We start from the raw sequence: 57,671 nt of genomic DNA, 5'->3' as shown, positions 1-57,671 counted from the left end.
TCCCTTATCAAGCCACCATCTCATCATTTTATAGATTTCTTCTCTTAAAGGCTGATAATCCCAATTAAGATCAGCTTGTTTACTAGAAAATGTATGAAGATAGTATTGCTTAACTGATGACTGATATGTCCATGCGCTTCCTGAAAATAATGATCCGAAGTTTGTGGGCTTATCTCTCCAGATATAATAGTTATGATAAGGATTATCTGCTGATTTTACAGCTTCTTTAAACCATTTATGCTCATCGCTGGTATGATTGACTACAAGATCCATTACAATTTTGATAGAACGTTGATGTGCTTCTTTTAATAAATTTTCAAAATCGGCCATTGTTCCATAATCAGGATGAATTGCCTGATAATCACTGATATCATAGCCATTATCAATCATTGGTGATTGATAGATTGGTGAAAGCCAAATAACATCAATACCCAATTCTTTTAAATAATCTAACTGAGATATTATTCCTTGGATATCACCAATACCATCGTTATTACTGTCTTTAAAGCTTTTAGGATAAATTTGATAGACAACTGCTTTTTTCCACCATTCTTTGTTCATATAAGTACCTCCACCAGTATTATAAAATATTATTGATCTGTGATAATATTATTATTTTAAGAATTATATAATTATAGTAAGTAAAAAGAAAGTTAAAAGAGAATAAATATATTAAGGGGCAGGAAAGGAGAAAAAATATGTATGAGTTAACAGAATTAGAAATGCAGCAGATTAATGGCGGAGGGGCATTTTTAGCTTATCTGATTTATGCACTTTTAGGAGCGGCTTTCTATAAATTATGGAAGTCAAAAAAAGGCAGAATTTCTTTGCCTCGTTTGATTACTGTAGAATGGGAATGCTAGTGAACTGCTGTAAAGAGATATGATTAAAAATATTCCTATTGAGGAGAATCCTAGAGAAAAGGCATTGGTTTATGGTATTGACAGTTTATCAAATAATGAGCTTTTAGCAGTCCTTTTAAGAACCGGCAGCAAGGATGAGACAGTATTGGAATTATCATCTCGAGTGATTAACTGTTTGGGAGGGCTCAACGGATTTAAGACAGTCACATATAAGCAGCTGACTGATATTAAGGGGATTAAGCAGGCTAAAGCCTTAGAAGTGTTAGCAGCTATTGAACTGGCTATAAGAATCGGTAAGAGTAATGAAAATAGAATTCTTTTGAACTGTCCAAGTGATATTTATTATTATCTAAGAGATGAAATGCGATGTTTAAAGCAGGAGCATTTTAAGATATTGATTTTAGATACAAAGCATAGACTGATTAAGGAAAAAACTCTTTTTATCGGTTTAGTTAATATGTCGCTTGTATCTCCACGAGAAGTTTATATGGAGGCATTGAGTGTTAATGGAGCAGCTATAGCAGCTATTCATAATCATCCGACAGGGGATTCTTCACCAAGCAAGGAGGATGAGATGGTTACCAAGGCAATGAAAGAAGCGGGAAGAATTATGAATATAGAATTTATTGATCATATTATTATTGGATATCATGAATTCTATAGCTTTATGGCAAATCGTAAGTTTCATGATTGAATTGCATTTTAGCTATTAATATTTTATAATGCCTATTGAGGTGGTATTGTGCACGATAAGAAACGTAATCAGCGTAGAAAAAATATGATTGCTGTTACAATTATTCTGGTTGTAATAAGTATTCTTACGCTTTTGTTAAATACAAGTTTACCCGGATCACAGATTGTGAGAGATACTGTGAGTAATGTGGAGTATTATGTAATCAAGGCACCTTTATCTTATGTACATAATGTCTTTAAGGAATATAATGATCTTAAGAAAGTTTATCGTGAGAATCAGAGACTTAAGCGTTCACTAGATAATTATGCAAGAGAGCTTGCTCGTAATAATGTATTAGAAGAGGAACTGAAACAGCTCAAGGAGATTACAGGAACTTCTTCTCTTACAACTGAATATAAGGTTAAGTATACATCGGTTATTCAGAGAGATGCTGAAAACTGGAGTTCTCAGATTACTATTAATATTGGAGCTAATTCAGATGTAAAAGTGGGGATGGCAGTGATGACCAGTAAAGGAATTATTGGAACGGTTACTAAAACAACAGCCATTTCTTCTACTGTAACATTGCTTACCAGTGAATATAATCCAAGACAGCTTCCTGTCATGATTAAGAGTGATGATAAGATATATTACGGTCTGCTTAATTCTTATAATGTAAAAGAAAAGGCTTATAAGATTACAATGCTTTCAACTGTTGATACAATTAAAGCAGGAGCTATCTGCACAACGAGCGGTCTGGGTGGAGAAGGAAAAGCACCTAAGGGAATTTTGGTAGGGACAGTAACAGGTTTTTCATCCGGTGATAATGCCAGCGGTAAAATAGCAACAGTTAAACCGTCAGCTGACTTTGACTCTTTAAATTATGTTGCAGTTGTGCAAAGGAGCAAGTAAATGACTATCAAAATCAATCAGTTATATAAATGCTTTCTGATTATGCTTATATGCTATCTTACAGATAGTCTGGTTACCTACTTCCTTCCTTATAATTTTACAAAGACCGGTATTACATTTGTTCCTGCTATTGGTCTTATGATGTTTATTCTTTTAGTAATAACGCTAACTGATGTTGCATCAAGATTCTTTTTTGCAACAATATGTGGTTTGTTTTATTGTATTGTCTATTCTTCATCATTGGTAATATATGTACTGATTTATCTGATGATTACTTTTGTAAGAAGTTTTATTTATCGCAATGACCATATAACTATTCTAGAATATCTGGTTTTTATAATCCTGACTCTTCTTTTCAAGGAAGCTCTTGTTTATTACCTGATGATCTTAACAAAAGTTACTAGACTTTCTTTAATTGTATTTGTTACAAAAAGACTTCTGCCTATTCTTTTAATAAATGCAGTGTTATCAATAGGTGTATATTTTATATTTAATCAGTTTCATTTTAAAATTGAAGCAGATCCATTCGGAAATGAATGATCTGCTTTTTATCACTAGATAAAGGCATAAATAACTTGTCAAAGAATATTGGTTATGATAATATACAAGGGTATTGAAAATACACACATTATGGATTCATAGATCATGTGCCGATTTTTCGGTGTTCTGTGTTAGAAGTAATGGAGGAAAAAAACAAAGGAGGAAGTTACAATGGCTGTAATTTCAATGAAGAAGTTATTAGAGGTTGGTGTTCATTTTGGACATCAGACAAAAAGATGGAATCCTAAAATGGCTCCATACATCTTTACATCAAGAAATGGGATTTACATTATTGATTTAAAGAAATCATCAGACAAGATTGATGAAGCTTACAAAGCATTAACTGATATTGCTGCTGCAGGTGGTAAGGTTTTATTTGTAGGCACAAAGAAACAGGCTCAGGAAGCAATTGCTGAAGAAGCTATAAGATCCGGGTCTTACTATGTTAATTCTCGCTGGTTAGGTGGTACTCTGACTAATTTTAAAACTATTCAGAGAAGAATTAAAAGATTAATTGAATTAGAAAAAATGGAAGAAGATGGCTCATTAGCAAATTATACTAAAAAAGAAGCTATCATCATGATGAAAGAAAAAGCTAAGCTTGAGAAAAACTTAGGCGGTATCAAGGAAATGAAGAAGCTCCCTGATGCATTATTTGTAGTTGATCCAAAAGCTGAACATAATGCGGTTGCGGAAGCTAAAATATTGAATATTCCGGTATTTGGTATTGTAGATACAAATTGTGATCCCGATGAAGTTGATTATGTAATTCCGGCTAATGATGATGCAATTAGAGCTGTTAAGCTCATTGTAACTGCTATGGCGGATGCTGTTTGTGAAGCAAAGGGAGAACCTACTGTAGTTGCTTATGTTAAAGATGAAGAAGAAGATAAGGAAGTAACTATGAATGATGCTGTTGCTTCAGTAGAAGAAAGCAGAAACAAAGGTCCTCGTTATAAGAATAATTATCGTAACAACAGTAATAAAAATAAAGCTCCTAAAGAACAGGAAGCAGAATAAGACAATAAGGGAAGATATCTTCCCTTTTATAAAATGATATTGGAGGAAAAGAAAATGGCAATTAGTGCTAAGTTAGTAAAAGAATTACGTGATAAGACCGGTGCAGGTATGATGGATTGTAAGAAGGCATTAGATGCGACTGATGGCAATCTTGAAGCTGCTTTTGACTGGCTAAGAGAAAAAGGTATTGCAAAAGCTGCTAAGAAGGCAGATAGAATTGCTGCTGAAGGTTTAACACATTTTGTGGTTGAAGGAAATAGTGCAGCTATTGTTGAAGTGAACTCTGAAACAGACTTTGTTGCTAAAAATGAGGAATTTATTGCTTTAGTTGAACAGATTGCACGACTTGTATGTGAGAAAAAACCTGCTGATGTAACTGCTGCATTAGAATTAGATGTCGACGGTGTATCTTTAGAGACTTTAATTGCTGAAAAGAGCGGTAAGATTGGTGAAAAACTTTCATTAAGAAGAATTGAAGCATTCACAAAAGGAGATCATGAAGTATTTGGTGCTTATTCACATATGGGCGGTACTGTTACAGCATTGGTTAAATTAGCTGACAGTGATGAAGAAAAAGCAAGAGATATTGCTATGCATGTTGCTGCGACTGCTCCTAAGTATATTTCTGAATCTGATATTCCTCAGGAAGTTATTGATAGAGAATTAAATGTACTTAAGACACAGGCAGAAGAAGAAAATGCTAAGGCTGCTAAGCCAAAGCCATCAAATATTTTAGAAAAGATTGTTGAAGGACGTTTAAAGAAAAACTTTAAAGAAGTTTGTTTAGTGGACCAGGAATTTATTAAAGATCCGGATTTAACAGTTGGCAATTATTTAGGCAAAGGCAGTGTTGTTGCAATGGTAAGATATAAAGTAGGCGAAGGTATGCAGAAGAGAGAAGATGATTTTGCTGCTGAAGTTGCTGCTCAGGCCGGTATGTAATTAGCAGGATTTTTCCTGCTTTTTTTAAATTGAAAAATATTTTTTATAATTTGCTATTGATTTTTTAATGAAAGTCTATATATTAGTACAGGAGATGAGGTGAAAAAATATGGGTAAAGAAATTGGTATTGATTTAGGTACTGCTAATATTCTAATTTATTTAAAGGATAAAGGAATTGTCGTGAATGAACCAAGCGTTATCACGATTAATACAGAGACTAAAAAAGCGGTAGCTGTAGGGGAAGAAGCAAGAGAAATGTTAGGTAAGACCCCCGGTAAGCTACAAGCAATCAGACCTTTAAAAGATGGTGTTATTGCTGATTTTCAGCTTACTGAAATTATGCTGACACATTTTATTAATAAGTTAAATTTAAAGGGTATTTTTTCCAGACCAACCATTTTAATTTGCTGTCCAAGTAATATTACTTCTATTGAAAAGAGTGCTATTCAGGATGTCGCTTTAAGATGTGGAGCTAGAAAAGTATTTATAGAAGAAGAGCCTAAAGCAGCGGCTGTTGGAGCCGGCTTAGATATATCTAAGCCATCCGGCAATATGGTTATTGATATTGGCGGAGGAACTACAGATGTAGCTGTTCTTTCATTAGGGGATATTGTTACAAGCAAATCATTAAAGATTGCCGGTGATACAATGGATCAGGATATTGTTAAATATGTCAAAGATAATTATAAATTATTGATTGGTGATACAACAGCTGAGGCTATTAAGATTGAACTTGGAAATGCGATTGATGCAGATAAGGAACATACAATGGAAGTTCGTGGACGTGATATGGTTACCGGTTTGCCTAAGACTATCACATTAACTGAAGAGGATGGTCAAATCGCATTAAAAGAAGTTTGTGAAGCTGTAATGATTGCTACCAAGCAGGTTCTTGAACAGACACCTCCTGAATTATCAGCTGATATAGTTAATAAAGGAATCTTCTTAACAGGTGGAGGAGCCTTATTAAGACGTTTAGATACATTCTTAGAAAGTGCTTTAAAAGTACCGGTATTTGTAGCTGAAAGACCATTAGACTGTGTAGCTGAAGGCTGCGGTATTATGCTTGAAAATACTAAATATTTACAGTAATATATAAAAGCCGTAATAAAACGGCTTTTTATATATCGATTTGTTTATTTAAAAAAAATCATTATAATAGAGGTAGTGAGGGACTATTATGAAGATATCTTTAAAAAAGAAAAGACGTTATATGAGACATATTCATAAATATCGTTATAATGAAAATACTTTTTTCCATTTTATATACTGGTGTGAAAAATTAGTCGTATTGATCATTTTGATAATTAGCTTATATATCATGTTTAAAGCTTATATGAATAACTTATGGAACTCTTTTATCATTCCTTCTGTTATATTTATATGCTTATCTGCAAAAGCTGTAATTTATGCGATTGGCTATCTTGAAACCACAAAAGATTATCATCAAAGAAAACAGGAAATTGTTGAAGAAATAGAAGATGGTATTTCCTATTCTTATAAAGATACTAAAGAGGATAAAAGAAGAGTTATTACTATTACAGTTTTATATAAAGAGCTTAATAAGATAGAATATAACAAATATACAGGGATATTTACTGTTTATGATGGTTTGATGCAGACAATTAGAATGGATGGTCATATTACTCGCTATGAAAAGGTTAAATCACTGACAATGATTAATTATTTTGAAAAGGATCTGATTGATATATTTGATAGAAGAGGATTATTAATTGTAGAAGAGAATAAAAAAACATTTAAGTAATACAAAAAGATTGATGTGTACTCTCTTTAACGGACAAGCAGTAGGGAGGGCATATGTCAGATTATCTTTTGTATTTTTTTATGTTCAATTAGCACTCTTTTATTGACTATGCTAAAAATTGTGATATACTAATTAGCAGTTATCTAGATAGATTGCTAATGGAGGTATAAAAATGAGTCAAAAAAAAGAATTTAAAGCAGAGTCTAAAAGATTGTTAGATTTAATGATTAATAGTATTTATACACATAAGGAGATTTTTTTAAGAGAATTGATTTCTAATGCATCTGATGCCAGTGATAAGCTTTATTATAAAGCGTTAAAGGAAAATATTAGCGGTATTTCAAGAGAAGATATGAATATTGATATCGTAATAGATAAAGATAAAAGAACTTTATCTATAGCCGATCATGGTATTGGAATGACTGAAAAGGAACTTGATGAACATTTAGGTACTATTGCCAACAGCGGTTCTCTTGCTTTTAAAGAAGCAATAGATAAAGGAAATGATGTAGATATTATCGGACAGTTTGGTGTTGGCTTTTATAGTGCATTTATGGTAGCTGATAAAGTAGAAGTTTTTTCTAAGGCGTACGGTGAAGATAAGGCATATGTATGGGTTTCAGATACGAGCGATGGCTATGAGATATTAGAAACTGAAATGGCGAATCACGGAACAATGATAGTTCTTCATCTTAAAGCAAATGCTGATGATGAGAATTATGATCAATATCTTGATCAATACAAGATTCAAGAATTAGTTAAGAAATATTCTGATTATATTCATTATCCTATTCATATGGATTTTACTGTATCTAAGAAAAAAGAAGATTCTGATGAATATGAAGAGGTAATAGAGAATAGAGTTCTTAATTCTCAGGTTCCTTTATGGAAAAAAGCTAAGAAAGATATTACTGAAGAAGAGTATAATGATTTTTATAAATCTAAATTTAATGATTTTAATGAACCATTATCTGTCATGCATAATAAAGTAGAAGGAAATGTGAATTATACATCTTTACTGTACATTCCTTCTAAGACACCAATGAATTATTTTTCTCAGGATTATGAAAAAGGTCTTCAGCTTTATTCTAGAGGAGTATTTATTATGGATAAGGCTAAAGAGCTTGTTCCGGAATATTATCGATTTGTAAAAGGTTTAGTGGATTCAGAGGATTTAAATTTGAATATTAGCCGTGAAATGTTGCAGCATGATCGTTCAATGAAAATTATCGCTGAAAGAATTGATAAGAGAATCACATCTGAATTATCTGATATGCTTAAGAATGATCGAGAAAAATATAAGTCTTTTTTTGAGAATTTTGGAATTCAGTTAAAGTTTGGTATTTATAATTCTTTTGGATCATTGAAAGAAAAGCTTCAAGATTTATTATTGTTCTATAGTGCACAGAGTAAAGAGTTAATTACTCTTAAAGAATATACTGAAAAGATGGCTGAAGGACAGACTGATATTTATTTTGCTTCCGGTGAAACCGTGGAAAAGATTGATCATCTTCCTCAGGTAGAAACAGTAAAAGATAAGGGTTATGATATTCTTTATTTAACTGATAATGTAGATGAATTCTGTTTACAGATGCTAAGAGATTATCAGGAGAAGCCATTTAAAAATGTAACTCAGGGTGAATTGAATATTGAAAGTGAGGAAGAAAAGAAAGAATTAGAACAAATCTCTTCTGAACATCAGAGTCTGTTAGATTTATTAAAAGAAGCTCTAGGAGATAAGGTTGTTGATGTGAAGCTTACCAATAGGCTTAAAACACATCCGGTTTGTTTGACATCAAGTGAAGGTGTTTCTTTTGAAATGGAAAAGGTGCTTCATGCAATGCCGGATGCTTCATCTAAAGATATTAAAGCAGGAAGAATATTAGAAATTAATCCTAAGCATGAATTGTTTAATGCATTAGATAAAATCTATAAAACAAATAGTGAAGAGGTTAAAGATTATGCATCTTTATTATTTGATCAGGCATTATTAATTGAAGGATTTACTATTGAAGATCCTGTTGAATTTTCTAATAAGATTGCTTCACTGATTGTAAAAGCAAGTCATTAAATAAATATGGAATAAAGGAAAGCTGTAGTTTTACGGTTTTCCTTTTATATTGATGTTTTAAATGGTAAATGCTAAGATACTCTCATAGGGTGGTGATCTAATGTACCGGATTATTAATGATATTATAAGTACAATAGAAGGATTATGGACGGGTTTTATGACCTGGATTGATTCTATTGTAGGTGGGTTTTCTTATTTTAAATATATATGGACATTACGTATTAAAAATTTATTTATAGTTATTTTATTAGTTGTTATTTTTCTGTTGTTTATTTGGATATTTAAAAAGATTGCTTTTGGATTGGTTGATGAGCATTATGGTATAAAGAAAGAAAAGAAGTCTTCTTTTTTTCAGAGAAGACGACTAAAAAAAGAAAAAAAGATGACTGCCACGGATCCTGCCAGTGAAATAGAAGATGATCAGTTATGGTATATTAATAAAAAATACAGATAGGAGTTACTATGGAATATTCAAAAGTCATACAATCAAGACGAAGCATACGTAAATTTAAGCAAAAGAAAGTAGATATTGAAACAATTAAAGAGATTGTGAATGATGCAAGAGAGGCACCGAGCTGGAAAAATTCACAGACATCACGCTATTATATTTGTTATTCTTTATCATTTATTCAAAAAATTAGAGAAGCTTTAGGTGAAGTAAATCGGCATAAGATAAATGATGAGACGGTACTCATTGTTTGTAGCTTTGTGGCTAATAAGGCCGGATTTAATAAAGAAGGTAAAGCTGATAATGAAGCCGGTAATGGCTGGGGCTATTACGATAATGGACTTTCTACAATGATTTTACAGCTCTCTGCTAAAGATAGAGGTCTTGATACCCTGGTTATGGGGATTAGAGATGAAAATAGGATCAGAGAAGTACTGTCTGTCAATGATGATGAAATCATCACCTCTGTTATTGCAGTAGGATATCGTGATATTAATCCTTCTCAGCCATTAAGAAAGGAATTGAATGAAATAATAAAAATAGTTTAGGAGATAATATGTTAAAGAAGATTAAGATATATACAAATATTGCTAAGATAGAAAATCCTGAGAATCCAAAAATTGAAATTGAACAGAAACTGACTATTAATGATGATGGAAAGATTATTTTCAGTTCATCATTAATGGGAGATGGGAAAGGGCATTATCAGAAAGGAAGAAAAGAGGAATTTTCTATTGAACAGGAGACAGTAAAAGAGATATTCAGTTATGTTGAAGAATATTTCAAGGATAAGCCTGTTTATGGAATTATTCCGGGATTTGGTATGTTTGAGCTTGATTTACAGGATAGTCATAATAATTATCATAATTATTATGGAGCTATCAGTGGTGAACATAATGATGTTACCGAATATATTAGGCATCGTATTTTTATTAAAGATTTAATACTTCTAGGATAAATACCTTAAAAAGATTGACGACATTTTTAATTCATAATAAAATAAAACAAGTAAAGGAGTAATTTATTATGACTTATAGAAGAGTACTGTTAAAAATCAGTGGAGAGGCACTATCCGGCAGTCAGGGATTTGGCTTAGAAGCTGAAATGGTGAATAATATTGCCAGACAGATATCTGAAGCTAAGAAAACAGGTGTTGAGATGGCTGTTGTTTGTGGCGGAGGAAACTGGTATCGTGGTGCAACCGGAGCTCAGCTTGGCATGGAAAGAGCTCAGGCTGATTATATGGGGATGCTGGCTACGATTATGAACGGCTTGGCTCTTCAGAATGCTTTAGAAGCATTAGGTGAAGAGACAAGAGTTATGACAGCTATTTCTATGAATGAGGTGGCTGAACCTTATATTCGAAGAAGAGCTGTTCGTCATTTAGAAAAAGGCCGGATTGTTATTTTTTCGGCCGGTACGGGTAATCCATATTTTACAACTGATACGACAGCTGCCTTACGTGCGGCAGAAATTAATGCTGATGTTATTTTAATGGCAAAAAATGGTGTAGACGGTGTTTATTCTGCTGATCCTAAACTTGACAAAGCTGCTTTTAAATTTGATAAACTGACTTATTTTGATGTATTGAATAAAGATCTAAAAATTATGGATCAGACAGCAATTACTTTATGTAAAGATAATGATATTAAACTTTGTGTATTTAATATGCAGGAAGAAGGAAATATAAAAAAAGCTTGTGAAGGAAATGTAGAAGGAACAATTATATATCGTAAAAAGGAGAATAATAATGGATGAAGAAATGATTCTGCTGGAAACAGAAGAAAAAATGGAAAAAACAATTAAGGCTTATAAGAATGAGCTTGTTAATATTAGAACAGGACGTGCTAATCCTTCAATGCTTGATCGTGTTATGGTTGATTATTATGGTTCACCTACACCATTAAATCAGATTTCCGGTATCTCTGTTGTTGAGGGCAGACAGCTTCTTGTTAAGCCTTATGATAAAAGTTCTATGAAAGATATTGAAAGAGCTGTCTATGAAGCTGATTTAGGTCTAACACCTCAGAACGATGGAGCAGTTATACGTATTAATATTCCTCCTCTTACTGAGGAAAGACGTAAAGAGCTTGTTAAGCAGGTAAAGAAATTAGCTGAAGAAGCAAAAATCGCAATTAGAAATCAGAGACGAAAAGCTAACGATTTAGTAGAAAAAGGCGAAGATGAAGATGCTGTTAAAGAAGGTAAAAAGGACATTCAGAAGCTGACGGATAAGTTTATTCAGGAAATTGATGATATTACTAAGGATAAAGAAAGTGATTTAATGACAGTATAATTAAAAAGGGGATCTCACTTCAATAAAGTGAAATCCTTTTTATTGTTTTGATAATTGAATGCAATATGTTATAATCGCATAGAGGTAGTATAAAATGTTATTAAGAAGAAAAACTGATAATTATGAATTAGATAAAAATAATATTCCTGCTCATATTGCTTTTATTATGGATGGTAATGGGAGATGGGCTAAGAAAAGAAAAATGCCCCGTACTTATGGTCACCATGAAGGAACTAAAACTATTCGTACTCTTGCTTTAGAGGCCAATCGTTTAGGTGTGAAGGCAATGACTGTTTATGCTTTTTCAACTGAAAACTTTAAAAGAGATAAATCTGAGGTAGATTATATTTTTAAGCTTCCAAAGGAATTCTTTAATCTTTATTTAAAAGAACTAATAGAAAATAATGTTCAGATCTTAATGATTGGTCATTTAGATATGGCACCGGCAGAGACACAGAAAATTATTAAGAATGCTATGGAATCAACAAAAAAGAATACCGGATTAAAACTTGTTTTTGCTTTTATTTATGGTGGCAGAGATGAGATTCTTGAAGCAGTTAAAAAGACTGCTCAAGAATATAAAGATCACAAAATTGATATTGATGATATTAATGAGAGTTATTTTGAAAGACACTTAATGACATCTGGTTTGCCTGATGTTGATCTGATGATCAGAAGCAGCGGAGAATCCCGCCTTTCAAATTATTTATTATGGCAGCTAAGCTATAGTGAACTAATGTTTGTAGATACATTATGGCCTGATTTTGATGAAAAGGAGCTTCATAAATGTATTTATTATTATCAGCAGAGAGAAAGAAGATTTGGAGGTGTAATAAAATAATGAAACAAAGAATTATCACTGCAATTGTTTTAATTGCTTTATTTGTTCCTTGTCTTGTATTAGGAGGAATTCCATTTGCTTTGTTGATGGTTTTTATTGGCTGCATGTCTACATTTGAATTATTAAGCATCTGTAATCATCCTAAAGCTAAGATTTATCTTTATCCTTTGATAGGATTATATCTTTTGCTTTCACTATTACTTCCTTCAACACTCTTAGTACCTTCTGAATATATTATGCTTTTTCTACTTATTTTAGTTATATGCGGAGTATTTGATGCTTCTATGTCAATGAATAGATTATCCTATTATTTTATGGCATCAACATTGGTTGCTTTTGGTATTCATATGACTTATCATATGCGTATGAATTTATCTGTTTATTATCTTGTTCTTTTGGCTTTTGCGACTTTAGGTGCCGATACGGGTGCTTATTTTGCAGGACGTACATTTGGCAAGCATAAGCTTAATGTGCGTTTATCACCTAATAAGACTGTTGAAGGGAGTATTGGCGGGATAATTTTAGGCGGTCTTTTGGGAAGTGCCTATGGAATTTTAATGAAACTTTCTTTACCTATATATATAATTATAATGATTTCATTTGTATTGGCTTCTACAGGACAAATTGGTGATCTGACTTTTTCCAGTATTAAACGTACTTTTGAAGTTAAAGATTATTCACAGATATTTCCCGGACATGGCGGTGTATTAGATCGCTTTGATTCTATTATATTTAATGCAATGGTATTGGGGATTTTGCTTCATTATCTGCCATTACTGTTTAATTTTAAAATTTAAGGAGTTTTCTTATGAAAAAACTATGTATTCTTGGTGTAACAGGATCAATCGGTACACAGAGCATTGAAGTTGTTTTAGGGCATCCGGAGCTATTTACCATCACTGCTATAAGCTGTGGTAGAAATATTCAAAAATGTGAAAAAATAATGAATCAGCTGCAGATTCCACATATCTGTGTGCAAGAAGAAAAGGATTATAAATATTTAAAAGAGAAATATCCTGATAAATCTTTTTATTTAGGTTCTGAAGGCATGATTAAGATTGCTTCTTTAAATGAAGTAGATATTGTATTAAATGCGGTTGTAGGGTTTGCCGGCTTGTTGCCAACAATTGAAGCAATTAAAGCCGGAAAGGACATTGCGATTGCTAATAAAGAAACATTGGTAGCAGCGGGGCATATCATTATTCCTCTTGTGAAAGAATATCAGGTTAAGATTCTTCCTGTTGATAGTGAACACAGTGCTATCTGGCAGTCACTGTATGGAAGATCACATAATGAAATAGATAAGATTATACTGACCTGCAGCGGAGGGAGCTTTAGAGATAAAAGCAAAGAAGAACTTAGGAATGTTACTGTTGACCAGGCTTTAAAACATCCTAACTGGAATATGGGAGCAAAGATTACAGTTGACAGTGCTACCTTGTTTAATAAAGGATTAGAGGTTATTGAAGCAAAATGGCTCTTTGATGTTGACTATGATCAGATAGAAGTGCTTATTCATCCTGAGAGTGTTATTCATTCTATGGTTGAATTTAAGGATCATGCAATTATTGGGCAATTAGGGACTCCCGATATGAAACTGCCTATTCAATATGCTCTAACTTATCCTAGAAGAGATAATCTTATCGGAAGTGAACGGTTAGATCTGACAAAGACAAACGGATTACATTTTTATCATCCGGATACAGACAGATTTCCTGCTTTAACATTGGCTTATGAGGCAGGCAGAAGGGGAGGTAGTATGCCTTGTGTGTTAAATGCTGCCAATGAACAGGCAAATAGTTATTTTAGAGAAGGGAAAATTCGTTTCCTGGATATTTATGATTTGGCCAGACAAGCTATGTATGCTCATCAGGCTATTGATCAGCCAACTCTTGATGAGCTTTTAGAAATAGATAAGAGCACTAGATTATTTGTACAAAAGAAAGTGAGATTGATGAATGCAGATTATTATTAATATTATTGTTTTTATATTGGTTTTAGGAACTATTGTTACCATTCATGAGTTTGGTCATTTTATTGCCGCTAAATTTTTTCATGTTTACTGTGGCTCTTTTAGCATTGGCATGGGTCCAAAAATCTTTTCTAAGCAAGGAAAAGAAACTGCTTTTGAATTACGTGCTTTACCAATAGGAGGATTTGTTACTATGGCAGGAGAAACTGATCAGGAAGAAAATGATCAGTTTAAAGATATACCATTAGAAAGAACTCTAAAAGGAAAGAAAACATATCAGAAATTAATTATTTTTTTAGCAGGTATTTTTATGAATTTTGTATTAGCTATTGTTATTATGCTAATACTTAATTTAACAGTAGGTGTGTTGCCTGTTAATAAAGCAACTGTTGGTTCAGTTGTAAAGAATACACCGGCAGCTATTTATGGCTTAAAGAAAGGTGATACAATCACAAATATAGAATGTGATGCATCAAAGAAGAGCTATGTTATTTCAAGCTTTAATGATTTAAACAATGATCTTACGAAGAAAGCTTTAAATGTTACTGAAGATACTATTAGTATTGATATTACTGTAACACGTGATAATCAATCAGTTGTTATTCCAATGAAAGTATCATATGATAAAAATGCAGGGCGTTATACAATAGGCTTTATTCATGCAACAAGACGTATGAATTTCACAGAAAGCATTAGAGAAACATTTAAAGAGATTGGAACTATGTCTGTAGCTATCTTTACCGCATTACGTAAGCTGGCTCTTAATTTTAGTTCTACAGTAAAGCAGATGAGCGGACCAATAGGTATTTATCAGATCACTGCTCAGGTAACTCAGTCAGGTCAGATTGCGAATCTCTTTTATTTGATGGCACTGCTATCTGTGAATATTGGAGTCTTTAATCTATTGCCTATACCAGGCTTAGATGGTGCCCAGGCATTATTTGCGATTATTGAAGGAATTATAGGCAGAGAATTGCCTCAGAAAGTTAAATTCGGTTTACAGATTGCCGGCATGGCTTTGGTTTTAGCCTTAATGCTGATTGTTACTTTTCAGGATATTGGAAGATTATTTCGTTAAAGGAACTTAGGTTCCTTTTTCAAGGGAGTGAGAAGATGAATTATTTAGAAATATTATTAAAACAGCTTCATTTACAGGATGATGCTTGTTTTGATCAGGCTTATTTAAGAAAAGTGAAGGTAAGAAAAGATGGTCACTATACATTTATTATTGATACAGAGACTTTATTGCCTTTGGATAATGTTTTAAAACTGATTGATTCTAAAGAACAGTTTCCATACCCTTGTGAATTTATCTTTGAAGCTAAAGAGGATATAAAACAGAATACTATTTTAGAGTATACTTTCTATATTATTAATGAATTGGGAAAGAAATATCCGGAATTAAAAAATATTAGTTCTTCTTCCTATAGTTATCAGGATGGTCTTTTAACTATCAAGGCTGTTTCTGATTTGCAAAAAACACAGATAGAAGAGCTTCAATCCGCAATTATTCATTATTTCCATCGTTTTGGTATAAATATTGGCTTATTGATAACAGTAGATAATCAGAATGAAAATTATAATGCTTTAGTTGAAGAGATGACACAGGATAATCTGGTATTAGTAGAAAAAGATAAATTAGAAAAGGCTAAGCCATCTGCACATAATACGCCGATAAATAATTATCGAAGCTACAAGAAAGATTACCAGCCAATCAGGCTTAATGAAATTGATTCAACAATGCGAGATGTTATGATTGAAGGCTATTGCTTTAGATCGGAAACAGTTACTACACGCAAAGGGAAAGATATTCAGACGCTCTATATTACTGATTATACGGATAGTATTATGGTTAAGCGGTTTGAAGATAAAAATAGAAATACTAAAGATGAAATGGGCAAAGCTGCTAAAGGTGGAGTATGGATGATTATTAAAGGAACTTTGGAATTCGATACTTTTGCCAAAGAGCAGATTATTATTGCCAGAGAAGTAAATATTGAAGAGACCCCACCTGCTAAAGCGCCTGAATCAAGACGTGATCATGCTAAGGAGAAGCGTATTGAGCTATCAATTCATACTAATATGTCTACATTAGATGGTATTGGTAATGTTAATGATTATATTCAGACAGCATTAAGGTTCGGGCATGAGGCACTTGCTATTACTGATCGGGGAAATGTTCAGGCTTTCCCGGATGCGGCATTATCTGCAAAGGGAAAAGATATTAAGCTTATTTATGGTGCCGAATTAAATATGATTGATATAGATTTTAAGAGTGTCTTTAATGAAAAATCTATTCCTTTTGATGATATGACTTATGTTTCATTTGATTTGGAGACAACGGGCTTATCACAAATTGAGGATTATATTACTGAGTTTGGTGCTGTTAAGATACGTAATGGAATGGTCATTGATCGTTTTCAGTCTTTTGTTAAATCTCCAAAACCGATTACTCATCGTATTACAGAACTTACAAGTATTACTAATGAGATGATTAAGAATGCACCTGTTATTGAGAATCTTATGCCTCGTATTTTAGAGTTTTTTGGAGATAATCTTTTAGTTGCTCATAATGGGCGATTTGATATTGGAATGTTAAATATGGCTTTATCTCGCATGGGACAGTCATCAATTAGTAATACATGGGTAGATTCATTACCATTAGCACGTCATCTTATACCAATGATGAGATCTTATCGATTAGGTGCAGTATGCGGATTTTATAAAATTGCTTATAATGGAGAAGAAGCTCATCGAGCTGATTATGATGCTGAAGTATTAGGAATGGCTTTTGATGCAATGATAGATGATATGAAAAAGCGTTCCTTAAAAAATATTAATGAACTTAACAGTCTTCCTTTAGAAGATGCTTATAAACATGCTTTTCCATATACTATTGATATTCTTGCTAAAAATCAGAAAGGTTTAAAGAACTTATATAAGATTATTTCTTTAGCTTCTACTGTATATTTTTCAAGAAATGCCCGTATTCCTCAGGATGAGTTAATAAAATATCATGAAGGATTGCTGTTTGGAACTTCAGGTATTAATTCTAGAGTCTTTGAAATTGCTGCTACAAGAAATGAAGAAGAGTTAAGAGAAGAACTTCGTTTCTATGATTATGTAGAAATACAGCCACTTATAGACGCACAATGTTATGTTGAACGAGGACGCTTTGAATCATTAAAAGAGGTTGAAAAGATTTACTCAAGAATTATTGATTGTGCAAAAAAAGAAAATAAGATTATTGTTGCTACGGGAGATGTTCACTTCATTCATCCTACAGATAAAATTTATCGTGATGCTTTTATTTCTAATCCTAAGCTTCAGATTGAAGGAAGACCTCATCCTTTATGTGTCAGAACAAATCCTCATGCTTTAACGCCGGACTGCTATTATCGTACAACTGAAGAAATGCTGGAGTGCTTTCCTTATTTAAGCAAAAAAGATACTTATCAGTATGTGGTGACTAATACTCATAAGATAGCTGAAAGTATTGATAAAAATGTTGAAGTTGTTAAGTCCGGTTTATATCCTCCATTTATTGAGAATGTTAATGAAAAGTTTAGGGACCTTTGTAATAAAACTGCACATGAAACCTATGGAGATGTTTTACCTGAAGAAGTAAAAACACGATTAGATTTTGAGGTAGATAATATTATTAAACATAGTTTTGCGGTTATTTACTATATTTCAGCAATGCTTGTTCACGAGTCTAATAATGATGGATATCTTGTTGGATCAAGAGGATCAGTCGGTTCTTCTTTTGCAGCTACTATGTCCGGTATTTCTGAAGTTAATCCATTACCGCCTCATTATCATTGTCCTAACTGCCGTTATTCTGAATTTACAAATAGTGTTGCTAATGGCTTTGATCTCCCTGATAAAAAATGTCCGGTATGCGGAACCTATATGAAAGGTGATGGACATAATATTCCTTTTGAAACCTTTTTAGGTTTTAATGGTGATAAAGTTCCTGATATTGATTTAAACTTTTCCGGAGAATATCAGCCTAAAGCTCATGAATTTGTTAGAAAAATGTTTGGCAGTGATCATGCTTTTAGAGCGGGAACTATTGCTACTGTAGCTGAAAAGACAGCTTATGGCTATGCAAAGGCATATGCTGAAAGAATGGAAATTGATTCTACGATCAGAGGAGCAGAGCTGCAAAGAATAGCTGATGGCTGTCAGGGTGTTAAGAGAACAACCGGGCAGCATCCGGCAGGAATTATTGTTATTCCGGATGGTATGGAAGTATTTGATTTTACGCCATATCAATATCCTGCTGATGATGTTAATGCTTCATGGCGTACGACACATTTTGATTTTCATAAGATTCATGATAATGTTTTGAAATTTGATATTCTAGGCCATGTTGATCCTACTGTAACAAGGAGATTACAGGACTTAACTGGCGTTGATCCAATGACTATTCCGACTAATGATCCATATGTTATGAGCTTATTTAGAACAAGTGATGCTTTAGGTGCTGATTTATCTTATATGAATTGTAAGAGTGGAGCGATTGGATTGCCTGAGTTTGGAACTAGATTTGTTCGTTCAATGCTAGAAGCAACTCAGCCAAAATCATTTAGTGATCTTGTGATTATATCAGGGCTTTCACATGGTACGGATGTTTATTTAGGTAATGCTGAGACTCTGATTAAAACAGGAACTTGTACATTATCAAATGTTATTGGATGCCGAGATGATATTATGGTTTATCTGATAGAGAAAGGTCTCCCTAATAAAGATGCTTTTGATATTATGGAAACTACTCGTAAAGGAAAGGCAGCAAAGGTATTTCCTGAAAAAGGGTATGTTGAATTAATGAAAAAACATAATGTTCCTCAATGGTATATTGATTCTTGTTTAAAGATTAAGTATATGTTCCCTAAGGCTCATGCAGCAGCTTATGTTTATTCTGCTTTACGAATTGCATGGTGGAAAGTCTATTATCCGAGAGAATACTATACAGTCTATTTTACAACAAGATGTGATGCTTATGAGATTGAAACATTGATTCAGGGTAAGCAGGCAACATTGGCGCGGTATGAAGAGATACTGAAATTAAAGTCAGATAATAATGCTTCTAATAAAGATGAAACACTTATTACTGTCTTTGAAGTTGCTATGGAAATGTTTGATCGAGGATATAGATTTGCTAATATTTCTTTGGAAAAAAGTGATGGACATCAGTTTAGATTAGATCCTGATGATTACAGATCAATTATTCCTCCATTTACTTCTATTGAAGGCTTAGGTGATTCTGTAGGGGACAGTATTGTTTCTGCAAGAAGGGAACATGAGTTCACTTCTATTGAAGATGTAAAAGGTCGTACTCGCTTATCTAATACACATTTAGATATATTAAAGGCTATGGGAGTTTTTGATCATTTATCTGAAAGTAATCAATTAAGTATATTTGACTTATAGAATAACTTATGATATATTGTGACTGTAATAAATAACACACGAGAGGGGAGCCCTCTCGTTCTTTATTGAAGAGGAGAATTTATGATTGAAGAAATCAGACAGGCACTTTTACCAATAATAGAATCATATGACTGTTATTTGGATGATCTTGTTTATGAACAAGAGAAAAATGATATGTATCTCAGAGTATTTATTGAAAAAAATGAAGGGTCTTTAGATATGGATACTTGTACTGCAGTCAGTGAAGCAGTGAGCGAAAAGCTGGATGAGATTGATATAATTAAAGATGAATATTATCTTGAAGTTTCATCTCCAGGAATTGAAAAGCCTTTAAGAAGCTTAGCAGAAATTCAAAAGCATACAGGAGACTATGTCCATATGGAGCTTAAGCAGACTGTTAATGGATTAAGTGAGATTGAAGGTATCTTGGAAGAAACAGAATCACAAATTAAAGTTCAGTATTTTGTAAAAGGTGTAAAAAAGCACCTTGTAACAGAGTATGAAAATATAAAATTTATGAGATTAGCCGTTAAGTTTTAAGGAGGAGAAGGAATGGCTGTAAAGAAAACAAAAGCACCGAAATTTATTGATGCTTTAAATTTATTAGAACAAGAAAGAGGAATTGAAAAAGCAACTGTATTAGATGCTTTAAAAGAATCTCTAGAAAAATCTTATAAGAAGAACTATTCGGGTTCAGAATCTATTGTTAATGTTGAAATAGATTATGAAACAGGGGATATTCATCTTTATGAAATCAAGAATGTTGTAGATGATGTCATGGATGAAGATTATGAGCTTTCTGAAGAAGAAGCAAAGGAAATTAATCCTGATTATAAAGTAGGAGATCAGGTGATTACAGAAGTATCTCCCGAAGTATTTGGACGATTAGCTGCTATTCAGACAAAACAACTTTTAAGACAGAAAATCAGAGAAGCAGAAAAGGAAGCTTTATACAATGAATATGTTAATAAGAAAGATGATATTATTAATGGCTTAGTTGAAAGAGTGGAGCCTCGCTTTGCGATTATTGATATTGGAAAGACAGGTGCATTATTACCTTTAAATGCTCAGATTCCAGGAGAAAAGCTTTTTGAAGGACAGCATTTAAAGGTTTATGTAAATGATGTAGAGAGAGGAACAAAAGGAACGCATATCGGTGTTTCCAGAGTTGATCCGGGTCTTGTCAAAAGATTGTTTGAAATGAATGTTCCTGAAATCTATGATGGAACTGTAGAGATCAAAAGTGTATCAAGAGAAGCTGGTGAGCGCAGTAAAATTGCTGTTTATACTGATAATCCCAATATTGATCCGATTGGATCTTGTGTAGGACCTAAAGGAACACGTGTAAGAACGGTTGTTACTGAATTGAATGGTGAGATGATTGATATCATTGCTTATGATGAAGATCCTATTCTTTATATTTCTAATGCTTTAGCACCGGCTAAAGTAACAAAAGTAAAGATTAATCAAAAAGATAATAGTGCTTTAGTTATTGTTCCCGATGATCAGCTTTCATTAGCTATCGGTAAAAAAGGTCAGAATGCAAGACTGGCGGTAAGATTAACCGGCTGGAAGATTGATATCAAGTCTGTAACAGAAGCTTCAGAACAAGGTATTTCTTATGATAATGATGAGAGTTTTAATGAAGAATTATTAGAAGTATTTAAACCTGAAGAAGAGATAAATGAAGAAGCTTTTATAGTAGAAGAGTCAAAACAGGAATCTTTATCTGAAGAAAGACAGCCAAAGAAAGCAAAAAAAGCACCTATTAAACATGAAACTGCTGAAAGTGAAGAAGCAATAAAATTAAAAGAAGAGCTTGAAAATACAGAAAATCAGGATGATGATTATGTTAAAGTATTTACTGCTGATGAAGAGATTGAAGAAGAAACTGAACCGGAATATGATCCAAAATATGATGAAGATATCGACTATGATGAATATGATAAATATTATGAATAAGGGGTCTTTATGAAAAAAATTCCATTAAGAAGATGTGTTGCGACACAGGAACGTCTGCCAAAGAAAGAACTCATCCGGGTTGTTAAAAATAAAGAAGGAGAAATTTTTGTGGATGTAACAGGCAGGCAAAATGGGCGTGGAGCTTATCTAAAGAAGTCTCTTGAAGCTATTGAGTTAGCAAGAAAAAAACATATTTTAGATCGTGTTCTAGAAATACAGATACCGGAACAAATTTATGAGGAGTTAAAATCTCATGTTAAATAAACAGATTTATAATACGCTAGGATTAGCAGTCAGGGCGAAATGTCTTGTTACTGGAGAAAGCGTCCTGGTCGGTATTAGAAATAAAAGCATTAAGCTTGTGATTATAGCTAATGATGCAAGTGAAAATACAAAGAAAAGAATGATTAATAAATGTAATTACTATCAGGTTGAATATATTTTATTTAGTGACAGTGATTCATTATCTCAGGCAATTGGTAAAAGCAATCGAATGGCTATAGGAATTACTGAGAAAGGCTTTGCAAACAAATTAATTAATTCATTAAGGGGGTTAAGTGATGGCAAAGAAGAACAAAAAGAAATTTCCGAATACAAAGAAAGTGAACAGCTCAAATGATAATTCAAAGAAAAACAATAAATTATTAAATGATGGCATTGTTGAGTATGAAGAAGGTATTACAGTAGATGAGCTTTCCGGACTTATTGGACAGACACCGGCAAATATTATTAAAGTCTTATTTATGTTAGGAACAATGGTTACAATTAATTCATCATTAAATGATGAACAGGTTGAACTTATTTGTATGGAATATAATTATGAAGCAAAAAAGAAGAAAACAGTAGATGAAACAAATTTTGAAGATCTGATTTTTGATGATGATCCAAAGGATTTAGTATCACGTCCTCCGGTTATTACTATTATGGGACATGTTGACCATGGCAAAACGACACTTCTTGATCGTATTAGAAAGTCACGTGTGGTAGAAGGTGAGTTTGGTGGTATTACACAGCATATTGGTGCTTATCAGGTACCTGTAAAAGGTAAGAAACTGACATTCCTGGATACTCCGGGTCATGAAGCTTTTACTGCTATGCGTGCAAGAGGAGCACAGGTTACTGATATTGTTATTATTGTAGTGGCAGCTGATGATGGCGTTATGCCTCAGACAAAAGAAGCTATTGATCATGCAACAGCTGCCGGTGTACCAATCATTGTAGCTATTAATAAGATTGATAAGCCCGGTGCTGATCCGGAAAGAATCAAATCAGAAGTTTCAGAATATGGTCTGATGCCAGAAGACTGGGGCGGGGATGTTGTTTTCCAGAATATTTCTGCTAAAAAAGGTGATGGTGTACAGGAACTTCTTGAAGCAGTTCTCATTGTTGCTGAAATGGCAGAACTAAAAGCTAATCCAAAACGTTCGGCTTATGGTACAGCTGTTGAAGCTCGCTTGGATAAGGGACGTGGAAGTGTTGTTACATTGCTTGTTGAAAATGGAACTTTACATACAGGTGATCCTATTGTTGTTGGATCATGCTATGGAAGAGTTAGACAGATGCTGGATGATACAGGTAGAACTCTTAAATCTGCCGGTCCGGCAACACCGGTAGAGATTACCGGCTTAAATGATGTTCCTGAAGCAGGAGATAAGTTTATGGTCTTTGATTCAGATAAGACTGCAAGACATATTGGAGAAGCAAGAGCACAGAAGAAACTTGAAAAGCAAAGAAATACAACAAGTGCTATGAGTCTTGATGATTTGTATAATCGGATTAAAGATGGACAGCTGGCACAGTTGAATGTTATTGTTAAGGCTGATGTAGATGGTACTGCTGAAGCTGTTAAGGCAAGTCTTCAGAAAATTGAAGTAGAAGGGGCTAAGGTTGATGTTATTCGTTCAACAGTAGGAGCTATCAGTGAATCTGATGTTTTATTAGCAAGTGCTTCAAAAGCAATTATTTATGGATTTAATGTTAGACCGGATGCTAATGTTCGCCGTAAAGCTGAAGAAGAAGGTGTTGAAATCAGATTGCATAATATCATTTATAAAATGATAGAAGAAATAGAGGCTGCTATGAAAGGTATGCTTGCACCTGAATTGGAAGAAAAGATTACCGGACAGGCAGAAATCAGAGAAGTTTATAAAGTTTCAAAGATTGGTAATATTGCCGGATGTTATGTTACTGATGGCTCTATTAAAAGAGACTGTGGTGTTCGTCTGATTAGAGATGGTGTTGTTATTTATGAAGGGAAACTTGGCTCATTAAGACGTTTTAAAGATGATGTTAAAGAAGTGAATGCAGGTTATGAGTGTGGATTAACTATTGAAAACTTTAATGATATTAAAACCGGAGATATTGTTGAAGGATATGTAATGGAAGAAGTAGATAAGTAATGGCAAATTTAAAAAAGAATAGGCTGGAAGCCTATATGAGCAAAGAACTTTCAATCATCTTAAGAGATGAAGTAAAAGATCCTGCATTAAAGATGTGTACAATTATTAGCGTAAAGTGTTCCAATGATTTATCACATGCAAAAATATTTGTTTCCTTCATAGAACATAAAAAAAGAGGATTAGAAGCTTTAGAAAGAAGTAAAGGGTTTATCAGATCACAGCTTGCTAGAAGATTGAATATCAGAAAATGTCCTGAGCTTCATTTTGAAGTTGATACTTCATTAGAATATGGTAATCATATTGAAGAATTATTGAAGAATTTACATAAAAAATAGAGTCACTGACTCTATTTTTAAGTTTCTCTATATTTTTCCATCATTGTCTTGAATAATTCGGCAGTAGAAGGCGGTGTATATGTAATAGCATTCGCACCTGATTGAATTGTTTTAGCAATAGCTTTATTTGTATTACCTCCACTAGCTATGATTGGAATATCAGGATATTTCTTTCTAATAATACTGACAACTTCCGGTGTTTTTGTACCGGCAGCAATATTTAAAATAGCTGCTCCTGCTTTTAAGCGTCCATCAATATTAGTGTTTTCATTAGTAATAGTGATGATTACAGGAATATCAACAGCTCTGCTGACAGCAAGCAGATTGAGATTACTGATAGGAGCATTTAATACAACGCCTATAGCACCCTGAGATTCAACATCTTTTGCTAGAGCAATAGTCCGCAAACCATTAGTTGTTCCTCCGCCAATCCCACAAAAGACAGGGATATAACTGGCATTAATAATTGCATTTGTAATTGTTTGCTGGGGAGTAAATGGATAAACTGCAAAAACAGCATCGGCATCACAATTACGTATAATTGCAAGATCTGTAGTAAAGACAAGAGATTTAATGCGTCTGCCATAGATTACAATTCCGCTGGCATTATAGACTTCTTTTGGCATCTCCAGAATATTATGACGTAGTTTAGATGAAATATTAGGTATTTTCTTCTTTGCATCCATTTTTAATCTCCTTAAGATATAAAGTAACATGAAAGTTTCTTATTTATAGTTTATCATATGAAATACTATGGTCAAAAGGAATTTATAATAAATAATTTTTTATTTATATGCAGAAAAAGTTGTATTTAACAAATAAAAAAGCTAAAATACACCTATATTGGAGGTAGTGATATGGCTATTAAAATTGGAATATTAGGCTATGGTAATTTAGCTCGTGGCGTTGAAGCAGCTATTAAACAAAATAATGATTTACAGCTGGAAGCAGTATTTACAAGAAGAGATCCTAGTGCTATTCAAATTCAGACAGCGGGTGTGAGTGTTTATTCTATAGATGATGCTGTTAAATTTAAAGACAGGATTGATGTTATGATTATGGCTGGAGGCAGTGCCACTGATTTACCGAAGCAGACACCTGAGTTTGCCCAGTATTTTAATGTGGTTGACAGTTTTGATACACATGCTCATATTCCTGAACATTTTCATAATACTGATCTTCAATCAAAAAAAGCTAATAAGATTAGTATTATATCTATTGGATGGGATCCGGGAGTGTTTTCTCTAATGCGTATGATTTCATCAGCAGTATTGCCTGAAGGTAATCATTATACATTCTGGGGGAAAGGTGTTTCACAAGGACATAGTGATGCAATCAGACGTATTGATGGAGTATTAGATGCCAGACAATATACTGTACCGTCTGAAGAATCTTTAAATAAGGCTAGAGCTGGTAAAAATATTGAATTTACAGCTCGTCAGATGCATACGAGAGAATGTTATGTTGTGGTTAAGGAGAATGCCGATAAAGTTTTAATTGAAAAGCAGATTAAAGAAATGCCGGATTATTTTGCGGATTATGATACAACAGTGCATTTTATTTCTCAGCAGGAGCTTAATGAAAAACACAGCGGTCTTCCTCATGGAGGATTCGTATTGCGTACAGGTGTAACAGGTAATCATAAGGAATACAATAATGTAATTGAATATTCTTTGAAGCTTGACTCTAATCCTGCGTTTACCGGCAGTGTATTAGTTGCTTATGCCAGAGCAGCTTATCGCTTAAACAAAGAAGGTCAAAGCGGATGTAAGACTATTTTTGATATTGCTCCAGCTTACTTATCTTCTCTATCAGAAGAAGAATTAAGATCTCATTTATTATAAACAGCCGAGGATGTTTTTTTATTATTCAATAATTTGAAAGATTAAGACAGTATGCTATAATATGAAAAAAGGAGGATACTAATATGGATGGAGTAAGAGGATCTTTAGAGTATCGCTATGATACTCAATTATTGATTGAAGGAACTGATCTTGATGAAGATGAAATTAATGATTATTTTACAGAAAATTTTGATGGAGACTGTTTGCTTGCAGTAGGTGATGAGGATCTTATTAAAATTCATTATCATACTAATGAACCATGGAAAGTCTTAGAATATTGTCGAAGTCTTGGTGAAATTTATGATATTGTTGTTGAAGATATGGATCGTCAGTCAAGAGGATTAAAAGGCTGATATTAAAAATTAAGGGATTCCCTTAATTTTTTATTTATAGAGATAAAATATTGTACTTGAAAAAAATAAATCTTTTTCTATAATACCAGTATTGGGGGATATATATGAATTTATTAGCTTATATAGGTTTGGTTATTATTGGTTTTACATTCTTAGTAAAAGGAGCGGACTGGTTTGTTGAAGGAACAAGCGGAATAGCAAGTAAGATGGGTATTCCTCAGCTTGTTATTGGGCTTACAATTGTTGCTATGGGAACGAGTGCTCCAGAAGCTGCTGTTTCTATCACTTCTGCTTTTAAAGGGAGTGCAGATATTGCGGTGGGAAATGTTCTAGGCAGTAATATTTTAAATATTCTGGTTATTTTAGGTATTACTTCAATAATAACACCATTATTACTACAAAATTCTACTATTCGATATGAAATACCCTTTATGATTTTTGTGACTATTGTTTTTGGTATAGTTGGGCTTAACAATTATATTTTAGGATGGCTGGCATCTGCGATTCTATTGTTTTTATTTATTGTTTATTTAGCATATCTCTATTATATGAGTAAAAAAGGATTTATTGATTCGGAAGAAAACAATTCAAAGAGTGAACAGAGGATGTTTAAGCTTATCATTTTATCAATTATAGGTGTTGTTCTTATTATCATTGGCAGTAATTTTGCGGTTGATGGTGCTACTGGACTGGCACGAGTATTTGGTGTCAGTGAAAGAGTAATAGGCTTAACTATTGTTGCTTTAGGAACATCACTTCCTGAACTGGTAACCAGTGTAACAGCAGCTTTAAAGAATAAGGCTGATATTGCGATTGGAAATATTGTCGGGAGCAATGTTTTTAATATTTTGTTTGTAATTGGAATCAGTTCTGCAATAACGCCTGTTCCTTATCAGAGTGCTTTTTTCTTTGATACTGTTGTGGCAGTTCTTTCAGCTGTTCTTCTTTATCTGCTGATTCTCAACAGGGATCATCAATTAAAACGATGGGGTGGAGTTTTAATGCTTATTATATATGCCGGATATTTAGTCTATTTATTATAAGAAGAATGATATTCTTCTTATTTTGTTTGAAAAACAATTAATTCATGATATGATATTCTATGAAAATTATTTTCATGAAAGAAGGTATATTATGTCAGCTAATTTAACTGTCATGGATCGTATTTCTGTTCAGTATGATCAGCTTTTTGATGCAGAGAAGAAAATTGCTCGTTATATTCTTAATAATCATAAAAAAGTGGTAGATATGACTGTTTCAGAACTCGCAAAAGCAAGTGATGTTTCAGAAGCATCAGTATCCAGATTCTGTAAAAAAGTAGGTCTTAAGGGATTTCATCAGCTTAAGATAGGACTTGCTAAAGAAATGGTGGAAAACTATGGAGAAGGGGTATCTAATGATATTTCACGTAATGATATTGCCCAGTCATTACAGAATATCCTTGCTAATAAGATTGAAGAATTAAAACAGACTGTCAATATGATTGATATTGAAGTCTTTAATCAGATTATTGAATGTCTCTTAAAGGCCGGAACAGTACAATTTATTGCTGTAGGGAATACTATTCCTGTTGCGATAGATGGTGCTTTTAAATTTAATGAATTAGGTATTCCGTCAGTAGCAGGTACAATATGGGAAACACAATTGGCATTTACTCATACATTATCAGATAATGATGTATTAATTGCTATTTCTAATTCAGGAGAATCAAACAAAGTATTTGAAGCAGTAGAAATTGCTAAATCAAATCATGCAAAAACAATCGGTATCACTAATAATCCTGAGTCAGCTATTGGTGAAATGGTTGATTATCACCTCACGACTGCTACAAGAGAAAAGCTTTTTTTAGATGAATTTTGTTTTTCTCGTGTTTCCGCAACGACTGTTATGGAGATTCTATTTTTATTTTTAACAGTCAGTATTAAAGATAGTCATAAGCGTATGGCTATTTGTGAAGAGATGTTTGCGGTAGATAAAAGATAGATCATTGAGGTGATCTTTTTTTATGATTATCAAAATAACTTTCATTATTTTCATGTTGACGAAAACAAAAGGGCGTATTATGATGTTAATGAAATAAATATTAGCAGAATTGGAGATGATGAAAATTATTTACACAGTTACATTTAATCCTGCATTAGACTATGTAGTCAGCGTAGATCATTTTGAAACAGGAAAAGTAAACAGAGTTAAAGAAGAGCATATTTTTATTGGCGGTAAAGGTATTAATGTTTCTGTTATTTTGAAAAGATTGGGTTATTCAACGAAGGCCTTGGGTTTTGTAGGAGGCTTTACCGGAGAAAAAATTGTCCAAGGGACAGAGGAAGATTATGGAATTGAAACTGATTTTATTACTGTTAAAGAGGGGATGAGTCGTATCAATGTTAAACTTCGTTCTGATCAGGAAACAGAAATTAACGGAAAAGGTCCTGTCATTACTGAAGCTGATCTTTATCAGCTATTTGCCAAACTGGATAAGATGGGAAAAAGTGATGTACTTGTTTTATCAGGCAGTATTCCTGCATGTGTGCCTAATGATATTTATGAAATTATCTTAAAGAAAGTTGCTGATAAGAATGTTTATGCGGTTGTTGATGCAACAGGTTATTTATTATTGAATGTATTAAAATACAAACCATTTCTCATTAAACCTAATAATCATGAGATAGAAGATATTTTTAATGTTATCTTAGAAAATGAAGAAGATATTATATATTATGCGAAAAAACTTCAAAAAATGGGAGCATTAAATGTTCTTGTTTCATTAGCCGGAGATGGTAGTTTGCTTGTTGATCAGCATGGTGAAATTCATCGTATGGGAGTATGTCAAGGCAAGGTAAAGAATTCAGTTGGTGCCGGAGATTCTATGGTGGCTGGATTTATTGGTGGTTATTTGAGAAATGGAGATTATGAAGAAGCATTAAAACTTGCTACTGCATGTGGCGGGGCTACTGCTTTTAGTGACGGTCTGGCAACAAAAGAGTTTATTTATGAGAATTTAAGGAATTTGGAAAGGGGAGAAAATGGATGAAAATTAGTGAATTACTGGATTTGAGAAGTATCGAGCTTAATGTCTCAGTCAACACCAAAGATGAAGCTATTAATAAGCTTGTAGATTTAATGTGTGCTTCAGAAAAAATAAGTGATAAAAAAGCTTATAAGAAAGGGATTTTAGCAAGAGAAGCTTTAACTTCGACAGGAATTGGAGAAGGCATTGCCATTCCTCATGCACAAGATGCTTCAGTGAAAAAGGCGGGTCTGGCAGCTATGACTGTTCCTAGAGGCGTTGATTATGATTCGTTGGATAAACAACCGGCACATTTATTTTTTATGATTGCGGCACCGGAAGATGGAGGAAGCTTACATTTACAGGCACTTGCTAAATTATCTGCTTTACTGATGGATGAAGATTTTAGAAAAGAATTACTAAATGCTCAGACTGCTCAAGAATTCTTATCTGTAATTGATAAGAAAGAAGCTCTAAAAGATCAGCAGGAGAATAATACAAATAATAACCAAGGGTATAAAGTTTTAGCTGTTACAGCTTGTCCAACAGGAATTGCTCATACATTTATGGCTGCTGAGAATTTGACAAAAGCCGGTGCAGCAATGGGATATTTATTAAAAGCTGAAACAAACGGTAGTGAGGGAATCGGCAATGCTTTAACTACTGAAGAAATTGCAGCGGCAGATGGTATTATTATTGCTGCTGACAAGAATGTAGAAATGGCACGTTTTGATGGAAAACCGTTGCTTTCAGTATCTGTAACTGAAGGTATCAGACATCCGGAAGAATTAATTAATAAGATTAGGAATGGACAGGCTCCTGTCTATCATGCTTCTCATGAAGAGAAAGTTGCTGTAAATAGTAGTGGCGGAGCAAGAGATATTTATAAACATTTAATGAATGGTGTTTCACATATGCTTCCATTTGTAGTAGGCGGAGGTATTTTGATTGCTTTAGCCTTTTTAGTGGACAGTTTTTATTATCAATCAATTGGAAAAGCTTTTGATGGTAATTTTGGTTCACTTCATCCTATTGCTAATCTTTTAAAAGCAAAAATAGGGGGAGTAGCTTTTAGTTTTATGCTACCGGTTTTATCTGGATTTATTGCTATGAGTATCGCTGACAGACCGGGGCTAGCTGTTGGCTTTGTTGGAGGAAGTATTGCTGCATCAGGAAAATCAGGTTTCTTAGGTGCATTGGCAGCAGGCTTTTTAGCAGGTTATCTTGTTAATTTATTAAAGAAAGTATGTAAGAATATGCCTCATAGCTTAGAAGGTACAAAACCTATCCTCATTTATCCGGTGTTTGGTGTTTTATTAATTGGAATAGCTATGGTTTATGTAATTGAGCCGGTTGTTGGTGCCATCAATACAGGTCTTACTAATGGATTAAATAGTTTAGGTAATATGGGGATTCTTTTAGGACTTATTTTAGGTGGTATGATGTCTATTGATATGGGTGGTCCATTTAATAAGGCTGCTTATGTATTCGGTACGGCACAGTTAGCTGCCGGCACACAAATGGGATATAAGATCATGGCTTCTGTTATGGTAGGCGGTATGGTTGCTCCATGTGCCATTGCTCTTGCAACTATCCTCTTTAAAAATAAATTTACGAAAGAAGAAAGAGAATCAGGACCAACAAACTTTATCATGGGTTTAGCGTTTATTACAGAGGGTGCTATTCCTTTTGCTGCCAGTGATCCGATTCATGTTTTACCGGCATGTATTGCGGGATCAGCACTTTCCGGTGCATTATCAATGGCTTTTGGAGCTACATTAATGGCACCTCATGGCGGTATCTTTGTTTTTCCTGTAGTAGGAAATGCCTTGTTATATTTAGCAGCTTTAATAGCCGGTACGATTCTGGCTGCTGTATTACTAGGGTTATTAAAAAAAGATGTGTCTGAAAATTAAAAGAACATATTGAATTGATGATAGATGCATAGTAGCTGCTATGCATCTTTTATTATTTTATATATTTAGTTCGTGTTATTTATAGAAAATTATGATAAAATAGTAAAAGTTTGGAGGATTGATATTGATGAAAGAAAGAAGCAGTTTCTCAGGGAAACTGGGCTTTATTTTAGCAGCTGCCGGAAGTGCTGTAGGATTGGGTAATATCTGGAGATTCCCTTATTTAGCGGCAAAGTATGGTGGCGGCATATTTGTTTTAATCTATCTGATACTTGTTCTTACTTTTGGTTATACTATGATTATGGCAGAAAGTGCTATTGGCAGAAAAACAAGAAAATCTCCTGTTGGAGCTTTTGCTCATTTTGGACATTCATTGCCTTTTAAGCTAGGGGGATGGATTAATGCAATTATTCCAATGTTGATTGTCCCTTACTATTCTGTTATTGGCGGCTGGGTATTTAAATATTTAGTGGAATATTTAAAAGGGAATGTTCAAGGTGTTGCTGATGGAAAATATTTTCAGTCATTTATCTCTAATGGCGGTAATGTGGAATTCTGGTTTTTAATGTTTAGTCTTATTACTTTGCTTGTTATTTTTGGAGGCGTTCAAAATGGCATTGAAAAGGTATCTAAAATTATGATGCCTATTTTAGTTTTGCTAGCATTTTTAGTAGCCGGATATTCTATTACAAGACCGGGAGCATTAGCCGGTGTAAAGTATTTTCTTATTCCTGATTTTAAGCATTTCTCATTAATGACTGTAGTTACTGCTATGGGACAAATGTTTTATTCATTATCAATAGCAATGGGAATATTAATTACTTTTGGAAGCTATATGAAAAAAGATATGGATATTGAAGAAGCTGCTACACATGTTGAGATATTTGATACAATAATAGCTTTACTGGCAGGACTCATGATTATACCGGCAGTCTTTGTTTTTTCGTCAGGTGATTTGCAGGCATTAAATGCCGGGCCATCGCTGATGTTTATTACTATCCCAAAGGTATTTGCTCAAATGGGATTTGGCAGAATTGCCGGAATTATGTTTTTTATGCTTGTATTATTAGCAGCGTTAACAAGTTCAATTGCATTATCAGAGAGTGTTGTTTCTACTTTTGAAGATGAACTGGGATGGGATAGAAAACGTGCTACTGTTATTACGGGAGTCATTGTTGTAGTACTAGGTTCATTATCTTCATTAGGATTCTCTAGTTTAAGCTTTATTCAGGTTTTAGGAATGGGTATTCTTGATTTCTTTGATTTTATAACCAATTCAATTATGATGCCTATTGCCGCGATGGCATGTTGCCTATTGGTTGTAAGAGTTATTACAATTGATGGCATTGCTCAGGAAATTCAGCAGTCATCCCAATTTAAAAGAAGACCTGTTTTTAATGTAATGATTAAATATATCTGTCCAATCTTTATTACAGTGATTTTAATAAGCTCTATTCTTAATGTCTTAGGAATTATTTCAATGTAATTGTATTTCTTTTGACAAAAGAAATACAATCGTGTAAACTGTTAGTTAGAAAATACTAACTGGAGGAAGAAAAATGAAAATAGTTTATTCATCTAGAACTGGAAATGTAGAATCTATTGTTAATAGAATTGATTTAGAATCATTTAGTGTTGAAAGCATAGATTCCATGGATGAGGATTATGTAATCTTTACTTATACTGATGGTTATGGAGAGGTTCCATATGAGGTGGAAGAGTTTCTATCAACAAATGCAGATCACTTAAAAGGTGTTGTTGTTAGCGGTGATCAGGGATATGGTGAAGCTTATTGTCAGGCTGGTGATGTTATCAGTGACCAATATAATGTTCCATGTCTGTACAAAGTAGAAAATGATGGTACAGACGAAGATATTGAAAAGATTAAAGAAGCAATAGAGACTTTATAAGTCTCTATTTTTTTGTGGTATAAAAAAATTAGCTATTCTAATTTATTAAAAAAATAATTAGTTTAGCTAAATCAATTGTTATTTAATACTAACTATGGTAGGATATAAAAGAAATAGACAAGAAAGGACGATAAACATGAAAAGAAAAAGTATAAGTTTTTTGATGGCTTTGACAATGATTTTCTCTTTATTCATGAGTCAGGCTAAAACTGCGCATGCTGAGAATAAGCATGTAAATGTTGAGGTAACTGATTTTTCTGTTACTAAGAGAGAGGGAACGGATCCAATTAGTCAATTAAAATGGTGGGAAAAGTTCTATATTCGTATGAAATGGGATGCCTCTTCTTATGGCAAGAGTTTAAAGAAGGGAGATTATTTTGATGTTAAACTTCCTGAAAAAATGAAATTTCCTTTAAATGGAGAAACATCAGCTTTTCAATTAAAAGATCCACATGGTTCATTGGTTGCATCTGCAAAGGTAACTGCTAATGGTGATAAAGGCGGAGGAAATGTTCGTGTAACTTTTACTGATTATGTAGAGACACATGAAAATATTAAAGGGACAATGTTTTTATCTGCTGAATTTGTTCAAAGTAAAATTAAGTATAATGAGAAAAATGAATTTAAGATAGAATTTAATGGAAAAGTTAAAACACTGACAATGGATATTAAGGGGAAACCTAATAAGATTGATGATGATGAAGTTCTTACAAAATGGAGTTATGCAAATTTAAGTCAGGGGAAGATTGTTGACAACAAGGCGAATTGGAGAGTACGCTTGAATTATAAAAAAAGCAATCTTAATAATGCTGTTATTGAAGATGAACTGACAGTTGAAAATGGATCACTTGAAGGAATACATTATATTCCGGAAAGTTTTAAATTAAGAGAGGTAGTATTTGACTCTCAAGGACATTTTGATCATAAAACTGCAAAAAACATTGAACTTAGTGATAAATTAACTTTTAATGCTCAAAAAACAACTTTTAAGATTAATTTAGGGAATGTTGTAGGTAAACAATATTATTTAGAGTATACAACTACTTATAAGCCGGGACTTGTCCTTAAAAATAGAATTAAGGTTACTGCCCGAGATTTTGAAAAGATTGTTTCATCAAGATTCAAAAGTGCAAAATCAGGTGGTGATGCTCAAGGTGATTTATTAAATAAGATTAAAATCATTAAAGTTGATGCTGAAAATAATCAGAAAAAAATCAAAGGGGCAGAATTCCTTATTAAGAGTTTAAAGGATGGAACATCGTTTAAACTTATAAGTGATGAAAATGGTGAAGCTATCTCTGATAAACTTTCTCAAGGAAATTATACAATTGAGGAAATCAAGGCGCCATCTGGCTATATTAAGGACGGTCAGAAGTATACAGTGCATGTAACTGACGGTGATGTCACAATTCTGACTATTAAGAATAAGAAAGAAAAAACGAAAGTTAAAGTGAAAAAGACTTGGATTGGCTTAAAGAAAAAGTCAGTAACTGTAAGACTCCTTGCAAATGGTAAAGAAGTTCCTGATAAAACATTAGTACTTGATGAAAACTGTCAATGGCAAGGTCAATTTGATAATCTTGATAAATATGATGATAATCAGAAATTAATTGAATATACAGTGAAGGAAGATAAAATTGATAATTATGTAAGCAAGATTACCGGTAATGCTGAAAACGGGTTTGTTATTGAGAATATAAATACAGAAAAGATTTCTATTCCGGTGAGAAAGAGATGGATAGGTCCGGCAATGTCTTCTGTAAAGATTAAATTAAAAGCTGACGGTATTGTTAAGGAAGTATATGAATTGAAAGCATCTGAAGGATGGATGCATACATTTACAAATCTTGATAAATATGATCCTTCTACCGGAAAAGAGATCAAATATGAAGTAGAAGAAATTAATCTTGCTAACTATACAAGTAAGGTTTCAGGAGACCATTCTGGATTTGTGATTACAAATACTAATATTGAAAAGATTTCTATTTCTGTAAAAAAGAAATGGGTAGGAGAAGAAACCAAGAGTATTGTTATTCATCTTTTTGCTGATGGTAAAAAGATTGCTTCTCAGAAACTGACAAAAGCTAATAACTGGCAATATACATTCACAAATCTTATGAAGTATAAGAATGGTAAAGAAATTGTATATGAAGTGAAAGAAGAAAAGATAAATGGGTATAAAACGGTTATTACTGGAAATGCCAAAACTGGTTTTGTGATAACTAATACTCAAGATAAACCAAAAATTCCTGGTAAAAAAAGACCAAAGACTTTTGATGGCAGTCATTATTCTTTATATACGTTATTAATGACTTTATCACTTTTAGGTATTGTTTTATCTAAGAGAAAGAAAAAGTTTAATTAATTATATAATAAATTAAAAGAGATTAGTCAAATTGACTAATCTCTTTTATAGGTTATAACCGGACGGATCATAAAAAAAGAACATTCTTTATTGACGTTAGTTTTTTGTTGTGTTATATTAGTTAGGCAGTCAGCAATGGGCCTGTAGCTCAGTTGGTTAGAGCGCACCCCTGATAAGGGTGAGGTCGATGGTTCAAATCCATTCAGGCCCACCATTAATGGTTGCTTATGATAAATAGTATGGGCCTGTAGCTCAGTTGGTTAGAGCGCACCCCTGATAAGGGTGAGGTCGATGGTTCAAATCCATTCAGGCCCACCATTCTATTTATGCAGTGGGGCTTTAGCTCAGCTGGGAGAGCGCCTGCTTTGCACGCAGGAGGTCAGCGGTTCGATCCCGCTAAGCTCCACCATTTTATTTACTTCATCCTTGATTTTATTAAGGATGTTTTCTTTTGCTGAAAATATAATTTTCAATTGTCAAAATAGTGTGTTAATGTTAATATAATGTCAGTTATACAACTGACGGAAGTGGAATTAACCACATGGAAGTATAATGTTATGAGTCGACCGTCTGGGCAGCCCCTGGATGAGTAGGCTCTTTTTTGTTTTTTTACAGGTTTTACAGCTTTATTCATTCAAAAGTATTATAATAATTAAAAGGATAGGTGAAGAGAATGCTAACAGATGTTGAGATTGCACAAAATACTGAAATGGAGCCGATTATTGATGTTGCAAAGCGTCTAGGTCTTGTTGAGGATGATTTAGAGCTTTATGGAAAATATAAAGCAAAAATTTCTTTAGAAGCAATTAAAAATCTAGAGAAAAATGATAATGGGAAATTGATTCTGGTAACCTCTATTAATCCGACACCGGCAGGTGAGGGAAAAACAACAACAATGATTGGATTATCACAGGCATTAAATAAATTAGGTAAAAAGTCTGTAGTAGCAATGAGAGAACCATCTTTAGGACCTTGCTTTGGAATTAAGGGCGGAGCTGCTGGCGGAGGTTATGCTCAGGTTGTACCTATGGAAGATATCAATCTTCATTTTACGGGTGATATTCATGCGATTACAACTGCTAATAATTTAATAGCGGCTATGCTGGATAATTCATTACATCAGGGAAATCCATTGCATATAGATCAAAGACAGATTGTTTGGAAACGTGCTATTGACTTAAATGACCGAGCTTTACGCCATATTGTGGCAGGACTGGGTGGTAAAGCTAATGGTGTTCCTAGAGAAGACGGTTTTGATATTAGTGTTGCGAGTGAAGTGATGGCTATTCTATGTTTGGCTTCTTCCTTGGAAGATTTGAAGAAAAGAGCAGGTCGTATGGTTGTTGCTTATGATTATGATAATAAACCTGTAACGGTAGATGATTTAAAAGCAACAGGGGCGGTAACTTTATTATTAAAAGATGCAATTAAGCCTAATATGGTACAGACACTTGATCATACACCTGTATTTGTTCATGGTGGTCCATTTGCTAATATTGCTCATGGATGTAATTCTGTTATGGCGACACAGTTAGCTTTAAAGCTTGGTGATTATGCTATCACTGAAGCCGGATTTGGTGCTGATTTAGGTGCTGAAAAGTTTTTGGATATTAAATGTCCTCAGGCAGGCTTAAAGCCGGATGCAGTTGTTATTGTAGCAACTATTCGTGCTTTAAAAATGCATGGCGGATCTCACAAAACAGATTTAAATAATGAGAATCTTGATACTTTAAAAAAGGGTATTGCTAATTTGACTAAACATATTGAAAATATTCATAAATATGGTTTACCTAGTTTAGTTGCGATTAATGTTTTTCCTACAGATTCCTTTGCTGAACTTTCTTTATTAAAAACAGAAGTAGAATTCATGGGTAGCGATGTAGCTATCAGTGAGGTTTTCGGCAAGGGTGCAGCTGGAGGAATTGAGATGGCTCATAAGCTTTTAAAAATTCTTGAAACTAAGGAATCTTGTTATCATCCTCTTTATTCATTAGAATTAAGTATAGAAGAGAAGATACGGAGAATTGCTGAAGAAATTTATGGAGCTCATGATGTTGTTTTTACTAAGAAAGCAAGAAATCAGTTAAAGAAAATTAAGGCTCTTGAGATGGAAAATTTACCAGTATGTATTGCTAAAACACAATATTCTCTTTCTGATGATCAAACTTTATTAGGAAGACCGCAAGGGTTTGATATTACGATCAATGATTTGATACCAAATATGGGAGCAGGATTTATTGTTGCGATTGCCGGAAGCATTATGCGAATGCCGGGACTTCCTAAGGTACCTGCTGCTAATGGTATGGATATAGATGAAAACGGAAAAATTATTGGATTATTTTAGGAGGGTATATGAAAGCTGCCGTTATTATGGGATCTGCCAGTGATGCAGATAAAGTGGAAGGATGCATCGGCATTCTTAAAGATTTTGGAGTGAATGTAAAAGTACGTGCTCTATCCGCTCATCGTGCGCATGGAGTGTTAAAAGAGTTTATTGATGAATGTAATCATGATGATACCGACGTTATTATTACTGCTGCCGGAATGGCTGCTGCTCTTCCCGGAGTTGTAGCAAGTCAGACAGTACTGCCGGTAATAGGAATTCCTTGTACATCGCAGACATTAGAAGGAATGGATGCATTATTATCAATTGTTCAAATGCCATCAGGCATTCCGGTAGCGACTGTTGCGATTAATGGGGGGAAAAATGCCGCTTATCTAGCATTAGAGATAATGGCAGTAAAAGATCCGACTATCAGGCAGAAATTATTGGATCATAGATTGTCTATGAATAAAGATTGTTTGGAAAAGAATAAAGAAATCATGATGAAATATGAGGAGGAATAGGATGATGGATAGCACAAAACTGCTTTATGATGGAAAGGCAAAACAAATTTATGCAACAGATAAGGAAAATGAAATTATTATGCATTATAAAGATGATGCAACTGCTGGGAATGGTGCAAAACATGATCAGTTTGCCGGGAAAGGTATATTGAATCATACTATTTCCGGTATTATCTTTGATATGCTTGCAGAGGCAGGAGTGAAAACACATTTAATTAAGAAATTAAATGATCGTGATGATCTGGTTAGAAAAGCTGAAATTTTTCCTTTAGAAGTTATTGTTAGAAATATTACAACCGGATCTTTTTGTAAACGCACAGGATGCCGGGAAGGACTTGTTCTAGAAACTCCTATCTTTGAAATATCATATAAAAATGATGAATATGGTGATCCCTTGATTAATGAATATCATGCTTTAGCTATGGGGCTATGTACATTAGAAGAATATGCAGAAATTAAGGAAGAAACATTAAAAATTAATGAGATGCTTAAAGAATTCTTCCTTCGTCTTAATTTAAAATTAGTAGATTTTAAGATTGAGTTCGGTAAAACAGAAAATGGCGAGATTGTTCTTGCTGATGAAATTTCACCTGATTCATGTCGTTTATGGGACGTTGATACAAATCAGAAATATGATAAAGATGTTTTTAGACAGGATATTGGTGATTTGATTGAAACATATAAAGCTGTATTAGCACGTATGGAGAATAAATAATAAGGAGCATATAATGAATTATAAAAAAGCAGGAGTAGATATTGAAGCCGGCTATAAAGCTGTTGAATTAATGAAAGAACATGTAAAAAAAACTGTAAGGCCTGAAGTGTTAGGCGGTTTAGGAGGCTTTGCAGGTGCTTTTGATTTGAGTTTAATAAAAAAGTATGATGAGCCTGTTCTCTTATCCGGAACGGATGGCTGCGGGACAAAAATAAAACTGGCGATGATTTTAGATAAGCATGATACAATCGGAATTGATGCAGTTGCGATGTGTGTAAATGATATTGTCTGTGCCGGAGGTGAACCACTTTTCTTCTTAGATTATATTGCCTGCGGCAAGAATTATCCTGAGAAGATTGCTGAAATTGTAAAAGGAGTTGCTGAAGGTTGTTTGCAGTCTGAATGTGCTTTGATAGGAGGAGAAACTGCTGAACATCCCGGCCTGATGCCGGAAAATGATTATGATTTAGCCGGCTTTGCAGTTGGTGTTGTAGATAAGAAAGATATTATTGATGGATCATCTATTCAATCAGGAGATATACTTATTGGTATTGCTTCAAGCGGTGTTCATAGCAATGGTTTTTCACTAGTTAGAAAAGTATTTCCTATGACTGTCGAGGCTTTGAATACTTATTATGAAGATTTAGGTCAAACGTTAGGTGAAGCCTTACTTGCTCCTACCAGAATTTATGTAAAAGCATTAAAAAAGCTTAAAAACGATGGTATATCAATCAAAGGATGTGCTCATATTACAGGCGGCGGATTTTTTGAAAATGTTCCTAGAATGCTTCCTGATTATATGAAAGCAGTTATTAGAAAAAATAGTTATCAAGTACCGGCAATCTTTAATCTGATTGCTTCAAATGGTCGGATTGATGAGCATATGATGTATAACACATTTAATATGGGGATCGGAATGGTTATTGCTGTTGACAAGAAAGATGCTGATATAGTTCTTAATTCACTTGAAGAAACAGGAGATAACGGCTTTGTGATTGGTGAGGTATTAGAAGGAGATAAGGGAGTAGAATTATGCTGAATATAGCAGTCTGTATTTCCGGAGGAGGTACAGATTTACAATCTATTATTGATAATCAGGATCATATTAATGGAAAGATCAGATTGGTTATTTCATCAAGAAAAAATGCTTATGGACTGGAACGAGCAAAAAAAGCAGGGATTAAAGCAGAGTATATTAGAGATGAACAGAAAATAATTGAACGTATTGAAGAAGAAAAAATAGATTTAATTGTTTTAGCAGGATATCTTGCGATTGTCGGAGATCAGCTTCTTTCTCTTTATAAGAATAGAATTATTAATATTCATCCATCCTTGATTCCTTCATTTTGCGGATCAGGTATGTATGGTATGTATGTTCATCAGGCTGTCTATCAAAGAGGAGTTAAAGTTTCGGGATGTACTGTTCATTTTGTAAGTGAAGTCGTAGATGGAGGACCTATTATTTTACAAAAGGCTGTTGATATATCAAATTGTAAGAATCCTGAGGAAATACAGGAAAAAGTATTAAAAGAAGAACATAAGATATTACCTGAGGCCATACAATTATTTTGTAATGGTCAATTAAAAATAGAAAATGAAAGGGTGGAAATCATCAAATGAAACATGCATTAGTATCTGTAACTGATAAAACAGGAGTTGCTGATTTTGCAAGAGGGCTTGAAAAACTAGGGTTTGAAATTATTTCAACAGGTGGAACTTTTAAAGTATTGAGAGATGCAAATATTAAAGCTAAAAGTATTGAAGAGGTCACCGGCTTTCCTGAAATACTTGATGGTAGAGTAAAAACTCTTCATCCAAAGGTTCATGGAGGACTCCTCTATCGACGTGATGATAATAATCATGTTAATACAATTAAGAAAATGGATATTAGACCAATTGATCTGGTGTGTTGTAATCTTTATGCTTTTGATAAGGCATTAGAAAAAGGAGCAGACTTAAATGAAATGATTGAAAATATTGATATTGGAGGACCATCAATGATTAGAAGTGCTGCTAAAAATTTTAAAGATGTTTTAATTGTAGTAGAGCCTCAAGATTATCAGAATGTCTTAAAAGCCATTGAAAACAATGCGGATGATTTTATGTTCCGGATGAATCTTGCTTATAAGGCTTATAGTAAAACTGCTGAATATGATACTATGATTTCGCGTTATTTTGAAGAACAGTTAGGTAAATAATTATGAATGTGCTCATTATTGGAAGCGGCGGTCGTGAACATGCGATAGCCTGGTCATTAAAAAAAAGTAAACATGTAACACATATTTATGCTATACCCGGTAATCCGGGGATAGCACAAATTGGAGAATGTATAGATGGCAGGGTAGAAGATTTAGAAAGTATTCTAAAGACAGTTGAACAAAAGAATATTGATTTAACTGTTATTGGTCCTGAAGTTCCATTATGTCTTGGTCTTGCAGATCTGTTAGAAGAACATGGATATAAAGTGTTTGGTCCAAGAAAACAAAGTGCTATGTTGGAAGGGTCAAAAGCTTTTTCTAAAAATTTTATGATTAGACATCATATTCCAACGGCTCAGTATAAGGAAGTTACAAGAGAAAAAGAAGCATTTGAGGCATTAAAGGAATTTACTTATCCGGTTGTTGTGAAGGCGGATGGTTTGGCTGCCGGAAAGGGTGTTGTAATTGCTGAAAATGAAAGTCAGGCGAAAAAAGCTATTACTGAAATGCTTTCTGGAAGAATATTAGATGGTGCAGGAAAGAAGCTGGTAATTGAAGAATTTTTAACAGGTTTTGAGTGTTCATTATTATGTTTTGTAGATGGTCAGACTATTGTTCCAATGGTTTCTGTTAAGGATCATAAACAAATTTATGACAATAATAAAGGTCCTAATACAGGGGGTATGGGTAGTGTTTCTCCTAATCCTTTTTTAGAGAAGGAAACAGAGAACTGCTTGAATGAGGATATTCTTAAGCCGTTTTTAAAAGGACTTAAAGAGGATCATTTAGATTATCGAGGGGTTATTTTTATTGGCTTAATGGTTGAAAATCATAAAGCTAAGGTATTAGAATTTAATGTACGTTTTGGGGATCCTGAAACACAAGCTATCTTAATGCGTTTAGAGAGTGATCTTTATGAGATTATGGATGCTGTTGCATCTAATCGTTTGAAAGATGTAGATATTAAGTGGAGTAATGATGTGGTAACCTGTGTTGTTTTATCGAGTCAAGGCTATCCGTTAAGCTATCCTAAAGGATTGGAGATTACCGGATTGGATAGTTTAAGTCAGGATATTGTAGTATTTCATGCCGGAACTGCTGTTAAGGATAATACATTGGTTACAAATGGGGGACGTGTATTAAATATTTGTGCAAAAGGACGGTCTTTGGAAGAGACTAGAGATAAAGTATATCAGGCTATTAGTCAGATTCATTTTGACGGGATATATTGTCGAAAAGATATTGGATTAAATTAGGAGGATATCATGAGTAAAGTTTACCGTGTATATGTAGAAAAAAGAAAAGAGAATTCTGTTGAGGCACATGATATTCGTCATAATCTGCGTCATCAGCTTGGTTTGAAGACAGTTAAAGATGTACGTGTATTAAATCGTTATGATTTACAGGGAATAAATGAAGATGTATTAAAGATGGGAGTTTCAACTATCTTATCAGAGCCAATGACTGATGAAGTTTATCTGGAAGATTATCCATCATTGTCACAGGCAAAAATATTTGCTGTTGAATATTTACCCGGACAGTATGATGTACGTGCTGATTTTGCACAGCAGTGCTTTCAGCTGTTAAGTCAGGAAACAAATATTAAAATTAAATATGCTCGTGTTTATGAGATAACCGGTATTAATGAAAAGGAGATGAAGTTAATAGAAGATTTTTTCATTAATCCTGTTGATTCGAGACTGGCAAAACTAGAGAAACCTGAGACATTAGATGATCAGACTACAGTAATAAAAGAAGTACCGATTATTAAAGGATTTAGAGATTTTTCTGTAGAGCAGTTAAATGATTATATCAGAAGCAATGGTATGGCTATGAATGAGGATGATTTAAAGGTTACTCAAGAGTATTTTAAGGAAGAGGAAAAAAGGGATCCTACAGAAACAGAATTAAAAGTTTTAGATACTTATTGGAGTGATCATTGTCGTCATACAACTTTTGGTACAATTATTACGGATATTGATATTGAAAATGGGACATTTAAGGCAATATTAGAAAAAGATATTGAGAATTATAAAGCTTCACGTCATTTTGTTTATGGAATTGATACAGATCGTCCTTTAACTTTAATGGATTTAGGAACAATATGCATGAAGGAGCTTCGTAAAAGAGGTTATTTGGATGATATGGAAGTATCAGAGGAAATTAATGCCTGCTCAATAGAATTAAAAGTTCATACAGATACAGGTGATGAAGATTGGCTGCTGATGTTTAAAAATGAAACACATAATCATCCAACTGAGATAGAACCATTTGGCGGAGCAGCTACATGCCTTGGCGGATGTATTAGAGACCCGTTATCAGGACGTGCTTATGTCTATCAGTCTATGAGAATTACCGGTGCCGGAGATCCCAGAAAATCACTTAAAGAAACAATGCCGGGAAAATTATCGCAAAGAAAAATTTGCCGTGAAGCAGCTCAGGGATTTTCAAGCTATGGCAATCAGATTGGCTTAGCAACAGGATATGTTCATGAAATTTATGATGAAGGATATATAGCTAAAAGAATGGAATTGGGAGCAGTGGTTGCAGCGGCGCCAAAGCATCAGGTTAATAGACTTGAACCGCAGGCCGGACAAATTGTTTTACTAATAGGTGGACGGACCGGACGTGATGGTATTGGCGGTGCTACCGGTTCTTCTAAAAAACATGAGCTGAAAACGACTGAAACAGCCGGTGCAGAAGTTCAAAAAGGAAATCCGATTGAAGAAAGAAAAATTCAAAGATTATTTAGAAATGCTGAATTCTCAAGCAAGATTGTTAGGTGTAATGATTTTGGTGCCGGAGGCGTATCTGTTGCAATTGGAGAACTGGCTGATGGTTTGAATATCAATCTTGATGCAATTCTAAAGAAATATGAAGGATTAACCGGTACAGAATTAGCAATATCTGAATCACAAGAAAGAATGGCTATTGTCATTAATAAAGAAGATTTAGACTATTGTATGAATGAATGTCATAAAGAGAATCTTGAAGCTGTCTGTGTTGCTGAAATTACTGATCATAAACGATTGACGATGCACTATAGAGGTCAGAAGATTGTTGATATATCACGCAATTTTCTAAATAAAAATGGAGCAAAACGTTATCAGAATATTACCTTGTCTTTACCGGATTTTACTATTGATCCTTATCAAAGAAAGATTAAAGAAACCTTTAAAGAAACAGTTAAAGATGTATTATCAGATTTAAATGTCGCTTCACAGAAAGGCTTATCAGAAAGATTTGATTCATCTATTGGTAATGGAACTGTTTTATCACCTTATGGCGGGAAAACATTAAGAACAGAAACTGAAGGCATGGCAGCATTGATTCCTGTTTTGAATAAAGAAACGACAACATGTTCATTGTTTGCTTATGGCTATAATCCAAAAATAGCATCATGGTCTCCATATCATGGTGCGATTAATGCGATTATTGAATCAGTTGCAAAAATAACAGCCATGGGTGGTGATTACCATACTATTCGTTTTTCTTTCCAGGAATTTTTTGAAAGACTTGATAATGATCCTAAAAGATGGGGACAACCTTTGGCAGCCTTACTGGGAGCTTATCGTGTTCAGGAAGCATTGCTTCTCCCATCTATTGGCGGTAAGGACTCTATGTCCGGCTCATTTGAAAATCTTGATGTCCCTCCGACTTTTGTATCATTTGCGATTACTGCTGCAGAAGCTGATGAAGTGATAACTCCGGAATTAAAAGGAGCGGGGCATACAATTATAGAAATGATGATTCCATGTGATCAGAATTTTATTCCTGATTTTGAAGTCTTAAAGAATGTTTATGATACTATTCATAATTTAATGATTGATGGTAAAGTTTATAGTGCTTATACAGTGAAAGAGGGCGGTTTAATAGAATCTCTCTTTAAATCAGCATTTGGTAATGAGATTGGTATTGAAATAAATGACAGTCTTTCTTTAGAAGACTTAACAAGAAGAAAATATGGGCATATTCTTTTAGAAGTAGATAATGATCAGATAGTAACTCATGCATCAAGCCGTATTATTGGTCATACAAATAACTCAAAAGAAGTGACTTATAAAAATGAATCTGTTTCATTAGATGAAGCTTATCAATGGAATGTTAATGTCTTAGAAGATGTTTATCCGGTATTTGCAGATAGTGGCAGCCATGAAGTGAAAGTAAAGGATTGCAAGGATAGAGGCAGACTTTATGCTTCTAAAAAATACGATGTAGTCAAGGCTGTTATTCCTGTATTTCCCGGAACAAACTGTGAATATGATAGTGCTAGAGCCTTCAAGAAAGCCGGTGCTGTCCCACGAATTGTATTGATTAGAAATAAAACTCAGAAGGATATAGAAGATTCTGTCAAAGAATTTGTAGAAGCAATTAATGAATCTCAGATTATTATGTTTCCGGGAGGATTCAGTGCCTCTGATGAGCCGGAAGGATCAGGTAAGTTTATTGCTACTGTATTAAGAAATCCTCAAGTTAAAGAAGCAATTGCGGATTTGATGGATCACCGTGAAGGTTTAATTATTGGAATATGTAATGGATTCCAGGCACTTATTAAAACAGGCTTATTGCCTGATGGTTTTATTCATGATATGAGCAGTGATGATCCAACACTTACATTTAATATGATTGGACGACATGTTTCTCAGATGGCTACAACACGTATTTCTAGTGTAAAATCTCCATGGCTGAGATATGTGGATACAGGAGATCAGCATATTATTCCTGTTTCACATGGGGAAGGACGTTTTATTGCTAAGAAAGAAGTGCTTGATAAATTGGTTGAAAATGGCCAGGTTTTTACTCAATATGTTGATGATAACGGTCAGGTAACCATGCAATCTCCATATAATCCAAATGGTTCAATGTATGGTATAGAAGGTATATTATCATTGGATGGACGTGTTCTAGGGAAAATGGGACATAGCGAACGTCAAGGTGAAAATAGAAATAAAAATATATATGGTGACATGGATCAAAAGATTTTTGAATCGGGTGTTGCTTATTTTAAAGGAGAATAGTAAATGGATAAACTAGAATTTGAGAGTAAGACATTAAGTCCTTTAGATGGGCGGTATGGAAAAATAAAAGATGCTTTAGGAGATTATTTTTCTGAATATGCTTTAGTAAGATATCGAGTACATGTAGAAATACAATGGCTTAAATATCTTATTGATCATGTTGATATGCCTGTTTTAAAAACTGTTTCTTCACATGAAATGAGTGATATCTTAGCTATTGATACTGATTTTGATTTTAATTCTTTTAAAAGAATTAAAGAAATAGAGAATATTACAAGACATGATGTAAAAGCTGTTGAATATTTTATTGATGAAAAACTAAAAGAATTTGGTTATGAGCATTTAGAAAGTTTTGTTCATATTGGATGTACATCAGAGGATATTAACAATACATCATATGGATGTATGTTAAGAGATGGACTAAAGAATATATGGTTAAAAGAAGCAAAGGCCTTTATGAAGAAAATTGATGAATTGGCTATCAGATATGCAGATATTCCTATGCTGGCACACACACATGGGCAGCCGGCCACACCAACGACAGTAGGCAAAGAGTTTAAGGTCTATGCTTATCGTCTAAAATGCTGTATTGAAAATATTATTGCTATTTCTTATAAAGCAAAATTTAATGGAGCTACCGGTAATTATAGTGCTATTGGTATTGCTTTTCCTGATGTTAATTGGGAAGAAGCAAGCAAAGAATTTATTGAAGATTATTTACAGCTAACATTTAATCCTTATACAACACAGATAGAATCACATGATTATATTTGTCAGATTTTAGATGGTATAAGACATTTTAATAATATAATGATGGATCTTGATGTAGATATGTGGCTTTATATTTCTATGGAATATTTTAAACAGATTCCAGTAAAAGGAGAAGTTGGTTCATCAACGATGCCTCATAAAGTTAATCCAATCAGATTTGAAAATAGTGAAGCCAATGCTGATTTCTCAAATAATATTTGTATATCATTATCAAATAAACTTCCTAAGTCAAGGATGCAGAGAGATCTTTCTGATTCATCAACTCAAAGGAATTTGGGACTAGCATTCGGTTATTCCCTTCAGGCTATTTCTGAAACTCAGGCCGGTCTTGAAAAATGTGTTATTAATGAAGAAAAACTTGCCAACGATCTTAATGAAAAATGGGAAGTACTTGCAGAACCTATTCAGACTATGCTTAGAAAATATGGTATAGCTGATGCTTATGATCAATTAAAAGCACTAACAAGAGGGAAGAATATTTCTAAAGAAGCTATTATTGATTTTGCACAAGGGCTGACAATGCTTTCTGATCAGGATCGTCATACACTTGTTTCTATGACTCCTGCCGGCTACATTGGAAGAGCAGCTTTTATTGCTAAAAAAGAATTATAAACCAAAATGACTAGAGATACATATATGTATTTCTGGTCATTTTTTTGTGTTAATATCAGTCAATTAAAAAATGCAATAGATTTGCGTTTTTTTAATTGACAGAAAAAGAAAATATGATATTATGAATACGCGAATCATTTGCAAAAGGAGAAAAATATGAAAAAACTGAAATATATACTTTCTGTAGCATTTATCCTCTCACTTATTATAAGTGGATGCAGCCAGAAAGAATCTGTTAAGAATTCATCTAAAAAAACTGTTTATACAACATTTTTTCCTGTTTATGATCTAACGAAAAGGATTGTAGGAAATAAGATGAATATTGAAATGATTATCAAAGGAAATCAGGAGCCCCATGATTTTGAACTCAATACTAAAGATATGACTAAAATCACTAAGGCTGATCTGATTGTTTATAATGGTGCTCATATGGAAGGGTTTATTGATAATTTAAAAGATGTTTCTCAAAAGAAAAATCAGTTTCTTGATTTATCTCAAGGTCTTACTCTTTTAGAAAGCGAACATAGCTCTTCCCACGATAGTGTTAATCCCCATACATGGTTAAGTATTAAAAATACAATTATTCAGCTTGATACTATTTATCGTAAAGTTTCTTCTATTGATCCGGAGAATAAAGAAATATATAAGAAAAATTATGAAAATGCAGTTAGTCAGTTTAAAGCTTTAGATCAGAAGTTTAAAAAGGAATTATCAAAGGTTAAAAGTAAAGATAAGTATTTTATTGTATCCCATGCTGCTTTTAATTATCTTGCTAAAGATTATGGATTAAAGCAGATAGCTGTAACCGGTATTTCTCCTGAAGATGAACCATCAGCCAAACAATTGAAGACTATTGCTGACTTTGTTAAAAAACATCGTGTAAAAACAATCTTTTTTGAAGGAAAAGCTACACCTAAAGTGGCACAGACGCTAGCTAAAAATACTCATACGAAAACTGCGACTCTCTATACGATGGAAAGTCTTAATGAAGCAGAAATGAAGAAAGGTTATTTAAAGCTCATGGAATATAATCTTGAGCAGTTAATTCAGTCGTTCAATGAGTAATGCTTTAGAAATTAATAATCTTTGTTTTTCCTATGATTTAGAGCCGATTTTAAATAATCTTCACTTAGTCATTCCGGAAAATACATTTTGTGCAATTGTTGGTGAAAATGGAGCCGGTAAATCAACACTGCTTCATTTGATATTAGGGAATCTTAAATATAGTCGAGGGGAAATAAGAATATTTGGTGATTTAATAGAAAAAGATAATCATTATCAGGATATTGCATTTATTTCACAGCACTCTGTATTAGGATATAAGAATTTTCCTACAACAATTGAAGAGACGGTTAAAGTTCATATAAGACATTTAAAGGTCAGACAGGATGCTTCATATTTTCTTGATAAAGTCGGATTATATAAACATCGTAAGAAGACATTATCTTCTCTTTCTGGCGGACAGCTACAAAGACTCGGCGTTTTACTGGCACTTATTAAGGATGCCAGAATAATTATTCTTGATGAACCGACAACCGGTATTGACGTTAAATTTTCGTGTGAGCTTTTTGAAATGCTCAAAGATCTCGCAAAAACTAAGACAGTGATTATGGTAACACATCAGTTGTCTGAAGCACTTCCTTACTTAGATCGGGTTTATGAAATAAAAGAGGGAGAAATAAAAGATTATGTTTGATATTTTTCAATATGAGTTTATGCGTCGTGCCTTTGTTATTGGGGTTATTCTGGCAGTCATTCTTCCATGTATTGGATTGACTGTCTTATTAAAGAGACTTTCTATGATGGGAGATACACTTTCTCATTCTTCTTTGGCCGGTGTTGCTATTGGATTGGCTTTAGGAATTCATCCATTGCTTGGATCTATTGCTGCTTGTATTATTGCCGGATTAAGTATTGAAATAATTAGGGATAAACTTAAAGCTTATCAGGAAATATCTGCTGTTATTATTCTTGCCGCTTCAATAGGATTAGCCGGCATATTTACAAGTTTTACAAATAATTCTAATGCCATTAGTTCATATCTTTTTGGCTCTATTGTTACTATAGGAGATCAGGAATATTATTTAGTAATCGCAATTTCTATTGCTGTGCTTATTATTTATCGCTTGATTTATGATCGCTTATATCTAATTGTTTTTGATCCTATATCAGCACCATTATTATCAATTAATGTAAAAGCTATCCAGTTTGTTTTCACTTTTTTGACAGCTGTAGCGATTTCTCTTTCAGCCAAAACAATTGGATCTCTGATAGTGTCTTCATTATTGGTAATACCTGTTATCTGTGCAATGCAGCTGACAAAAACCTATCGTTCGACATTGTTTGTTTCTATAGGATTGTCTTTAATATATACGATTGGTGGATTGTTTGTATCATATACATTTAATTTAAAGCCCGGCTCGGTTATTGTACTAACAGCTGTTGCAGGGCTTATTGTTTCAATGGTTTTAAAAAGAAATAAATAAGGAGTTTATATGAAGAAAGAATTAATAAAAGTAAACTGTGCTATACTGCTGACTTTAACAATGACAGCATGCAGTTTTAATACAGATAAAAAAAAGAGTATAAATACAGAAAAAACTGAATTTCAGGAAAAGAAAACTAATTATGCGAGTGATCAAACAACAAAGGTTCTTGTTGACACACCGGCTATTAATAAGAAAGACATTATTAAGATAGTAAAACACGGGGATCATTGGCATGTGTTTACTAGAGATGGAAAAGAGCATATTACTTATACTGATCCAAATAAATCAAATAATCAGCAAAGTTTAGAATTTGTAAGTGTTGTTTCGCTATCTCAATTAAAAGGTAAAAAAATAAAGGAAATTAAAGTTCATGGTAATCATTGGCATGTGTTCACAGCTGATGGAAAGGAATATCTGACTTATGAAAACCCATCTCGTTTATTTCCTAAAATAAGAATTACTCAGTATAAAGGTTCCCATACTCATAAGGGAACAAATCGATTAGCTAATACGGTAATAGTGGTTAAGATTTTAAAGCATGGTGATCATTATCATGTTTATACGAGTGATGGAAATGAATTTATCACTTATACAAACCCTAGATCACTTTATCCTCATGCATATTATGGGGTTTATAAAGGTTCTCACTCTGCTTCAGTTAAAAAAAACACAGGGAAATCTTCGGGCATATCAGGGCTGAAAACAATTAAAGTTGTTTCTGCTGATGAGTTAAAAAAGCTTAATATTGTTAAGATCTTAAAACATGGTGATCATTATCATGTTTATACTAAAGATCAGGCTGAATATATTACTTATGATAATCTTGGAAATGAATTTATGGGTATTAAGATAGATGAATATAAGGGAGATCATAAGACTTCAAATAATCCAAAGAAGAAAACTTCACCTATATATTTTGATAAGAATGATCCGAAGAGAGTAGTTAAAATTGCAAAACATGGAGATCACTGGCATATTTATCGAGCAGATAATACTGAAGAAGTTGTTTATGAAGATCCGTCTCCTTATTATCCATATATTAAAGTGACTGATTATGAAGAAAAAGGACTCGATGTAGAAAAATTTGAAATGTTTACTTATGATGAAGTAGAGCCGGCAATGAAAGTAGATCTCAAATATCTTAATTATGGAGGTATTAAGTATACGACTGGCTTTGATCGAACTAAGCAAGAGTTTATTGTGCCTCATTTAGATCATTTTCATAATATTTCTATTGAGCGTATTATCAGTCTAGTTAAAACATGGGATACATTCAAGGGACATTCAGCAAGAGATGTTGTTGCAACTTTAAAATATTTAGTGCTTCATCCTGAAGAGAGACCGTATAAGGCGGGATGGGGTTCGCATGCCAATAATATGTCTGCAGAAACTCAGGATTCTTATCAGGACACTCAGCTTAAAATAAGATATTTGATGAAAAAATATCGCAGAAACAAAAGCGATATTCAAAAGATTGGTGATACTTTTTATGTTTATTTCAGAAATCATGATACTATTGAAATCACCAGCTCTGATTTAGAGATTAAACATGGGTCTGTTGTAGAAATAGGTCATCTGCCAAAATTAGCTGATTTTAATGGTGAAGAAGCCGGAAAAGATGATGAGTCTGATAAAAATGATGAAGTTTCTGACTAGGATGATGAGAAAATCATCTCTAAATATATGAAAATTTATCATTGTAAAGATGAAGATGAATTTATGGATAAATTATGGAGTTTTAAAGAATTTGAAAAACTGCGAATAAGTAAGACAATATTTACTGATGAAGGTTTTGTGACATTTAATGGTATTACATATAATTTTCATACCGGTAAAAGAATGAATTAATATGATTAAATAATTTGATATTATCACTTATCACTCTAAATGGATAATGCAATGATTAGAAGCTATCCACAAGGAGTGATTTTTGTATCAGATGAATCACTTTAATGCATTTAATGTAATGATTATGATTTAAAATAAGTGAGACTAATAAAAATTAATGTGTATTTATGAAATGAAAAAGTTTTAAAAGATGGAAAAGAAGGAAAGAAAAATAAGAATTTTTTAATTTTAGGAAAAAGGTATTTACAAAGCAACGGGGGAGTGGTATATTAATAAAGCACTCAAGGGAGTGTGTGGAGACGGAACACTGAAAACTGAGTAGAAACGCGTCAGAAAGAAAAGAGATAAAGAAGAGAGCCGAGAGAGGCTTTTCATCAAAAAAGAGATGGAGAGTTTGATCCTGGCTCAGGATGAACGCTGGCGGCGTGCCTAATACATGCAAGTCGAACGGGCTGCCATAAGGCAGCCAGTGGCGAACGGGTGAGGAGCACATGGGGAACCTGCCCGTCAGAGGGGGACAACAGCTGGAAACGGCTGCTAAGACCGCATAGGCTCAAGGAGGGCATCCTCGTTGAGTTAAAGTGTCCTTTCGGGGACAGCTGACGGATGGACCTGTGGCGCATTAGCCAGTTGGCGGGGTAAAGGCCCACCAAGGCGACGATGCGTAGCCGGCCTGAGAGGGCGGACGGCCACACTGGGACTGAGACACGGCCCAGACTCCTGCGGGAGGCAGCAGTAGGGAATTTTCGGCAATGGGGGGAACCCTGACCGAGCAACGCCGCGTGAGTGAGGAAGGCCTTCGGGCTGTAAAGCTCTGTTGCAGAGGAAGAACGGGAGAGCGAGGAAATGCGCTTTTCGTGACGGTACTCTGCGAGAAAGCCACGGCTAACTACGTGCCAGCAGCCGCGGTAATACGTAGGTGGCAAGCGTTATCCGGAATCATTGGGCGTAAAGAGGGAGCAGGCGGACGCGAAGGTCCGTAGTAAAAGCCCGAAGCTAAACTTCGGGCGGCTATGGAAACCGCGCGCCTGGAGTGCGGAAGAGGATCGCGGAATTCCATGTGTAGCGGTGAAATGCGTAGATATATGGAGGAACACCGGTGGCGAAGGCGGCGGTCTGGTCCGGCACTGACGCTCATTCCCGAAAGCGTGGGGAGCAAATAGGATTAGATACCCTAGTAGTCCACGCTGTAAACGATCGATACCAGGTGTCGGGAGTCACATCCCGGTGCCGAAGCCAACGCATTAAGTATCGCGCCTGAGTAGTACGTCCGCAAGGATGAAACTCAAAGGAATTGACGGGGGCCCGCACAAGCGGTGGAGCATGTGGTTTAATTCGAAGCAACGCGAAGAACCTTACCAGGCCTTGACATCGATCCGATCGCGCGGAGACGCGCGAGACCTTGCCGAAAGGGAAGGAGGAGAAGACAGGTGGTGCATGGTTGTCGTCAGCTCGTGTCGTGAGATGTTGGGTTAAGTCCCGCAACGAGCGCAACCCCTGCCGCCAGTTGCCAGCATTCAGGATGGGGACTCTGGCGGGACTGCCCCTGTAAGGGGGAGGAAGGCGGGGATGACGTCAAATCATCATGCCCCTTATGGCCTGGGCTACACACGTGCTACAATGGACGGAGCAGAGGGAGGCGAAGCCGCGAGGCGGAGCGGAGCCCAGAAACCCGTTCACAGTTCGGACTGCAGCCTGCAACTCGGCTGCACGAAGCTGGAATCGCTAGTAATCGCAGATCAGCATGCTGCGGTGAATACGTTCCCGGGCCTTGTACACACCGCCCGTCACACCATGAGAGTCGGCAACGCCCGAAGCCGGCGGCCCAACCCCGCAAGGGGAGGGAGCTGTCGAAGGCGGGGCTGATGATTGGGGTGAAGTCGTAACAAGGTATCCCTACGGGAACGTGGGGATGGATCACCTCCTTTCTAGGGAGAAGAGAGCGTTTCTACTTGGTTATGAGTGTTCAGACACTCAAGGGAGGGTCCCTGAAAACCGGATAACATATTTCAAGCAAGAAGGAAGGCTGATCGGAAGATCAGACTTTCTGCGAAACACATAACAGAGAATTCAGAGAAGAGATCAGAGATGATAGAAGAGAGTCTGAAATCTGTTGTGGGCAAAAAGCTAAGAAACGAGAAAAGCAAGAGAAACAGCAAGAAAAAAAGCAGAGAACTCAAGCTCATAGAAGAAAGACAAGAGAAGGTCAGGAAAGAAAGGGCGTATGGCGGATGCCATAGGCGCGCGAAGGCGAAGAAGGACGCAGCAAGCGGCGAAATGCGCCGGGGAGCCGCAGGCAGGCAAAGATCCGGCGATATCCGAATGGGGGAACCCGCTCCTCTAAGAGGGGAGCACCGCGGGGCGAACGAAAGGGGCCCCGCAGGAGCGAGACGCAGGGAAGTGAAACATCTGAGTACCTGTAGGAAGAGAAATCAAAAGAGAATCCGTAAGTAGCGGCGAGCGAAAGCGGACGAGCCCAAACCGCAGAGATGCGGGGTAGAAGGAGCTGCGAAGAGCGGAATTGAAGGCGTCAGGGGAATGGGCAGGGAAGCCCATCCGGAGAGGGTGAGAGACCCGTACCCGAAGGCGCAAGCGAGGAAGCGAGCAGAGATCCTGAGTACGGCGGGACACGAGGAATCCTGCCGGAAGCATCGGGGACCATCCCGAAAGGCTAAACACTAGCGCGCGACCGATAGCGAACGAGTACCGTGAGGGAAAGGTGAAAAGAACCCCGGGAGGGGAGTGAAAGAGAACCTGAAACCATATGCCTGCAAGAAGTCAGAGCCCCGCAAGAGGGTGATGGCGTGCCTTTTGTAGAATGAGCCGGCGAGTTGCCGTGCGCGGCGAGGTTAAGCAGAAGATGCGGAGCCGGAGCGAAAGCGAGTCCGAAGAGGGCGGAAGTCGCGCGGGGCAGACCCGAAACCGGGTGAGCTAGCCATGGGCAGGTTGAAGTCGGGGTAAGACCCGATGGAGGACCGAACCGACCCCCGTTGAAACGTTGGCGGATGACCTGTGGCTAGGGGTGAAATTCCAAACGAACCCGGAGATAGCTGGTTCTCCCCGAAATAGCTTTAGGGCTAGCGTCGCGCGGTGGCTGGGGAAGGTAGAGCACTGAATATGCGATGGCCGCATCCCGCGGTACTGAGCATAATCAAACTCCGAATGTTCCCAGAGGAGAAGCGCGGCAGTCAGTCTGCGGGTGATAAGGTCCGTAGACGAGAGGGAAACAGCCCGGACCAGCAGCTAAGGTCCCAAAGTGCATGCTAAGTGGAAAAGGAAGTGGAGATGTGCAGACAGCTAGGAGGTTGGCTCAGAAGCAGCCATCCTTGAAAGAGTGCGTAACAGCTCACTAGTCGAATGACTCCGCGCCGATAATTTACCGGGGCTAAGCATGACACCGAAGCTCTGGGCAGGAGACTGCGGTAGGGGAGCGTTCCATGCAGCGGCGAAGGCAGACCGGAAGGGCGGCTGGAGCGCATGGAAGAGAGAATGCCGGCGTGAGTAGCGAAATGTGGGTAAGAATCCCACACACCGATTGCCCAAGGATTCCAGGGGAAGGTTCGTCCACCCTGGGAGAGTCGGGACCTAAGGTGAGGCCGAGAGGCGCAGCCGATGGAAGACGGGTGGAGATTCCCGTACCCGTATGGCGGTGAAGGAGTGACGGAGAAGCAAGGCGGTGCCGGCGGACGGAAGAGCCGGTGTAAGCGAGAGACCCGGAGACCAGGGAAAACCGGTTTCTGATAAGGGGAAGGCGTGACGCATACGGAAAGCTGAGGCAAGTACGGAAAGCCGAGGAGCATCTTCCAGGAAAAGCTTCTAGCAATAACGACATACGGCCCGTACCGAAAATGGACACACATGGGCAGGGAGAGAATCCCGAGGTGAGCGAGAGAACTGCAGCCAAGGAACTCTGCAAAATGACCCCGTAACTTAGGGAGAAGGGGTGCTCGCTGAGAGGCGAGCCGCAGAAAAATGGCCCAAGCGACTGTTTACCAAAAACACAGCTCTCTGCGAAGGCGCAAGCCGAAGTATAGGGGGTGACGCCTGCCCGGTGCTGGAAGGTTAAGGGGAGGAGTGAGCGAAAGCGAAGCTCCGAGCCGAAGCCCCAGTAAACGGCGGCCGTAACTATAACGGTCCTAAGGTAGCGAAATTCCTTGTCAGGTAAGTTCTGACCCGCACGAAAGGCGTAACGATTTGGGCGCTGTCTCGGCTGCAGACTCGGTGAAGTCTTAGTGCCTGTGAAGATGCAGGCTGCCCGCGACTAGACGGAAAGACCCCATGGAGCTTCACTGCAGGTTGGCATTGGACCTGGGTGCGTGATGTACAGGATAGGCGGGAGGCAGAGAACCCGGCGCGCAAGCGCAGGGGGAGCCGACGTTGGGATACCGCCCTTGGCGCATCTAGGCTCTAACCGGACGCCGGAGACGGGCGACGGGACAGTGCCAGCCGGGCAGTTTGACTGGGGCGGTCGCCTCCTAAAGAGTAACGGAGGCGCCCAAAGATACCCTCAGCATGGATGGAAACCATGCAGCGAGTGCAAAGGCATAAGGGTGTCTGACTGCGAGACAGACAGGTCGAGCAGGGACGAAAGTCGGGCTTAGTGATCCGGCGGTGCCGAATGGAAGGGCCGTCGCTCAACGGATAAAAGCTACCCTGGGGATAACAGGCTGATCTCCCCCAAGAGTTCACATCGACGGGGAGGTTTGGCACCTCGATGTCGGCTCATCGCATCCTGGAGCTGAAGTCGGTTCCAAGGGTTGGGCTGTTCGCCCATTAAAGCGGTACGCGAGCTGGGTTCAGAACGTCGTGAGACAGTTCGGTCCCTATCTGTCGTGGGCGCAGGAGGTCTGAGGAGAGCTGTCCCCAGTACGAGAGGACCGGGGCGGACGGACCGATGGTGGACCAGTTGTCGCGCCAGCGGCACAGCTGGGTAGCCAAGTCCGGAAGGGATAAGCGCTGAAGGCATCTAAGTGCGAAGCCCCCTCCGAGATGAGACCTCCCACCGAAAGGGTAAGGCCCCTTGAAGACGACGAGGTGGATAGACCGGGAGTGCAAGCACGGTGACGTGCTGAGCGGACCGGCACTAATAGGCCGAGGACCTGACCGGAGAGAGAGTCAGAGAGCGAGAAGTATGGAATCCGGTTTTGAGGGACCGTCGGGAGATCCGGTGGTGAAGGCGTGATGGACACACCCGTTGCCCATACCGAACACGGAAGTTAAGCATCACAGCGGCGAAGATAGTCCGAGAGGGCGAAAGGAGCACGCTGCCGGGCAGAGAGAGGGCATCCCCCTCTTTTTTTGT

At 35.5% G+C, this 57,671-nt stretch carries 50 protein-coding genes, 3 tRNA genes, 3 rRNA genes and 1 riboswitch (1 of these 57 running past the window's edge); of the genes, 54 read left to right on the top strand and 2 right to left on the bottom strand.

What is annotated here, in order from left to right; all coding sequences use genetic code 11:
* Positions 1 to 561 carry the 5' end (the start) of an alpha-glucosidase gene (locus HMPREF9943_RS07325; RefSeq protein WP_004803548.1) on the bottom strand. 1,071 nt of this gene lie to the left of the window's left edge, so only the first 561 of its 1,632 coding nucleotides appear in the window; the start codon lies at positions 559 to 561; the stop codon falls past the left edge of the window.
* Between the two features lie 137 nt (positions 562 to 698).
* Here HMPREF9943_RS07325 and HMPREF9943_RS10190 point away from each other — a divergent pair, with 137 nt between their 5' ends.
* From HMPREF9943_RS10190 to rbfA, 25 genes are all read left to right on the top strand, one after another.
* A complete protein-coding gene (locus tag HMPREF9943_RS10190) occupies positions 699 to 863 on the top strand; it encodes a hypothetical protein (RefSeq protein ID WP_004803547.1) in 165 nt (54 codons plus the stop codon).
* Positions 864 to 882: 19 nt separating this feature from the next.
* The gene (gene radC, locus HMPREF9943_RS07320; RefSeq protein ID WP_004803544.1) at positions 883 to 1,557 is read left to right on the top strand and encodes a RadC family protein; all 675 of its coding nucleotides are present in this window, start codon (positions 883 to 885) and stop codon (positions 1,555 to 1,557) included.
* 48 nt (positions 1,558 to 1,605) lie between these two features.
* Positions 1,606 to 2,448 (top strand): rod shape-determining protein MreC, encoded by an 843-nt coding sequence (gene mreC / locus HMPREF9943_RS07315; protein ID WP_004803543.1) that lies wholly within the window; start codon positions 1,606 to 1,608, stop codon positions 2,446 to 2,448.
* Positions 2,449 to 2,988, top strand: a complete 540-nt coding sequence (locus HMPREF9943_RS07310; RefSeq protein WP_004803541.1) for a rod shape-determining protein MreD — start codon at positions 2,449 to 2,451, stop codon at positions 2,986 to 2,988.
* Positions 2,989 to 3,159: 171 nt separating this feature from the next.
* The gene (gene rpsB, locus HMPREF9943_RS07305) at positions 3,160 to 4,008 is read left to right on the top strand and encodes a 30S ribosomal protein S2 (protein WP_004803539.1); all 849 of its coding nucleotides are present in this window, start codon (positions 3,160 to 3,162) and stop codon (positions 4,006 to 4,008) included.
* A 54-nt stretch (positions 4,009 to 4,062) separates the two neighbouring features.
* Complete coding sequence (tsf, locus tag HMPREF9943_RS07300) at positions 4,063 to 4,950, top strand: translation elongation factor Ts (protein WP_004803537.1); 888 nt, start codon at positions 4,063 to 4,065, stop codon at positions 4,948 to 4,950.
* A 109-nt stretch (positions 4,951 to 5,059) separates the two neighbouring features.
* Complete coding sequence (mreB, locus tag HMPREF9943_RS07295) at positions 5,060 to 6,043, top strand: rod shape-determining protein (RefSeq protein WP_004803535.1); 984 nt, start codon at positions 5,060 to 5,062, stop codon at positions 6,041 to 6,043.
* An 88-nt stretch (positions 6,044 to 6,131) separates the two neighbouring features.
* Positions 6,132 to 6,716 (top strand): hypothetical protein, encoded by a 585-nt coding sequence (locus HMPREF9943_RS07290; protein WP_004803533.1) that lies wholly within the window; start codon positions 6,132 to 6,134, stop codon positions 6,714 to 6,716.
* Between the two features lie 172 nt (positions 6,717 to 6,888).
* Positions 6,889 to 8,787, top strand: coding sequence for a molecular chaperone HtpG (gene htpG / locus HMPREF9943_RS07285; RefSeq protein WP_004803531.1), 1,899 nt, complete (start codon positions 6,889 to 6,891; stop codon positions 8,785 to 8,787).
* Positions 8,788 to 8,887: 100 nt separating this feature from the next.
* Positions 8,888 to 9,241, top strand: coding sequence for a hypothetical protein (locus HMPREF9943_RS07280; RefSeq protein WP_004803530.1), 354 nt, complete (start codon positions 8,888 to 8,890; stop codon positions 9,239 to 9,241).
* An 8-nt stretch (positions 9,242 to 9,249) separates the two neighbouring features.
* The gene (locus HMPREF9943_RS07275; RefSeq protein ID WP_004803527.1) at positions 9,250 to 9,783 is read left to right on the top strand and encodes a nitroreductase family protein; all 534 of its coding nucleotides are present in this window, start codon (positions 9,250 to 9,252) and stop codon (positions 9,781 to 9,783) included.
* Positions 9,784 to 9,791: 8 nt separating this feature from the next.
* Entirely contained in the window at positions 9,792 to 10,193 is a 402-nt protein-coding gene (locus HMPREF9943_RS07270; RefSeq protein WP_004803524.1) for a hypothetical protein, read from the top strand.
* Positions 10,194 to 10,261: 68 nt separating this feature from the next.
* Entirely contained in the window at positions 10,262 to 10,993 is a 732-nt protein-coding gene (gene pyrH, locus HMPREF9943_RS07265; protein ID WP_004803522.1) for a UMP kinase, read from the top strand.
* On the top strand, positions 10,986 to 11,531 hold the full coding sequence (gene frr / locus HMPREF9943_RS07260; protein WP_004803520.1) for a ribosome recycling factor: 546 nt from the start codon (positions 10,986 to 10,988) through the stop codon (positions 11,529 to 11,531). The genes pyrH and frr overlap by 8 nt, the downstream gene beginning before the upstream one ends.
* Positions 11,532 to 11,625: 94 nt before the next feature.
* Positions 11,626 to 12,372, top strand: a complete 747-nt coding sequence (locus HMPREF9943_RS07255; RefSeq protein ID WP_004803518.1) for an undecaprenyl pyrophosphate synthase — start codon at positions 11,626 to 11,628, stop codon at positions 12,370 to 12,372.
* On the top strand, positions 12,372 to 13,169 hold the full coding sequence (locus HMPREF9943_RS07250; protein ID WP_026624182.1) for a phosphatidate cytidylyltransferase: 798 nt from the start codon (positions 12,372 to 12,374) through the stop codon (positions 13,167 to 13,169). The genes HMPREF9943_RS07255 and HMPREF9943_RS07250 overlap by 1 nt, the downstream gene beginning before the upstream one ends.
* 11 nt (positions 13,170 to 13,180) lie before the next feature.
* Positions 13,181 to 14,347: a 1-deoxy-D-xylulose-5-phosphate reductoisomerase gene (gene dxr / locus HMPREF9943_RS07245; protein WP_004803514.1), complete on the top strand. Its 1,167-nt coding sequence runs from the start codon at positions 13,181 to 13,183 to the stop codon at positions 14,345 to 14,347.
* On the top strand, positions 14,331 to 15,422 hold the full coding sequence (locus tag HMPREF9943_RS07240; RefSeq protein WP_004803512.1) for a M50 family metallopeptidase: 1,092 nt from the start codon (positions 14,331 to 14,333) through the stop codon (positions 15,420 to 15,422). The genes dxr and HMPREF9943_RS07240 overlap by 17 nt, the downstream gene beginning before the upstream one ends.
* A gap of 35 nt (positions 15,423 to 15,457) precedes the next feature.
* Positions 15,458 to 19,780 carry a PolC-type DNA polymerase III gene (locus tag HMPREF9943_RS07235; protein WP_004803510.1) on the top strand — a complete coding sequence of 1,441 codons (4,323 nt, stop codon included), beginning with the start codon at positions 15,458 to 15,460 and terminating at the stop codon, positions 19,778 to 19,780.
* Positions 19,781 to 19,861: 81 nt separating this feature from the next.
* Positions 19,862 to 20,320 (top strand): ribosome maturation factor RimP, encoded by a 459-nt coding sequence (locus HMPREF9943_RS07230; RefSeq protein ID WP_004803507.1) that lies wholly within the window; start codon positions 19,862 to 19,864, stop codon positions 20,318 to 20,320.
* Positions 20,321 to 20,332: 12 nt separating this feature from the next.
* Complete coding sequence (gene nusA / locus HMPREF9943_RS07225; protein WP_004803506.1) at positions 20,333 to 21,742, top strand: transcription termination factor NusA; 1,410 nt, start codon at positions 20,333 to 20,335, stop codon at positions 21,740 to 21,742.
* A 9-nt stretch (positions 21,743 to 21,751) separates the two neighbouring features.
* The gene (rnpM, locus tag HMPREF9943_RS07220) at positions 21,752 to 22,006 is read left to right on the top strand and encodes an RNase P modulator RnpM (protein ID WP_004803504.1); all 255 of its coding nucleotides are present in this window, start codon (positions 21,752 to 21,754) and stop codon (positions 22,004 to 22,006) included.
* Positions 21,996 to 22,361: a L7Ae/L30e/S12e/Gadd45 family ribosomal protein gene (locus HMPREF9943_RS07215; RefSeq protein WP_004803502.1), complete on the top strand. Its 366-nt coding sequence runs from the start codon at positions 21,996 to 21,998 to the stop codon at positions 22,359 to 22,361. Before rnpM ends, HMPREF9943_RS07215 begins: the two co-directional genes overlap by 11 nt.
* Positions 22,303 to 24,141 (top strand): translation initiation factor IF-2, encoded by a 1,839-nt coding sequence (gene infB / locus HMPREF9943_RS07210; RefSeq protein WP_004803500.1) that lies wholly within the window; start codon positions 22,303 to 22,305, stop codon positions 24,139 to 24,141. Before HMPREF9943_RS07215 ends, infB begins: the two co-directional genes overlap by 59 nt.
* Entirely contained in the window at positions 24,141 to 24,476 is a 336-nt protein-coding gene (gene rbfA / locus HMPREF9943_RS07205; protein ID WP_004803498.1) for a 30S ribosome-binding factor RbfA, read from the top strand. The genes infB and rbfA overlap by 1 nt, the downstream gene beginning before the upstream one ends.
* 17 nt (positions 24,477 to 24,493) lie before the next feature.
* On the opposite strand, the gene HMPREF9943_RS07200 is transcribed toward rbfA, so the two are convergent.
* A complete protein-coding gene (locus tag HMPREF9943_RS07200; RefSeq protein WP_004803497.1) occupies positions 24,494 to 25,162 on the bottom strand; it encodes a hypothetical protein in 669 nt (222 codons plus the stop codon).
* 171 nt (positions 25,163 to 25,333) lie between these two features.
* Here HMPREF9943_RS07200 and HMPREF9943_RS07195 point away from each other — a divergent pair, with 171 nt between their 5' ends.
* From HMPREF9943_RS07195 to rrf, 29 genes are all read left to right on the top strand, one after another.
* Complete coding sequence (locus HMPREF9943_RS07195; protein ID WP_004803495.1) at positions 25,334 to 26,320, top strand: diaminopimelate dehydrogenase; 987 nt, start codon at positions 25,334 to 25,336, stop codon at positions 26,318 to 26,320.
* 83 nt (positions 26,321 to 26,403) lie between these two features.
* Positions 26,404 to 26,673 carry a hypothetical protein gene (locus tag HMPREF9943_RS07190; RefSeq protein WP_004803492.1) on the top strand — a complete coding sequence of 90 codons (270 nt, stop codon included), beginning with the start codon at positions 26,404 to 26,406 and terminating at the stop codon, positions 26,671 to 26,673.
* Positions 26,674 to 26,777: 104 nt separating this feature from the next.
* The gene (locus tag HMPREF9943_RS07185) at positions 26,778 to 27,716 is read left to right on the top strand and encodes a calcium/sodium antiporter (protein ID WP_004803491.1); all 939 of its coding nucleotides are present in this window, start codon (positions 26,778 to 26,780) and stop codon (positions 27,714 to 27,716) included.
* Positions 27,717 to 27,807: 91 nt separating this feature from the next.
* Positions 27,808 to 28,656 (top strand): MurR/RpiR family transcriptional regulator, encoded by an 849-nt coding sequence (locus HMPREF9943_RS07180; protein WP_004803489.1) that lies wholly within the window; start codon positions 27,808 to 27,810, stop codon positions 28,654 to 28,656.
* Positions 28,657 to 28,771: 115 nt separating this feature from the next.
* Positions 28,772 to 29,704, top strand: a complete 933-nt coding sequence (gene pfkB / locus HMPREF9943_RS07175) for a 1-phosphofructokinase (RefSeq protein ID WP_338010387.1) — start codon at positions 28,772 to 28,774, stop codon at positions 29,702 to 29,704.
* On the top strand, positions 29,701 to 31,596 hold the full coding sequence (locus tag HMPREF9943_RS07170) for a PTS fructose transporter subunit IIABC (protein WP_004803485.1): 1,896 nt from the start codon (positions 29,701 to 29,703) through the stop codon (positions 31,594 to 31,596). Before pfkB ends, HMPREF9943_RS07170 begins: the two co-directional genes overlap by 4 nt.
* Before the next feature lie 127 nt (positions 31,597 to 31,723).
* Positions 31,724 to 33,082, top strand: coding sequence for a sodium-dependent transporter (locus HMPREF9943_RS07165; protein WP_004803483.1), 1,359 nt, complete (start codon positions 31,724 to 31,726; stop codon positions 33,080 to 33,082).
* Between the two features lie 73 nt (positions 33,083 to 33,155).
* Positions 33,156 to 33,506: a class Ib ribonucleoside-diphosphate reductase assembly flavoprotein NrdI gene (nrdI, locus tag HMPREF9943_RS07160; protein WP_004803482.1), complete on the top strand. Its 351-nt coding sequence runs from the start codon at positions 33,156 to 33,158 to the stop codon at positions 33,504 to 33,506.
* A 136-nt stretch (positions 33,507 to 33,642) separates the two neighbouring features.
* Positions 33,643 to 35,871 carry a Cna B-type domain-containing protein gene (locus HMPREF9943_RS07155; RefSeq protein WP_004803480.1) on the top strand — a complete coding sequence of 743 codons (2,229 nt, stop codon included), beginning with the start codon at positions 33,643 to 33,645 and terminating at the stop codon, positions 35,869 to 35,871.
* A gap of 137 nt (positions 35,872 to 36,008) precedes the next feature.
* Positions 36,009 to 36,085, top strand: a tRNA-Ile gene (locus tag HMPREF9943_RS07150).
* 27 nt (positions 36,086 to 36,112) lie between these two features.
* A tRNA-Ile gene (locus HMPREF9943_RS07145) sits at positions 36,113 to 36,189 on the top strand.
* A gap of 15 nt (positions 36,190 to 36,204) precedes the next feature.
* Positions 36,205 to 36,280, top strand: a tRNA-Ala gene (locus HMPREF9943_RS07140).
* Positions 36,281 to 36,375: 95 nt separating this feature from the next.
* A riboswitch (ZMP/ZTP riboswitch) is annotated at positions 36,376 to 36,454 on the top strand.
* Positions 36,455 to 36,544: 90 nt separating this feature from the next.
* A complete protein-coding gene (locus HMPREF9943_RS07135) occupies positions 36,545 to 38,215 on the top strand; it encodes a formate--tetrahydrofolate ligase (RefSeq protein WP_004803478.1) in 1,671 nt (556 codons plus the stop codon).
* A gap of 8 nt (positions 38,216 to 38,223) precedes the next feature.
* On the top strand, positions 38,224 to 38,718 hold the full coding sequence (purE, locus tag HMPREF9943_RS07130; protein ID WP_004803476.1) for a 5-(carboxyamino)imidazole ribonucleotide mutase: 495 nt from the start codon (positions 38,224 to 38,226) through the stop codon (positions 38,716 to 38,718).
* A 4-nt stretch (positions 38,719 to 38,722) separates the two neighbouring features.
* Complete coding sequence (gene purC, locus HMPREF9943_RS07125; RefSeq protein WP_004803474.1) at positions 38,723 to 39,433, top strand: phosphoribosylaminoimidazolesuccinocarboxamide synthase; 711 nt, start codon at positions 38,723 to 38,725, stop codon at positions 39,431 to 39,433.
* A 13-nt stretch (positions 39,434 to 39,446) separates the two neighbouring features.
* Positions 39,447 to 40,472: a phosphoribosylformylglycinamidine cyclo-ligase gene (gene purM / locus HMPREF9943_RS07120; RefSeq protein ID WP_004803473.1), complete on the top strand. Its 1,026-nt coding sequence runs from the start codon at positions 39,447 to 39,449 to the stop codon at positions 40,470 to 40,472.
* Positions 40,466 to 41,053 carry a phosphoribosylglycinamide formyltransferase gene (gene purN, locus HMPREF9943_RS07115; protein WP_004803471.1) on the top strand — a complete coding sequence of 196 codons (588 nt, stop codon included), beginning with the start codon at positions 40,466 to 40,468 and terminating at the stop codon, positions 41,051 to 41,053. Before purM ends, purN begins: the two co-directional genes overlap by 7 nt.
* A complete protein-coding gene (locus HMPREF9943_RS07110; RefSeq protein ID WP_004803469.1) occupies positions 41,050 to 41,631 on the top strand; it encodes a hypothetical protein in 582 nt (193 codons plus the stop codon). Before purN ends, HMPREF9943_RS07110 begins: the two co-directional genes overlap by 4 nt.
* 2 nt (positions 41,632 to 41,633) lie before the next feature.
* Positions 41,634 to 42,887: a phosphoribosylamine--glycine ligase gene (gene purD / locus HMPREF9943_RS07105; RefSeq protein WP_004803467.1), complete on the top strand. Its 1,254-nt coding sequence runs from the start codon at positions 41,634 to 41,636 to the stop codon at positions 42,885 to 42,887.
* A 9-nt stretch (positions 42,888 to 42,896) separates the two neighbouring features.
* Positions 42,897 to 46,649 (top strand): phosphoribosylformylglycinamidine synthase, encoded by a 3,753-nt coding sequence (locus tag HMPREF9943_RS07100; RefSeq protein ID WP_004803464.1) that lies wholly within the window; start codon positions 42,897 to 42,899, stop codon positions 46,647 to 46,649.
* A 3-nt stretch (positions 46,650 to 46,652) separates the two neighbouring features.
* Positions 46,653 to 48,032, top strand: coding sequence for an adenylosuccinate lyase (gene purB, locus HMPREF9943_RS07095; protein ID WP_004803463.1), 1,380 nt, complete (start codon positions 46,653 to 46,655; stop codon positions 48,030 to 48,032).
* A gap of 156 nt (positions 48,033 to 48,188) precedes the next feature.
* A complete protein-coding gene (locus HMPREF9943_RS07090; protein WP_004803461.1) occupies positions 48,189 to 49,097 on the top strand; it encodes a metal ABC transporter substrate-binding protein in 909 nt (302 codons plus the stop codon).
* A complete protein-coding gene (locus HMPREF9943_RS07085) occupies positions 49,090 to 49,728 on the top strand; it encodes a metal ABC transporter ATP-binding protein (RefSeq protein WP_004803460.1) in 639 nt (212 codons plus the stop codon). The genes HMPREF9943_RS07090 and HMPREF9943_RS07085 overlap by 8 nt, the downstream gene beginning before the upstream one ends.
* A complete protein-coding gene (locus HMPREF9943_RS07080) occupies positions 49,721 to 50,518 on the top strand; it encodes a metal ABC transporter permease (protein ID WP_004803458.1) in 798 nt (265 codons plus the stop codon). Before HMPREF9943_RS07085 ends, HMPREF9943_RS07080 begins: the two co-directional genes overlap by 8 nt.
* Positions 50,519 to 50,527: 9 nt before the next feature.
* Complete coding sequence (locus HMPREF9943_RS09745) at positions 50,528 to 52,177, top strand: pneumococcal-type histidine triad protein (RefSeq protein ID WP_004803456.1); 1,650 nt, start codon at positions 50,528 to 50,530, stop codon at positions 52,175 to 52,177.
* A 63-nt stretch (positions 52,178 to 52,240) separates the two neighbouring features.
* Positions 52,241 to 52,369: a hypothetical protein gene (locus HMPREF9943_RS10385; RefSeq protein ID WP_276324490.1), complete on the top strand. Its 129-nt coding sequence runs from the start codon at positions 52,241 to 52,243 to the stop codon at positions 52,367 to 52,369.
* Positions 52,370 to 52,751: 382 nt separating this feature from the next.
* A 16S ribosomal RNA gene (locus HMPREF9943_RS07070) occupies positions 52,752 to 54,297 on the top strand.
* 276 nt (positions 54,298 to 54,573) lie between these two features.
* Positions 54,574 to 57,476 (top strand): 23S ribosomal RNA (locus HMPREF9943_RS07065).
* Between the two features lie 56 nt (positions 57,477 to 57,532).
* Positions 57,533 to 57,642, top strand: a 5S ribosomal RNA gene (gene rrf / locus HMPREF9943_RS07060).
* Together the 16S, 23S and 5S rRNA genes form the textbook arrangement of a ribosomal RNA operon.
* Positions 57,643 to 57,671 lie beyond the last annotated feature (29 nt).

Origin of the sequence: Eggerthia catenaformis OT 569 = DSM 20559 (assembly GCF_000340375.1) — a bacterium.
GTDB classification, from domain to species: Bacteria; Bacillota_I; Bacilli_A; order Erysipelotrichales; family Coprobacillaceae; genus Eggerthia; species Eggerthia catenaformis.
This window is presented reverse-complemented; position numbering and strand designations above follow the sequence as displayed.

Excerpts from the sequence above, each read along its gene's own strand:
- HMPREF9943_RS10190 (WP_004803547.1), top strand. The coding sequence starts at position 699 with ATGTATGAGTTAACAGAATTAGAAATGCAGCAGATTAATGGCGGAGGG.
- radC (WP_004803544.1), top strand. The coding sequence starts at position 883 with ATGATTAAAAATATTCCTATTGAGGAGAATCCTAGAGAAAAGGCATTG.
- HMPREF9943_RS07310 (WP_004803541.1), top strand. The coding sequence starts at position 2,449 with ATGACTATCAAAATCAATCAGTTATATAAATGCTTTCTGATTATGCTT.
- rpsB (WP_004803539.1), top strand. The coding sequence starts at position 3,160 with ATGGCTGTAATTTCAATGAAGAAGTTATTAGAGGTTGGTGTTCATTTT.
- tsf (WP_004803537.1), top strand. The coding sequence starts at position 4,063 with ATGGCAATTAGTGCTAAGTTAGTAAAAGAATTACGTGATAAGACCGGT.
- mreB (WP_004803535.1), top strand. The coding sequence starts at position 5,060 with ATGGGTAAAGAAATTGGTATTGATTTAGGTACTGCTAATATTCTAATT.
- HMPREF9943_RS07290 (WP_004803533.1), top strand. The coding sequence starts at position 6,132 with ATGAAGATATCTTTAAAAAAGAAAAGACGTTATATGAGACATATTCAT.
- htpG (WP_004803531.1), top strand. The coding sequence starts at position 6,889 with ATGAGTCAAAAAAAAGAATTTAAAGCAGAGTCTAAAAGATTGTTAGAT.
- HMPREF9943_RS07280 (WP_004803530.1), top strand. The coding sequence starts at position 8,888 with ATGTACCGGATTATTAATGATATTATAAGTACAATAGAAGGATTATGG.
- HMPREF9943_RS07275 (WP_004803527.1), top strand. The coding sequence starts at position 9,250 with ATGGAATATTCAAAAGTCATACAATCAAGACGAAGCATACGTAAATTT.
- HMPREF9943_RS07270 (WP_004803524.1), top strand. The coding sequence starts at position 9,792 with ATGTTAAAGAAGATTAAGATATATACAAATATTGCTAAGATAGAAAAT.
- pyrH (WP_004803522.1), top strand. The coding sequence starts at position 10,262 with ATGACTTATAGAAGAGTACTGTTAAAAATCAGTGGAGAGGCACTATCC.
- frr (WP_004803520.1), top strand. The coding sequence starts at position 10,986 with ATGGATGAAGAAATGATTCTGCTGGAAACAGAAGAAAAAATGGAAAAA.
- HMPREF9943_RS07255 (WP_004803518.1), top strand. The coding sequence starts at position 11,626 with ATGTTATTAAGAAGAAAAACTGATAATTATGAATTAGATAAAAATAAT.
- HMPREF9943_RS07250 (WP_026624182.1), top strand. The coding sequence starts at position 12,372 with ATGAAACAAAGAATTATCACTGCAATTGTTTTAATTGCTTTATTTGTT.
- dxr (WP_004803514.1), top strand. The coding sequence starts at position 13,181 with ATGAAAAAACTATGTATTCTTGGTGTAACAGGATCAATCGGTACACAG.
- HMPREF9943_RS07240 (WP_004803512.1), top strand. The coding sequence starts at position 14,331 with ATGCAGATTATTATTAATATTATTGTTTTTATATTGGTTTTAGGAACT.
- HMPREF9943_RS07235 (WP_004803510.1), top strand. The coding sequence starts at position 15,458 with ATGAATTATTTAGAAATATTATTAAAACAGCTTCATTTACAGGATGAT.
- HMPREF9943_RS07230 (WP_004803507.1), top strand. The coding sequence starts at position 19,862 with ATGATTGAAGAAATCAGACAGGCACTTTTACCAATAATAGAATCATAT.
- nusA (WP_004803506.1), top strand. The coding sequence starts at position 20,333 with ATGGCTGTAAAGAAAACAAAAGCACCGAAATTTATTGATGCTTTAAAT.
- rnpM (WP_004803504.1), top strand. The coding sequence starts at position 21,752 with ATGAAAAAAATTCCATTAAGAAGATGTGTTGCGACACAGGAACGTCTG.
- HMPREF9943_RS07215 (WP_004803502.1), top strand. The coding sequence starts at position 21,996 with ATGTTAAATAAACAGATTTATAATACGCTAGGATTAGCAGTCAGGGCG.
- infB (WP_004803500.1), top strand. The coding sequence starts at position 22,303 with ATGGCAAAGAAGAACAAAAAGAAATTTCCGAATACAAAGAAAGTGAAC.
- rbfA (WP_004803498.1), top strand. The coding sequence starts at position 24,141 with ATGGCAAATTTAAAAAAGAATAGGCTGGAAGCCTATATGAGCAAAGAA.
- HMPREF9943_RS07200 (WP_004803497.1), bottom strand. The coding sequence starts at position 25,162 with ATGGATGCAAAGAAGAAAATACCTAATATTTCATCTAAACTACGTCAT.
- HMPREF9943_RS07195 (WP_004803495.1), top strand. The coding sequence starts at position 25,334 with ATGGCTATTAAAATTGGAATATTAGGCTATGGTAATTTAGCTCGTGGC.
- HMPREF9943_RS07190 (WP_004803492.1), top strand. The coding sequence starts at position 26,404 with ATGGATGGAGTAAGAGGATCTTTAGAGTATCGCTATGATACTCAATTA.
- HMPREF9943_RS07185 (WP_004803491.1), top strand. The coding sequence starts at position 26,778 with ATGAATTTATTAGCTTATATAGGTTTGGTTATTATTGGTTTTACATTC.
- HMPREF9943_RS07180 (WP_004803489.1), top strand. The coding sequence starts at position 27,808 with ATGTCAGCTAATTTAACTGTCATGGATCGTATTTCTGTTCAGTATGAT.
- pfkB (WP_338010387.1), top strand. The coding sequence starts at position 28,772 with ATGATGAAAATTATTTACACAGTTACATTTAATCCTGCATTAGACTAT.
- HMPREF9943_RS07170 (WP_004803485.1), top strand. The coding sequence starts at position 29,701 with ATGAAAATTAGTGAATTACTGGATTTGAGAAGTATCGAGCTTAATGTC.
- HMPREF9943_RS07165 (WP_004803483.1), top strand. The coding sequence starts at position 31,724 with ATGAAAGAAAGAAGCAGTTTCTCAGGGAAACTGGGCTTTATTTTAGCA.
- nrdI (WP_004803482.1), top strand. The coding sequence starts at position 33,156 with ATGAAAATAGTTTATTCATCTAGAACTGGAAATGTAGAATCTATTGTT.
- HMPREF9943_RS07155 (WP_004803480.1), top strand. The coding sequence starts at position 33,643 with ATGAAAAGAAAAAGTATAAGTTTTTTGATGGCTTTGACAATGATTTTC.
- HMPREF9943_RS07135 (WP_004803478.1), top strand. The coding sequence starts at position 36,545 with ATGCTAACAGATGTTGAGATTGCACAAAATACTGAAATGGAGCCGATT.
- purE (WP_004803476.1), top strand. The coding sequence starts at position 38,224 with ATGAAAGCTGCCGTTATTATGGGATCTGCCAGTGATGCAGATAAAGTG.
- purC (WP_004803474.1), top strand. The coding sequence starts at position 38,723 with ATGGATAGCACAAAACTGCTTTATGATGGAAAGGCAAAACAAATTTAT.
- purM (WP_004803473.1), top strand. The coding sequence starts at position 39,447 with ATGAATTATAAAAAAGCAGGAGTAGATATTGAAGCCGGCTATAAAGCT.
- purN (WP_004803471.1), top strand. The coding sequence starts at position 40,466 with ATGCTGAATATAGCAGTCTGTATTTCCGGAGGAGGTACAGATTTACAA.
- HMPREF9943_RS07110 (WP_004803469.1), top strand. The coding sequence starts at position 41,050 with ATGAAACATGCATTAGTATCTGTAACTGATAAAACAGGAGTTGCTGAT.
- purD (WP_004803467.1), top strand. The coding sequence starts at position 41,634 with ATGAATGTGCTCATTATTGGAAGCGGCGGTCGTGAACATGCGATAGCC.
- HMPREF9943_RS07100 (WP_004803464.1), top strand. The coding sequence starts at position 42,897 with ATGAGTAAAGTTTACCGTGTATATGTAGAAAAAAGAAAAGAGAATTCT.
- purB (WP_004803463.1), top strand. The coding sequence starts at position 46,653 with ATGGATAAACTAGAATTTGAGAGTAAGACATTAAGTCCTTTAGATGGG.
- HMPREF9943_RS07090 (WP_004803461.1), top strand. The coding sequence starts at position 48,189 with ATGAAAAAACTGAAATATATACTTTCTGTAGCATTTATCCTCTCACTT.
- HMPREF9943_RS07085 (WP_004803460.1), top strand. The coding sequence starts at position 49,090 with ATGAGTAATGCTTTAGAAATTAATAATCTTTGTTTTTCCTATGATTTA.
- HMPREF9943_RS07080 (WP_004803458.1), top strand. The coding sequence starts at position 49,721 with ATGTTTGATATTTTTCAATATGAGTTTATGCGTCGTGCCTTTGTTATT.
- HMPREF9943_RS09745 (WP_004803456.1), top strand. The coding sequence starts at position 50,528 with ATGAAGAAAGAATTAATAAAAGTAAACTGTGCTATACTGCTGACTTTA.
- HMPREF9943_RS10385 (WP_276324490.1), top strand. The coding sequence starts at position 52,241 with ATGGATAAATTATGGAGTTTTAAAGAATTTGAAAAACTGCGAATAAGT.